We start from the raw sequence: 48,137 nt of genomic DNA, 5'->3' as shown, positions 1-48,137 counted from the left end.
TAATAATAGAAATGATAATAATAAAGATGTTAGTTTGCGTGTTCATTTTTTATTTGTAAAGCGCAAATGTAGTATAAAAAAATATACGGGTTTAACTTATTTTTATTTTTTTTAAAAATTACTAAAGATTAAAAGGCAGTAAACGAAATAATTATAGAATTTTATTTTCATTGTAAAATAAGAATTTTTGCAATATTTACTTTAGCATAATTCGTTATTTTATTTATAATAAGAAAAGAAATTCTAAATCAATTTTGGATTACTTCCATTGAAACCCTTCTGTTTTTAATTCTATTTTCTTCAGAAGTGTTGGGTACTAATGGATCTGTTTGTCCTTTCGATTTTAAATGTATACGACTGTTTTCAATTCCTTTTCCTTGAAGATAATCTGCAACAGATTTAGCTCTTAACATTCCTATTTCTTGATTTCTTTCATTGCTTCCAATGTTGCAAGTGTAGCCTGTTACTTCTAATACAGCCGTTCTGTCTTTTTTCAGAATTACTGCTATCTCTTCAAGATGAGGAATTACATCAGGAGACAAATCAGTATTTCCAACGGTGGTGAAACCTACAGGCTCTTCAATCAAAATTATATTTTCGGGAGTAATTACTTCTGTTTTTTCTGGAGCAGTTTCAACTACGACAGCTTCTGTTTTTTGTTCCACTTTTACAGGTTCTGTTATTTGTGCCGCCGACGGTGTATTTTCAGTTGGCGCTGGTAATTGATTTTTCTTTTTAATTGAAAATCCTAATTTAACTTGAATTCCTGCCGCTAAATAGTTGCTTTTTTGCACTACTTTTTCATTCTTAATGACACCGTTTGGTTCAATCCTATTTACGTCGCTCGAACTATAAGTTACCAAATTAGAGTCTGAATTACTTTTGGCTAACTCGTTTAATCCGTAATCGAAGTAAACTCCGGTATAAAGATTTAAGTTCTCCTTTAATTTAAAACTTAAGCCAGTTTCAGCACTCAATAAAATGGAGTTAGCTAGACTTGTACGAGTACTGCCTTTCCAATTCGATATTTTCCCAAAACCATGTGATGGTAAATCGTCTATAACAAGATCTAAATCTGGATAATATCCCGACATCTGAATCTCAGAAGCACTAGCATTAGTTTTTAATTTTCCTGGAAATAAAGCTTTTGCCCCAACTCCCAAATAAAATCCTGTTTTAGTTGATATATCCGTTCGATATTGCAAAAGGATAGGCACAACAAAAGAGAAGAAATTTTGATCTTCAGCATAATTCTTTGGACTTACGCGGTATTCAAAAGCTGATCCTTGATCATCTACTTCATACGAAGTAAATGTTGTTCCTTCATTTAAATTAAAAGAATTCTGACTGTACTGTCCTTCTAGACCTGTTGTAATTCCCCAATGTTTGCTTATGTAATACGTGTAGCCTAAACCTATTCCAAATCCAGTTTTAAGTTTTGCATCACCCAAAGCGCTTTCATAAAGAATTCCAGATGGACCGCCATTAATTTTAATATTAAATTCTTGTCCTTTTACAGTACAACTAAATAAGGTTAGAAACAGTACTGTTAGTTTATATTGAATTTTCATTTTCTAAGTTTTTGATTTTTAACGTACCAATAAATTAATTGTTTTATGCTGACCGTTTGCCAATGACAAAACGACTACATAAATTCCTGTTGATGAAGGTGCAGTAACAATCACCTTTGGACTAACATTATTTACGGTAGTTACTAATTTTCCAGATAAGTCAAAAATATTAATACGTGAGTCTTTTAATTCTTCTGCTGAATAGTCAGATTCAATTGTTAATTCTCTTAAGCTTTGAACTGGATTAGGATAAAGTTTCATAGCTTTTGAAAAAGTTTGTCCATCAATTGTCAATGGACAGAATTTGATAATATTTCCATCTTTATTTTTGGCTTGTACTGAATACGTACCTTTTAAAGGTTTTTCGCTATAATACTGACTAGTTGCTCCTGGAATAAGCACTCCGTTCTTAAACCATTGAAATGCTGAATAGTTTTTATCTGAATTATCAAATAACAAGGTATCTTCCCAATATTGGCTTATATTTCCAGACTGACTAACTTCGATCAATTTTGTAATTTGTACAGCTGGATTATGGTTTTGATCTCCTTCTTGAGAAACTTTGATTGATGTTGATCCAGGACGATTAATTTTTAATACATCACCTTGAATAGCCGCAACTGATGAATTTTCTATTGCATAAGATACTGGAAGTCCACTATCTGAAGAGGCAGTAAGTTGTACTTGGTCTGTCGCATTACATCCAAAGGCCAAGTCTTGATTCCACTCAATTACTTGATTTGCTTTAGTAATTTTAAAATCAGAAGTTTTAAAATCAATTGTATAGTTCGCCCCAGCACTTAAAGTTCCAATTGTAATAGGATAAGTTCCAACATTCTCACCAGCAGTTCTAGAAAGTAAACCTGTAATAATTGAGTTGTTATCTCCATTAACAAATCCAGTTGCCTGGTAAGTTAGTTTTGGTTCTGTGCTTCCATATACTTTTGTTTGATCTGAAGCTGCTACAACTTTTAAAATATTTTTTTGAGTAGTGAAGCTAATTTCATTTCCGTAGTTTACATAGCCAAATTTACCAATAGAATAGGCTCGTACATAGTAAACGGTATTTCCTAACAAGCCTTCTATAATTTTTGTAAATGTTCCCGGATTACTTCCTAGAATAATTTTAGAATCAGAGATTTTAGGATTAGAAGCAGCAGCGAATACAAGTCCTATTTCTGAAGTACATTCTCCTAGATCTCCATCAATTCCATTTTGACTGGCGTTTAAGGTAAGAGTAGCGCTAGAAGCAGTAAACTCTGTTGGGACAGAAGTAATCAAACCTAATGGATTTGAAGGCTGTGTAATAGTAAAATTCTGATTTACACTGCAATTATTACTGTCTGTTATGGTACAAACATAATCGCCTTTTAAAAGATTTTGTGCAGTTTGAGTTGTACTGTCAGAGTTACTCCATTTATAAGAATACGGCGCAATTCCTCCTGAAATTGTAACAGTTGCTTCGCCATTATCAGCATTATAACAAGTAACATTTTTTTGAGTACTTGTAACTTTTAATGCTGCGGGTTCTCCAATTGTAAAACTTTGTTTTGCAGTACAATTGTTTGCATCAGTTACTGTTGCTGTATAAGTTCCCGGACTAAGCCCTGTTGCAGTTGCAGCAGTGCCGCCAGATGGTGACCATGAGTATGTATAGGTGCCAAAACCTCCTGATACGGCTACAGTTGCCGATCCGTTGTTAGATCCATTGCAAGAAGCGTCAATTTGAGCTCCAATAGAAGCAGTTAATACATTTGGTTCTGTTATTAAAACACTTTCAGTTGTTGAGCAATTATTAGCATCAGTAACTGTTATAGTATAATTTCCTGGACTAAGTCCTGATGCAGTTGCTGCAGTGCCGCCAGATGGTGACCATGCATAAGTATAGGTACCAGTTCCTCCAATTACGGTTGCCGTTGCAGATCCGTTAGATTCTCCATTACAACTAACATTTTCAGAATTAATTGTTATCTTAATAGGGTTAGGTTCTGTAATTGTAAATGATTGTGTGGTTTCACATAAATTACCATCTGTAATAGTTACTGTATAGGTACCAGCGGTAAGTCCTGTTGCAGTTGCATCAGTACCTCCTGTAGGTGCCCATTTATACGTATAAGAGCCAGTACCGCCTGTAACATTTACAGAGGCAGATCCTGTAGCTGCACCATGACATAATAAATTAGTTTGAGATGGTATAACTACTAAAGCAGAAGATTCTGTAAGAGTAAAGTTTTTTACAATAGAACAACCATTTGCGGCAGTTATTGTTACACTGTAATTACCTGCTGTAAGATTGCTTGCAGTCTCACTAGAACCGCCATATGGCGCCCAAACGTAAGTAAATGGACCTGGTGCTCCAGCTGGAACTACCCAAGCAGAACCTGTGTTGGCACCATTACATAAAATATTAGTTTGATTTGCTATAGCAACTAAAGTATTGGTTGTATTAATAAGAACGTTTTTAGTAATTATACATCCATTAGCATCTGTAATTACACAAGTATAATTACCAGCAGCTAATCCCGTTGCTATTGCTGATTTTTGACCAGAAGACCATTCATAAGAATAAGGAGTTGTACCGCCATTAACACTTACACTTGCTTCGCCGCTTGTTGTACAGGTTGCATCTATTTTACTTGTTGCAGCCGATAAAGCTGCGGGTTCATCAACAGTGATTGATGCCGATACAAAACAACCCCTGGCATCAGTAATTGTACACGTGTAATATCCTGTTTTAAGACCGGTTGCAGTTTCTTTATTACCTCCTCCTGAAGACCATACATAAGAATATGGTTTAGTCCCGCCTAACGGAACTACTGTTGCTGTTCCCGTTGCTCCACCATTACATAATACATCAGTTTTAGTAATTGATGTTGTTAGGGCGGCAGGTTGCTTTATCTTTACGTTTACATTATAAACACAGGTATTAGCATCTTGAACTAGAACAGTATAATCTCCGGCTGCTAATCCAGTTGCCGTTTTGTCCGATCCACCAGTTGGCAACCAAGTATAAGAATAAGGTGCAGTTGCTCCTGTAGCAGTTATTGTTGCTGACCCATTACTTCCTCCGTTACAGGAAACATCAGTTTGGGTAACAGTAGCAGAAAATGCTGCAGGACTTTTGATTTCAACAGTTTTAACTAATGTACAACCATTAGCATCTGTAATTGTACAAGTATAATCTCCGGCAGGTCTACCCGAAATAAATGATGTTGAACCACCTAGTGGTGCCCATGAATAAGAGTAATTAGGAGTTCCACCTGATACAGTAACACTTGCGGTACCATTGCTTCCGCCAAAGCAACTCACTCCAGTTGATGCCGTAGTGGCTGAAAGGCCAAATGCTGGTTGTGTAATAGTAAAACTTTGAGTCGTAGAACATAGGTTTTTGTCGGTAACTGTTACGGTATAAGTTCCAGCAGCTAATCCAGATGCTGTAGCAGCAGTTCCTCCAGAAGGTGACCAAGAATAGGTATAGGATCCAGTTCCTCCTGTAGCTGTAACAGTCGCAGATCCAGTTGTACCTCCATTACAAGCAATATTAGTTTGTGCGACAGGTTTGGCGACTAAAGCATCAGGCTCGATAATAGTAAAACTTTGGGTAGTAGAACAACTTTTGCTATCTGTAACTGTCACTGTATAGGTTCCAGCAGTAAGTCCTGTTGCTGTAGCAGCAGTTCCTCCTGAGGGTGACCATGCGTAAGTATAAGTTCCTGTTCCTCCAACAGCGGTAACTGTTGCAGATCCGGTTGCACTGCCATTACATAAAATATCAGTTTGCGAAAATGGTGTGGCTGTTAAAATAGCAGTTGGACCTCCTACTAAGATATCATTTATAGTTTTGGAGCAAGAGTTAGCATCGGTAATGGTAACTCTGTAAGTTCCTGCAGTAAGACCGGTAGCTATTGCATCATTTCCTCCAGTAGGTGACCAAGAATAGCTATATCCTCCAACTCCTCCAATTGCAGTTACAGAAGCACTTCCATTAGATCCTCCAAAACATGAAACTGATGTTGTAGATGTTGTTCCATCTATAGCATTTGGCTGTGTTATGTTGATATTATTTATTGTTTTCGAACAATCATTATCATCAGTAACTGTTACGCTGTACGTACCAGCTGTAAGACCTGCAATAGCAGCTGTTTTTGCACCAGTATTCCATAAATAAGTATATCCTCCAGCTCCTCCAGTTGCAGTTACAGCAGCAACACCATTAGATCCTCCGTGACAGGCAACATTTGTTTGAGCAGATGTTAGATTTAATACAGGAGGCTGCTTTACCATAATATTATTTATGGTTCTTACGCATGAATTTGCATCAGTGATCGTTACGCTGTAAGTACCTGCTACAAGACCTGTAATAATGGGTGTAGTAGCTCCGTTATTCCATTTGACAGTATAGGGGCTGGTTCCTCCTATTGGAGTTATAGAAGCTACACCAGTTGATCCTCCATTACATGCGATGTTTGTTACAGCAGGCGTACCATTAAGTGCAGCTGGTGGCTGGCTAACAACAATATCACCAATAGTAGACGAACAACCATTTTGATCAGTGATAGTAACACTATAAGTTCCTGCTATAAGCCCAGTAGCTGTAGCAGTTTTAGCTCCGTTAGACCAAGAAAAAGTTTTTGTTCCTGTTCCTCCTGAGGGAGAAACTGTAGCAGTACCATTAGATCCTCCGAAACAAGAAACTGCTGTAGTACTTACATTTCCGCCAAGAGCATCCGTAGGCGTACCTACAGAGATTCCGGTTACAGTTTTAGAACATAAATTCGCATCTGTAATAGTTACAGAATAGGTACCAGTAGTAAGTCCTGTAGCTGTAGCGGCTGTAGATCCGTTAGACCATAGATAGGTTTTCGTTCCTGTTCCTCCAACTGGAGTTACAGTAGCAGTACCATTATTCCCTCCAAAGCAAGAAACCGGAGTTGTATTAATTGTTCCAGTAAGACCCACTGTAGGACCTCCTATTGTAATATTAATATCTTTTGTACAGGAATTATTATCAGTTACAGTTACAATATAAGTTCCAACGCCTAATCCGGAAGCTGTTGCTTTTGTTCCGCCAGACGGTGACCAAGAGTAGGAATAAGGTCCTGTTCCGCCTGTTACATTTACGGTAGCTGATCCGGTTGTATCTCCGTAACATTTTACAGGTGTAGTAGTTCCTTGTGTTAAAGTTAAAGCTAATGGCTCCGTAATAATAAAAGTAGTACTACCTGTATAGCCACAAGAGTTCATTACAGTACATGTCCATGAACCTGCACTTAATCCAGTGACACTAGCAGTACCATTGCCTGTAGGATTCTCTGTAGGATTTTCAAATGATGTCCAATTATAAGTAAAACCACTTCCACCAGAAGCTGTCACTGATGCTGCACCTATAGATATTCCATCACAACGTAGGTTAGTCTGGGAAGCAGGTAATACTGTAACAGTAGGGCATAGTACTTTTTCCCACTTCATAGCATCTAATGCGACATACTCAAAAGTTCCAGTTGTTGTTATGGTATATTCGTTTATGATTTTATTAGAATTGTCACTCGCGCCATAAGTACTTAAATCAATTAAGGTAAAACCATTATTGGTTACATTTGAATTAAAATCTGCAGCTGCTTTTGCGGTAAAAACTACCGAACCGTTTAGTTTTCCTGTAATGGTACAGTTGCCTGATCCGGGTATTAAATTAGATTGTGATAAAAACAAATAAATTGATTTTAGAGTAAAAGCGCCTGTAGTTTTTATCGTAAACTGAACAGGAACCCCTATATCAGCTGTACCTGAATTGTCAATATATTTATTATCAATAGTTGAGCCGCTCCATCCATATCCTGACTCATCAGTTATTTTAAAGGTACCGCCAGCTTGCGAACTAATATTGAAGTTTTGACCATTATCAGTAAAACTTGTGCTATTAGCGCTTTCTGTTTCAAATGTTTCTGTTGATTGTTGTGCAAAAACAGATCCTGTAAAAAGGAATGCAATAAAAAGTATGATGTATAGTTTTTTCATTTTTTTGTAGGTTTAATTACCAGTAGGATAAACACCTTCTGTAGCAATAATGTAGGTTATCACCAAATAAGGCTGCATTAAACTTATAGGACTTTGGGAACTAGATCCTGCAGGAGTTGAAACAGTGGGGAGCAAAGGGGTATTTGGTGTCGCAGTGCTATAACCTAATGCATCACGTGTGATCGAATTGACTGTCATAGCAGGGGCTGCTAGTGAGGAATTATTTGTTGGTGTAGTTGCAGTTGCTTTAGCAGAACTGACCTTTAGAGAAGCGGTATGGGTATGAGTTGGTAAATTGGCTTGCGTTAAAGTAATTTCTTCCTGCCCTAACATTGTGCCAAGTGCAATCTGGGGTGAGGTCGAGGTTCCTATTACAGCACGTCCTCTGTAATCGGGTAATGCAAAAGTTGCTTGACCGTCACCTCCATAAGTTGTTCCTATAAGACTAAACAAGGCTTCATTCTGGCTGATAGAAAGTAATTGTCCTTCACATTTTTCCCAACCTATCGGAGCAAAGTTACCAGCAAAAATTCTAATTTCTCCCAAATACTTCTCCTGTGCAAAAAGTAGTTTTGTACACAAAAATAACACTAGAATTAAGATGTTTTTTTTCTTCATTTTTTTGTTAATTACGAGATGGAAAAATCCCTGATATAGCAATGCAGTAGTTTCCTGCTAGAACGGGTTGTCGAGTTGAAATTGGTGCTGAACTGCCAATAGACTGCATCAATATAGTCTGGCTGTTTAGCGTTGTATTTGGTACTTCTTGATTGTAAATCATTGCATTACGAGAATTTTCGTTGAAGATTTGTACAGGAGCTCCAATAGATGTTGCTGCTGATGGTGTACTGGTTGTACCAACACTTGTACTTACTTTAACAACGATTTGATGTGAATGAATTGGTAAATTTGATAGGTTTAAGGATACAGCAGGTACACCATCACTTTGTCCTAAAGATACAGGATACAACCCTTGACCTTGTCCTTGACCAACCAAAATTTTACCATTTAGGTTGGGTAAAGCAAAAGTAGTGGTTCCGTTGCCTCCATAATATGTGCCTATAAGAGAAAACAAAGCTGTGTTTTGACTTATTCCTAGTGTTTGCCCTTCACATTTTAACCAGCCTCTTGGTACAACCCCAAATGGAAAAAGTCTAATTTCACCAAGATATCGATCCTGTGCGTATAATGATTGCGCTAAAAGCAGTTGAATAGCTATAATAAGGTATGTTTTTTTCATTTTTTCAGGTATTATTTTCTAGGTGGATATTCCCCAAAAAGTGCAATGATGTAATTGGACACTAATCGTGGAGGTGTTAATTGCACCCGACTTGAATTTCCAGCTGTATTAGTAGTAATAGTTTGAAGAGTTACATCCGGGACAGCTGTTGTGTAAGTTAAAAAAGGAATAAAGGATCTCCCTGAATACATTCCAGATGTAGCGATACTCGAATTGTTGCTTGGGAGTACAGCTGTTGTGTTCTGACTATTAACCAATACCGCCACATTATGTGCATGGATTGGCATATTAGAATTTGTTAAAGTAACGGATTCTTCTCCGCCCTTTTCGCCTAAAGCATAATTGGACAAACCAGGTGCTTGCCCGGAACCTATAGGAACTCTTCCTCGCAAATCTGGCAAAGCAAAAGTAGTTGTTCCGTTGCCCCCATAAGCTGTTCCTATTATACTATATAAAGTACTATTACTGCTAATAGATAGTGAGCTGCCATCGCATAGAGCCCATCCGTAAGGTGCGAAACTTCCTGCGAAAACTCTAATTTCTCCAACGTATTGGTCTTGTGCAAAAAGGAACTTTGTAAATAATAATAAAAAGAGTAGAAAGTAGTTTTTTCTCATATTGTAACGGTGTAAGAGGTTTTCATTTTTTTGTTAAAATTAGTTAATGTGATGATTTAAGATCTAGTTTGGAATTTAAAATTTGCGTTAATTTTAATAAGAAGCTAAATTATTATAAATAAATTCTTGAGAATCAGGTAATTTTACGTGTTTTTACCATGACAGGAGTATTTTCTGTAATTGAAAATTCAAGTATGGTGAAGAGAAGTAAAAATACTTTGTAAACCAATTTATTTGTGCTATAGTAATCAGGAATCGTTATGGTTTTTAGACCTCTCATAAAACACAAAATTAGTCTTAAATAGTTTTTATTAAAAGAATAAAGGGGGGACAAATAGGGGACATTTTTATCTGTAAATGACTTTATATTAATGTTTTAATATGAAGTGTAATTAAGTCATAAACAGATGAGCAAAAATGAAGTACTATTTTTCTACTGTGTTCTATAAAGAGAGTCGACTTTTAAAATCTTATTACTTTCTCAAATGTTTTGTGTAAGTATTGTAATAGCTTTGAAGCCTTAGATTTGGAATGCCATTTTTAGCTCTAAAAATAGATAGAAAGGATTTATTATTACCTCACTAGTCGCGGCTATCATTTTCAACTCTAAATTAATTGTAAGATAAATAGAGCGGTTTCATTCTAATCAATGTTAATCAATGCCTTCTCTTGATATGATTACGGTATTTAATTAGGAAAAATTAAATTAAATTTATTTAATTTGCCTAATTATAATCAATTATTGAAGAATAAGCATTGGTTACGGAAGAAAATAATACCAGCGAACTTTTTATTAGGAAAATATTTGATCAGTACTATAGATCACTTGTTCAGTTTGCAAATCGCTTTCTGAGCATTGATGAATGCGAAGATCTGGTTCAGGATATTTTTATAGGTATATGGGAAAAAGAAAATGCATTTCAAGATGAGCTGCATTTAAAAGTTTTTCTATACAAGGCCGTTCGCAATAAATGTTATAATGTTATTAAGCATAATCTGGTAAAAAATAAATATGCTGAAAATACTATTAAGTCTTTAGAAGATGATGATTTGTTCTTAAAACAAATTCTTGAAGAAGATATAGTATGTCAATTGTATAAGGCAATTGAGATTTTACCTGATCGAAAAAAAGAAATTATAAAACTAAGTCTTAAGGGACTTAAAAATGCTGATATAGCAGAAGAATTAGGAATACAACTTCAAACGGTTAAAACATTAAAAAGCCAATCGTATAAAATATTGAGAGATCAGTTTAAAGATTTAGAATCAATAATTTATTTTTTACTGGTTTAATGTTTTTAAAAACTACTTATTTCAAAAGTTTTTTTAGGTCTTAATTAGTTTACTTAAAGGGATTTAATCTCTTAATTAAAGGGTGCAAATGAATCAGAATATTAAATGAAAATTATTTTTTTTAAATTTTTTGAAAAAAAAGTAATTTTTCAATACTACCTTTTGGGATATCAGTTGTTCTATAATAAATCAACAATAGGATGATAGATATTTTTCAAATTTCCAAATTACTAATCAAACGAAAGTTAAAAGTCTTAACCAATTCTGAGAAAATAGAATTGAAAGATTTTGCTAAAAAAAACTCGTTTGTAAAGGAAATTAAAATTAAAAATTTAGTAGATAAAATTGATTCTTACTCAGAAATTGATACGGAAAAAGCATGGGAAAAACTAGAAGCTAAGTATCAAGAGAAGAATAAAAAACCTGTTTTTAGATTAAGTAAAAAACCTTTGTTTAAATACGCCGCCGCAGCTATGGTGACAAGTTTGCTGGCTGTAACTTTTTTATACAAGGATAAAATATTTAGTACATCAACTGAAATTCCTGCTGTTGTTGTAAAAAATGATATTGAAAATATTAAACCTGGAACTGATAAAGCAACTTTAACTTTAGGTGATGGTTCGAAGATAGCATTAGAAAAAGGAACTCCAATTAAAACTCAAAATGCACACATTAACGGCGGCGAGATTATTTACAAAGACAGTAAACAAAATCCATCAAAATTGGTTTATAATTATTTAACAATCCCTAGAGGCGGTCAATTCATTATAAAACTATCAGATGGCACAAAAGTGTGGTTGAATTCTGCCTCTCAGTTAAAATTTCCTGTAGCATTTATCGAAGGAGCATCAAGAGATGTAGAATTGGTGTATGGTGAAGCCTATTTTGAGGTGTCAAAAAGTACGGAACATAAAGGAGCTCATTTTCAGGTTTATAATAAGAATCAGAAAGTTGAGGTTGTGGGTACTGAATTTAATATAAAAGCTTATAACGACGAATCAAATGTATACACAACTCTTGTAAACGGAAAAGTGAATGTTGAAACAGGAAACAAGAAATTAAGATTATCTCCAAATCAACAACTAAATCTAGATCTTAAAAATAATACTTCTATTATTAAAACGGTGAATGCCTATAACGAAATATCTTGGAAAGACGGCGTCTTTAGTTTTAAAGGAAAACCACTAAAAGAAATCATGAAAGTAATATCAAGATGGTATGATGTTGATGTGATTTTTGTAAATAAAAAGCTTGAAAATGTACAGTTTAAAGGTAGTCTTGACAAAAAGCAATCGCTTGAAGAGATTCTTTCAATTATGAAATCAACTACAATTGACAGTTATGAAATTAAAGATAAAACTTTAATGATAAAATAAACGCTTGAAATAGTAGTACTGATTCTCTAAAAGAAGTTTGTTTTAAATAAAGAAGAAAATAAAATTACTAACTAATTATAACCAAAATAAAAATATCGCCTATGAAGTAAAAAAAGAAGGATAGAGTTTAACCGACCAAAGTACTAACTCTATCCCCTTATCAAATTATCAATTAATTAAATTTTTTAACTAAAAAATAATGACAAATTTATGAAAATTAATTTTAAGCATCCCCATTTTTACTTTAGAAAGGGGCTATTAATGAATATTATGCGAACATTCATCTTCTTATTTTGCACAACACTTTTTGCCCTGACTCCTGAAAATGTTTTGTCACAACAATCAAAAATTGAGGTGAAAGAAAATAAAAAAATGTCTATCGATGAAGTTTTCGACTTGATTATGGATCAAACCGATTATAAGTTCTTTTATGAAGAAGGGATTTTTAAAGGACTTCCTATGGTAACTTTAAAAAAAGGCACTATAAAGACTAATGATCTTTTAAAACAAAGTCTTGCAAATGCTGACATAGATATTGTAATAGGTAAAAATAATACAGTAATTATTAAAGAAAAGCCTAAGAATGTTACTTCAGTTTTACAAAAAATTAAAATAACAGGAACAGTTTCAGATATTGCCGGAATACCTATACCTGGGGCTAATGTGACTGAAAAAGGAACTAAGAACAGTACGCAAACTGACTTTAATGGTAAATTTGTTATAGAAGTAGCCAATAATAATGCCATATTAGAATTTAGCTATATCGGAATGGTATCTCAAGAAAAACCAGCCAGTTCAGTAATTGTAAATGTGCAATTAAAGGAAAATACCACTCAGCTTGATAATATTGTGGTAACGGCATTAGGTATAAAGAGAGAGAAAAAAGCTTTAGGTTATGCTTCGCAAGAAGTTAAAGGAACCGATTTAACAGCAGGTATTGCAAGTGGAAACTTTCTTAATGATCTTTCTGGAAAGGCTGCGGGGGTTTATATTAGAAAAAATACAAATTTTGGAGGTTCTACAAATGTAATCTCTAGAGGAGTAAAAAGTCTTACAGGAAATAATCAAATGCTTATTGTAATTGATGGTATTCCTATCAATAATTCAACGGTAAATTCAAGTACAGCTTCACAGGGAGCGAGAAACACTTATGACTATGGAAATGCCGCTATGGATATTAATCCTGATGATATTGAGTCGATAAACGTTTTAAAAGGCGCAGCAGCTGCCGCTTTATATGGATGGCAGGCCGGTAATGGTGTTATTATGATCAGCACTAAAAAAGGTAAAGCTACAAAAGGAATGGGAATAACTATTTCAAGTGAATTTAGTGTAGGTTCTATCGATAAAAAAACTTTTCCTGTTTACCAGAACAAATACGGACAAGGTTATGGGCCTAGTTATGATGCAGCAGGTAATCCAAAAGGAATACCGGTAGGACCAACAGGAGCCTTTTTTACGATAGATAAAAACGGTAATCAAGTTGTAACCACAACCGATGATGCTTCTTATGGTGTGGCTTTCGATCCAAATCTTTCTGTTTATACATGGGAATCATACAGCCCATATTCTTCAAAATACGGGCAGAAATCACCATGGCAAGCTGCTAAAAATGGTCCTATTACCTTTTTTCAAACCGCTACAACATTCAATAATTCTATATCGTTGGAAGATGCTAATGACAAAACCAACTTTATTTTAAATTACAATAATTTTAAAGAGACTGGTATTTTGCCAAATAGTGAATTAAAGAAAAACAATGCAAGTATCAAGTTAAATCACAAGTTTACAGATAAATTATCTACGAGTGTTTTTGCAAATTACATGACACAAAGTACGATTGGTAGAAATAGTTCCGGATACACAGGAGATAACATTACGGGTTGGTTTCGTCAATGGTGGGGTACCAATGCTGACCTTAAATCACAAAAAGAGGTTTTTGAAAATTCAGGAGGACAAAATATATCTTGGCTTATGGGAGATCCTGCTAATGGAAACACAGCTCCAAAAACTATGGATAACCCATATTTTACGCGATATAAAAACTACCAATCTGATGAGAGAAATCGTTTTATTGGTTACGGCCAATTGGATTACAAATTTACAGATTGGTTATCAGCTTCTGGAAAAGCAAGTATTGATAGTTACTCAGAGTTACGTGAAGAAAGAAAAGCTACAGGATCTATCAATGGATCATTTGGTTTAAGCAGAGCAAATGTTCCTTCAGGATATCAAAAATATGTTGGTTCGTTTTCTGAGCAAAACTATCAGTTTATCTTAACTTTTAATAAAAAAATTGGAGAGGACTTTTCTGTAAATGCTTTGGCAGGGGTAAATACTTTAAGAACAAAAACGAATTCAACTCTTGCTTCAACTGATGGAGGGCTTATAATTCCAGATATTTTTGCATTGTCAAATTCAGTAAATCCTTCGCCGTTTCCGTTAGAAACAGAAAATAATTCGGCGGTAAACAGTTCTTATGCTTCTGTTTCTTTAGGATTCAAAGATTTCTTGTATTTAGAAGGAACTGTTCGAAATGATGCCTTTTCTACTTTACCAAAAGGTAATAATTCATTAAATACATTCTCTACTTCTGCGAGTTATGTTTTTACAAATCATATCAACGCAGATTGGTTGTCTTTTGGAAAATTAAGAGCAAGTTATGCAGAGAATCCACAAGGGAACATTGATTTGTACTCTTTAAGAGATGTTTATGATAAATTTAATCCATTTGGATCAAATCAAATTTATTCAATACCGAATAGAAGTAATAATCCTGATTTGCGCCCTGTAAAAACTACATCTCAAGAACTTGGTTTAGAAATGCAATTTTTCCGCAAAAGAGTTGGATTTGATGTGAGTGTGTATAAAAGTTTAAGTAATGACCAAATATTCCCTGTAGATTATTCTACTGCAACTGGTAACTCTTCAAGATATGTAAATGCAGGGTCAGTTGAAAACAAAGGTATCGAGGTACAGTTTAATGTGACTCCTATACAAACAAAAGATTTTAGTTGGGATGTATTTTTAAACTGGTCTAAAAATGAGAATACACTAGTATCATTAGCATCAGGAATTGAAACGCTTTCAATAGGAGGATTTCAAGGAATTGGTATAGTTGCAAAAGTGGGTCATCCTTATGGAGATATAGTTGGTAAAGATTATGTTTATGCTGCGGATGGGCAAAAAGTTACAGAGAATGGTCTTTATGTAATGACAACTACAACAAACAATGTTATTGGAAATATTACTCCTGATTGGATTGGTGGACTTCGTAATAAGTTTACATACAAACAAGTTTCGTTTGGTTTCTTAATCGATGTGCAGCACGGAGGTGATCTTTACTCTCTAGATCAAGCATACGGTCAGCATACAGGTTTATACGAATCGACGGCAGGATATAACGAATTAGGAAATCCTATTAGAAATACACTTGCAAATGGAGGCGGACTTATTCTTCCTGGAGTAAATAAAGATGGTACGCCAAATACAACGAGAACACCACGTCCAGAAGTTGCAGGAAGTATTTACGGCTACAAAGCCAATCCTGAAAGCGCCTATATATACGATGCAAGTTATGTTAAATTAAGAGAGGTAAGTCTTAGTTATACATTCCCATCACAGTTTGTATCTAAAATGAAATTGACTGATTTAAGAGTTTCTTTAATTGGCTCTAATTTATGGATAATCAGCAAAAATCTTCCTGATGCAGATCCAGAGAGTGGAGTTAGTGCAGGTAACTTATCTTCAGGTTATTCTGGAGGTTCACTTCCTTCAACTAGAAACATTGGTTTTAACCTTACTTTAAAATTTTAATGATGAAAAAAATACTTTTATTACTATCTATTGTAAGCATATCTTTTTCGTGCAGCTCAGATATTACAGATATGAATACTGATCCTAAAAAGCCAAGCAGTACACAACCAGAATATTTATTCACGGGAGCACAGAAAGCATTAGTTGATCAGATAGTTACAACTAGTCAGGTTTTTAGATTGTTTTCACAGCAATGGGCATCAACTACAATTCCTTCAACAAGTCAATATGTTATTCCAGATATTCCAGATGCGCGTTTTACAGTGTTTTATAGAGATGTGCTAAGAGACTTTTCTGCTGCAAAAACAATGATTGAAAATACGCCAACTTCAACTGCTGCGGCTGATATTGCTGTAAAGCAGAATAAATTAGCACTTATTGATGTTTTAGAAGTTTACAGCTACAGTATGCTGGTAGATACTTTTGGAAATGTACCTTATTCTCAAGCTCTTGATATTAAGAATTTTCCTTTGCCTGCTTATGATGACGCTAAAACTATTTATATGGATCTTATAGCAAGATTAATAAAAGACTCTGCTATACTGAAAGCAAATTCAGCTAATGCTAACTTTGGGAGTGCAGATATTGTTTACGGCGGAAATGCGGCAAGTACTGCTAAATGGGCAAAATTTGCTAATTCATTAATTATCAAATTAGCCGTAAATATTTCAGATGTTGATCCTGCTTTTGCTGCGACTACAGTTCAGGCAGCACTTGCAGCAGGTCCATTGGCAAGTAATGCAGATAATACTAAGTTAAATTATTTAACTACTACCGGAAATCAAAATCCATTATACAATACATTAGTAACCAGCAATAGAAACGATTTTATTCCAGCTGAACCTTTTGTTGCCGCAATGGATGCTATAGTTCCCGGAGGTGATCCAAGAATGACAAAGTATTTTGTAAATGCAACATCGCCAGCACCTGCGCTTCCTGCAGGACGAACTTTTATAGGTGGTACTTATGGTGAAGCCAATGTTTTTTCAACCTATTCACATATAACAGCAACATTAAATAACCCTGTGTTTCCAGGAACTTTATTTGATTATTCTGAATTACAATTTTTATTGGCGGAAGCAGCTGAGAAAAATTTAATTCCAGGAGGTTCTGCGAAAGCTAAAACATATTATGATGCTGCTATAACCGCTTCAATGTTAGATTGGGGAGTAGCTGCGAGCGCTATCACAACTTACCTTGCAAGTCCTAAAGTAGCTTATACAAATAGTCAAAGTGGAGCAACTTATAAAGAAAAAATTGGTAATCAAGCTTGGTTTGCACTTTATAACAGAGGATTTGAAGCATGGACATCTTATAGAAGATTAGATTTTCCAATTTTAAAATCACCTAAAGCAGCTGTAAACAGAGGTATTTTGACTGTTCCTGTACGTTATCTTTATCCTAGTGCAGAGCAGACAAAAAATGAAACCAATTATAATAAAGCGGCTGGTGATATTGGTGGTGACTTAATGAACACGAGAATATTTTGGGATAAATTCTAGTCCTGATTATATTATGCTTTCTTAATTAATTTGATAATCGAAGATTGGATACTAATTCATTATTAAGATTATAGAAGATAAAAAGTTTGGTTTTTGTCTAAAAAATAACCCCATTTATTTTTTGTAATTGGGGTTATTATTTTTTGCCTTATAAAGCCATTTCTAGAAAACTATCCAAATAAAACAATACTAATTCAAATTTTACAATATGAAAAACATACTTTACACAGTTCTGTTTTTTATTATAGGATTCCAAATTACGAATTCGCAACAGTTGAAATCTCCCAATGGAAATTTTATAATGGAGTTTGCATTACAAAATGATGGAACCCCAACTTATAGTTTAATATACAAAGGAAAAACAGTTGTAAAGCCCAGTAAACTAGGAATTGAACTTAAAGAAGATAAGAACATCAAAAAATCTTTATTGAATGATTTTGCGATCGTGGATAAAAAAACTTCTTCATTTGATGAAACTTGGAGGCCGGTTTGGGGCGAAGTATCATCAATCCGAAATCAATACAACGAACTTGCGGTATCATTAATTCAAAATGAAACCAATAGACAGATTATCATCCGTTTTCGATTGTTTAATGATGGTTTAGGTTTTCGTTATGAATTTCCATCCCAAAAAAATCTCACCTATTTTGTTATAAAAGAAGAAAGAACACAATTTGCAATGACAGGAGATCATACCGCTTTTTGGATGCCGGGAGATTATGATACTCAAGAATATGATTATACTACTTCGAAGTTATCTGAAATTAGAGGACTTTTTCTAAAAGCAAAAAACAGAAATTTATCTCAGCCTCCCTTTTCTTTAACTGGAGTACAAACGTCGCTGATGCTAAAAACAAACGATGGTTTGTATATCAACTTACATGAAGCTGCATTAATTAACTATTCATGCATGCACTTGAATTTAGATGACAAAAATATGGTATTTGAATCTTGGTTAACTCCAGATGCGAATGGCGATAAAGGGTACATGCAAGCTCCAGCAAATTCACCTTGGCGTACCATTATTGTAAGTGATGATGCCAGAGAAATTTTAGCTTCTAAAATGACTTTGAATTTAAATGAACCTTGTAAAATAGAAGATACTTCTTGGATAAAACCGATCAAATATGTTGGTGTTTGGTGGGAAATGATTACAGGGAAAAGTTCGTGGAGATACACAGATGAATTACCATCTGTACAACTTGGTATTACAGATTATTCTAAAGTGAAACCAAACGGAAGACATGCTGCAAACAATGAAAATGTCAAGAAATATATTGATTTTGCCGCAACAAATGGTTTTGATGCCGTTTTAGTCGAAGGTTGGAATGAAGGCTGGGAAGACTGGCTTGGCCGCTCGAAAGATTACGTTTTTGATTTTGTAACTCCCTATCCTGATTTTGATGTAAAAGGAATACACGAATATGCAAAATCAAAAGGAATAAAAATGATGATGCATCATGAAACATCTGGATCTGTTCGTAACTATGAACGTCATATGGACAAGGCTTATCAATTTATGAAAGATAATGGATACGATGCTGTAAAGAGCGGCTATGTAGGCAGTATTCTTCCAAGAGGAGAAAACCATTATAATCAGTGGATTGTAAATCATTATCAATATGCTGTAGAAAAAGCGGCAGAATACAAAATTATGGTCAATGCGCATGAAGCAGTGAGACCAACAGGTATTTGCAGAACTTATCCTAATTTAATTGGCAACGAATCGGCAAGAGGAGGAGAGTGTGAAGCTTTTGGCGGATCAAAACCAAATCATGTAACAATAATACCTTTTACCCGATTAATTGGCGGACCAATGGATTATACTCCAGGAATTTTTGAAATGGATATAAGCAAAATTAATCCACGCAATAAATCGCACGCTAACTGTACACTCTCAAATCAACTCGCATTATATGTAACTATTTACAGTCCCTTGCAGATGGCTGCCGATTTACCCGAGAATTATAATCGTTTTTCAGATGCTTTTCAGTTTATTAAAGATGTCGCTGTTGATTGGAGTGAAAGCAATTATTTAGAAGCAGAACCTGGTCAATATATTACCGTTGCCCGTAAAGCAAAAGGAACCAATAACTGGTTTGTAGGGAATGTAAATGGAATTGAGCCTCGAACTTCCAACATTAATTTTGATTTTTTAGAAAAAGGAAAAAAATACATCGCTACTATTTATGCCGATGGAAAAGAAGCGAATTACAAAACAAATCCGCAAGCTTATACTATTCGAAAAATAGCCGTAACAAATAAATCAAAACTTTCTCAATTAAGTGCATCTGGCGGCGGTTACGCGATAAGTATACTTGAAGACAAAAAGTAAAAAGCAGTTTAGGATTTTATAAGTTCTTTTAATGATGAATAAGAACTTAGATCTGAAACTTAAATAGAAGTAATTATTGAGTTACATTTAATGAACTAGGTTAACTATAAATTAAAAATCAAGAATATGAATTTGAATATAAAATTTTTGACGGTATTATTATTGGTGAATTTTGCTGCTTTTGCACAGACAAAAGGAGACGAATGGAACTTGACTGCAAATTCAAGGGAAAATTATTTTGGAGTTGCTATGGCAAATGGTAAGATCGGAATTGTTACAGATGATACCCCTCTAAAAACAAAAGAAATTATCCTAAACGGCGTTTACGAGCCTAATCCTAAAAACGGAATTAGTAAAGTGGTAAGAGGAATTGAGTTTTTAAATCTGCACTTATCAATTGATAACCAAATGGTCGATGGTACTAATATTGATCACTGGAATCAACAAGTTTCTATGAAAGAAGGAACAAGTACCACTTCGTTTCAATTTAAAGATTTAGCCCAAATTAAGTATACCATTTTGGCTAATCGTGTATTGCCTTATTCAGCAATGGCAGTTGTTGAGATTGTTCCGATGCGTGATATTGAAATAAGTGCATCAAACTATATGAATGTTCCAGAAGAAATGAAGACAGTCAAAAGCGAGTTTAGAGTGATGAAGAAAAAGAACTATGGAATACCTCTTTTTAGAACTGTTGCGCAGACAAATACTGGTAAATGGACGGTTTCAGCTTCTACTACTTTTCTTTTTGATGGCAACGCAGAAGTAGTGTCACAAAAAGGATCAGAAGCAGGTTTTTTGAAAAAAATACAAAAAGGAAAAAAATATCGTTTTGTAATTGCAGGAGGAATTTGTAATTCTAAAGATATTTTAGATCCGGTAAATGAGGCAGAACGCCAAGCTATCTACGCTTTTTCAGAAGGGATAGATAATTTACTCGATAAACATAAAAAGGCATGGGCTGATTTATGGGAGACAGGAGATATTCAAATAGAAGGCGATTTAGATGCGCAGCAAAGAGTTAGATTTGCCTTATATAATTTATATTCTTTTATTCGCGAAGGAAGCAGACAAAGTATTTCGCCTATGGGATTGTCATCTCAAGGATACAACGGACATATTTTTTGGGACACAGAACTTTGGATGTACCCATCGCTTTTAGCATTACAGCCAGAATTGGCAAAATCGTGTTTAGACTACAGATCTGATCGATTGCAGAAAGCAAAACTGAAAGCATTTATTTATGGTTATAAAGGCGCAATGTATCCTTGGGAGTCTGATGATACTGGAGAAGAAGCTACACCAACAAGCGCTTCAATGGGTATTTTTGAACAACATATTACAGCAGATGTTTCTATTGCTTTTTGGAATTATTATGCCTTGACTCAAGATAAAAAATGGTTACGTGAAGAATGGAATGTAATAAAAGAAACCGCTGATTTTTGGGTTAGCAGAGTTGTAAAAAATACAGATGATAGTTATTCGATTTTGAATGTGGTTGGAGCTGATGAATATGCTTTAAATGTTGATGATAATGCTTTTACAAATGGAGCTGCGATTGAATCATTAAAAAATACCATAAAAGCTGCTGAAATATTAAATGAGCCGATTAGTCCAAAGTGGATTGAAATTTCAAACAAACTAAAAATTCATAATGAAAACGGAATTACTCAAAATTATAAAGGATACAAAGGTCAAGCGACAAAACAGGCTGATGTGAATTTGTTAGCCTATCCACTGCATGTTGTAAATGATGAAAAACAAATTAAAGCAGATTTAGATTACTACGCAGCAAAAGTTGATTTAAAAGACGGGCCGGCAATGACTTTTGGTGTGTTCTCCGTTCTGTATTCACGTTTAGGAGATAGAAAAAAAGCTTATGAGTATTTTGTAAAATCGTATTTACCTAACAGTCGTCCGCCATTTGGAGTATTCTCAGAATCGGCTAATAGTAACAATCCGTATTTTGCTACCGGAGCAGGAGCAATGCTGCAAGCTGTTATTTACGGTTTTGGAGGTGTTGAACAAACGGATAATGGATTGAAATTCAACAAAGGCTTACTTCCTGAAAAATGGAAATCTTTAAAAATAATTGGTATTGGAACTGAGAATAAAACGATCATAATAAAATAAGTAAGATTAAGATCGGTGTCGCAATTTTCTTTGATTTAGCGGCATCGAGATTTAGTTTTGTTTTTGTTTTTTGGAAGAAGAAAGGGATAACGGATGTATTAAATTAGTACATCTATTATCCCTTTCTTAATTTAATCGAATGACTTTCTTTTTATAAAGTTTACGATTTAGACCTTAACTTATTGTTTTACAAGTTTAATTGTTTTAGCATTATTTCCATTGCGTATTTCTACGAGATATGTTCCCGGACTTAGATTACTTCTTAATGCTACGGCTGATGCGTAACTTGATTTTATAGTATCTATTTTTCTTCCTAAAAGATCAAAAACATTAATAACAATGTTTTGCTTGTCGTCTCCACCCGTGATGTTTATTTGGAATTCGGTTTTTGTTGGATTTGGAGATCCGCTAACTATAAAATCATCGATTTGCTGTTCTGCAATTTTAAAAGAAGAAGTACTTAAAGTAGAAGTGTTTTCGCATGAACCAAGAGAACAGCCATGTGCTAAATGAGCCGCAACAGCATTAGTTGAAATACAAAGACTTTTATTATTGGTATGGCATACTGTTACTTTTTTGTCAGCACAACGAACATCAGTTACTGTTATTTGTTTTGTTATAGTGACTTGGCAGGCTAGTGCGTCAGTAATAGTTAAACTGTAGTCGTGAATTCCTGCTGTCGAAGGACTTATTGAAATACTATTTGTTGTTGCTCCATTACTCCATGAATAAGTAAAAGGCGCTGTTCCGTTTGAAGCTGCAGCAGTCAATGTTAATGAAGAAGAACCATATCCTAAATAAATTGTATTAGCATTTCCTCCTGGATTTACAGCATAAACATCAGGAATATTCGCAGAGAGTGCACTGTTAATAGTTACAGTTGTCGTATTTGCACTGCTATTTCCTGCGTTATCAGTAACTGTCCATATTATATGAGATGTTCCTACGTTAAAGTTTCCGCTGGCATCCAATCCGCTTCCGTTTCTTGTAGTTGCACCTGTAATTTTGTAAGTAACCGTATTAATAGTGCAATTATCAGATGCTGTTGCTGATGGAATAGTGTAGTTACCGTTTGACTCATAGCAAAGAGCAATAGTAGCAATTGAATTTACTGTTGGAGCTTTTGTATCAATTACAGTAACAGTTTGTGTAGTCACAGCTGTATTGCCGCTTTCATCAACAGCGGTCCAAACTACAGTTGTTGTACCGTGAGGAAAAAATGTCGGCGCATTATTAGTAATACTTGCAACAGAACAATTATCAGTAACCATTGGCTGCGTTAATACTAATGCCGCACCACATTGATTTTCATCATTGCTCACTGTTATTGCAACTGGTACAGCAAAGATTGGTTTTTCTGTATCATTAACCGTAATTATAAAAGAGGTTGAACTACTGTTGCATCCATCGGTCGCTGTCCAAGTAACAGTCGTATTCCCTTTATTAAAAACTTTATTTGCTAATGAACCGCTGCCAGCGGCTGAAGTTGCACCAGTAAGTAAATAGTTATAAGTAATAGTATTGCAGTTGTTCAATGCTGTTATATCAAATTCATTCGCTTGAACAGTATATGTGGATACGCCTGTATTTGTACTCGTCATAATATCGGACTTTGCAGGAACATAAAATGTTGGTTTAACTTGACCGTTGAACGAAAAATCATCAATGCCAACTAGAGGATTTCCAGAAGTTTTGTTAGAGCCGTACCAGTATAAACGAAACGTGATTGGGCTTTTTATATTAGATAAAGGACTTAAGTCATAGGTTAGTAATGTAGCAGCAGTTCCAGTAAAAGTTTGAGGTGCCGTGATGTCACTAGTAAAACCATCTGCGCTGGATCTCATAACATATGTACTTGGATCAGCTGCATTTCCTTTTCTCGCTGTAAATTTAAGGTTAGAAAAATCTATTTTATAGCCATTATTAGGCTGCAGCTTAAACTCAAAATATTGATTAAGATTAAGAGCGGTAGCAGGATCAGAAGCAGTTGTTTTATTAGTCCATCCGTTTAATAAAACACGACCACCAATTTGACCTGCAGTATTAAGTCCGCCACTAGTGCCATAATAAAAATTAGGTATTGCATTTCCATTGCTGGCGATATTTGGATTTGTTGCATTTCCTGTGGTAATAGGCGAGGTAAAGTCAACGGGAGTACTGGTAAAAGTATTACCCCAAATTTGTATTGGTGCACTGTTATTATTAAGTTCAAAAATCTTTATATCATCATGATAAATAATACGTGTTGCTACATTAGGTGGGTCAGTAGTAATAGACTGCCCAGGGCGGTATAATCCCCATTTCAAATATCCAGAAGGGTTAGTCTCGGGAACATCCTGATTGAAAGTTCTAAAATTACTCACCTGCCAAGCCAAAGTATAATCAGTTTGACCTGGTAACCTGTAATAAACCTTATAATATCCAGTTGCATCAGTTGTCATTTTTGCGTCAATTCTAAAATCGATCCACTGATTGATGTATGGACGAAAATCACCTATAATAGATGGCTCAATATTATCATTGGGTATACGGAAAGTAATACTATTACGTTTCGCACTTAGATACCAAGCAGGGTTTTCGCCTCCACTTTGTTTGCCTTGAAAAATAATATCCCCGCTTTGAGCCATACCCGATGTATAAGGTTCCCAATCTTTCAGCTGCAGACTAACTTCAAAACGACGTTCATCTCCAGGGTAGTATTTTCCATCAGCAAACATTTGAGCAGTAGCTGCTTCGCTGCGCCAATGGTTATCAGAAAAATACCCTTCGTCTCCTATTGTTACGCGGTGAGCAATAGCATAATTGCCGGTACGACCAGGGCTTACTAAGTATTCTGCGTCAGCAGCGGTGGCATGCGTTGTCGTTAAATTTGGAATACCAGAGTTTACTGTACCGCTTTCGTAATCAACATTAACAAGCGTATTTGTAATCGTTGCAGGAGGTGTTGGAGGTGCAGCTGTTAAAAAATTAGAATAACTGATATCATCAATATACAATATAGGAGCCGATGATCCTGCGCCCACATTCAGTAAATTCATTCCGCTGATGTTAGTTCCCTGCGGAAGTAAACCTGTTCCAGGATCTGCATTAGTAAGTACTTTTATAGTATCAATCCAAATATCATAAGTACCCGCCAGAAGGTTATGAGTTACCATGTTTGCACCGCTTCCAGTTACGTATGATGCAGTGCTATTACTGTTATTCATAAAAAACTTCAGAATATAAACTTGGTTTTTGTTAATTGTTGTCTGAGAAAGCCCGGTTGTTGTATAATTTGGACTTGCAGCCGAAGAGAGCCAATCGAGGTTGACAGTAGTTGCAGCGGGAGATAATCTCAAAGCAGCAAATGTTTGCGGTAAACTTATTCCGCTGCTATTATTAAAATTACTGCCATTGCCAAAATACAATAAGAACCTGCCATTAGTTCCTGAGCTGATATTGATTTTGCATTCAAAAGCAGCGGCATTAGAAGCTGTAAAAGGAGCCAGAGCAAATTTAGCACCCGTTACAGTAGTGCCGCCATTTATTTTAAGTTCGGCTCCTGTACCTCCTGCAAAATTAGAAGTGGTGAGTTCAACAGCGCCTTCAGCAGCCGATGAAGCTTTTACACTGGCATTGCCGCCGCCAGCCATTGGTGCGGGTAAATAGGTAGAACTATAAGTTGTAGATGTATATGGCTCTGAGGCGGTAACCCCAAAGTTATATACCCAACTAGAATCTTGAGCTTTTGCTTCTAATAAAGAAAAGACACAAAGTAAAGCAAGTAAACTTTTTTTCATAATTAAACGGTTTTTGGTTGAGTTAGTAAAGCAGCAATTTTTTAATTGGATTGTATAAGCCAATTAAAAAAAAGCTTGTGGTTTTTAAAGTGGATGCGTATTAATGTTCATTTTTTTTATTTTGGCAGAGTTATGTTTTTTTAGTTTAATTTTTTTTATTTCCAAACACTGTAAATATTTTCAACACTTTTTTAAGAACAAATTTTTATTATGTTTAAGCAGTAAAAAAGGATTAGAAGTACTTTTTTATGGCATAATAGTTTACAGCAATATTTAGTTTTGATGAGCACTTTTATAAGGCTAAGTTAAACTTGATGATGAAAATGGTATTTCAAATTCAGCTATAAATGTTTTGATTTTGTACAAATGTTCATTTTTAGCAAATTGCAGGAACAGAATTTCACGGTTGTGAATATTCTTTAATGGCATTTTTTAATCAGTAGGATTTGCATTTGAAACCACAGCAGTCTGCTTTTAATTACAAAGAAAACAGATGATAATAAAACACTTTGCGACGTTTACAATGGTATAACACACACTTTTTTATATGAAAAAGTAAAAGGCTGCGGGCCAATAAGAAATGCAGATTATTACTTTTTGTTAAATAAAAATGGTGCCGACAATAAATACAGTATAATTAATGGCAAAGGAGCTGTACTTACAAAAGAAATTATTGTGCCTGATTATAAACAATATAATTATTCAAAAGAGTATTTTGAGCTCACCAAAAAGTTCAACGGAAAGCCAACAGAATGTTATGACAAAAAAGGTGTTAAAATTGAATGTACTAAGTAGTTAATTTAATCTTTTAATAAAAAAAGCCTGTAAACAATAAGTTTACAGGCTTTTTTTATTGGGAATAATCAAATACTTAAATTTCAAAATTAGAAGAATATTTATATCCTAAAAAATGAAATTCCAGTAATGATTATCTTAATTTCCCAACAAATATTACACTACCGCCAAGCGCTTCAGAAACTGCTTCAAAATCAGCAGCTCCTTTTTGTTTTAAAAGGCTGAATTTACCATCAGGAGCAGTAATATTACCATAATATTCTACACCATCAATTGTACCAACAGTATAAACGGTGCCATATTTTTCAAAAGAAGTAAAAGGTTCAACTTTTAATGTTTTTAAATCTACAAGTGCAAACTTTGTTGGAGCATTATACCAGTCAGCAGGCTTTGCTGGAGGAGTAAATGTATTGTCTAGATATTGCGCAAGGGCTTTATCTCCGTGAACATAAGTTACTACATTTACTGAATGTGCATTTAAAGGAGCTTTTAAGTCTACAAAAAAGTTAGGATCAAATGTTCCGTTAGGATTTACCTTTAACATTCCACCAGCTGGAGGAGCACCTTTTACAGTACTGTAATCTAATGAAAGTGATGTAGCACGAGAAGGTCTGTAGTACAAAGTACCATCATTTCCTTTAGCAAACGTATCATATCCCATTGACATACGTGTGTCCTTAACATAAGTAACCGCTTTTGATGCGATATCGAAAACTGCAATTTGAGCGTATTGTGGAAACTTATTAAAATCAGTAGGAGTTGCGGCCACTGGTAAAATGATTTTTTTTGCAGAAGTAACATAACTCATGTAAGTAGATGTTTTAACAGCAGCATCATTACTTAGTGGTAATGGAGTAACAGCTATAGTTTCTGTTATACTCATTGTTGTTGGATTGAACTTGATAATTTTTCCATCATTTAAGGCGAAAAAATAAGCTTCTGTTTCAGATACAAAAGCGGGAGGTCCAAAAGTACCGCTGACACCTGTACCTGTAAGACTTAATGCATCTGAAGCAGAAATTTTCATATCATTACTTACATTGTATTTGGTTAAAGTTGAAGCTGTACCATTCCAAACATATGGATGTTCACCATAAGAGTAAATTGTAGCACCTGGACCAATCTCTGTCATTGTTTTATAATCAAGAGTTGAAGGAAATTTATCGTATGCTCCTAAATAGAAAACCCTTCCTCCAGGGGTATTTACACGAACTGATGCAATAACGGCAGGGTTATTACCTTGACCTTCATCTTTTTTAGATTCATCCGAGCTGCATGATGTTAATGCAAATGTCAAAGACATTAGTGCTAATGCAGCATGTTTTATAAAAAATCGATTTGTTTTCATACTTGTTGCTTATATATTTAATTAAAATTGAGTTACTAATTTGATATTAAATGATCTTCCTGGTTTTTGCACGCCAAAAAAATCATAATTTTTTTCATTACTTAAATTTTGTATTTCCGCTGTTACGGCATATTTAAGTCCATTTAAGCTATTGTGATAGGTCGTTCCAAAATCAAAAATTTGCTGACTTGGGATAACAAATGGATTTGTTGAAGCACTTTCCCAGCTTCTAAAAAACTCATATACATATCGCGCATCAAGAAAAAGAGATAATTTATCTGATTTGCCAATGATGTTGTTAAAAGAATAATTCGCGCCTCCGTTAGCAAAAAAATAAGGTTGATTAGGTACTCTGTCTCCTTTATAAGCTGCAAATATTCCTTCGTTTGAGTCATTATAAAAGTGTTGGTACGTACTGTTTGCATGAAACGAAAGGTTCCCATTTTTAGATGTCCAGCTGCCTGAAACTTCAATTCCTTTAGAAGTAGCTGCAAATACATTCTGATAAATATTATTACGATCTATACTTGGAACAAATAGAATTTGATTATCTATCTTTCTTAAAAAAACATTGGTTTGAACTTGCCAGCTGCTCGTTTCATAGTTTGCTTTAGACTTGAAAAAAAGTTCGAAATTGACGTTATGACTGCGTTCAGGTTTTAAATTCATATTGCCTTGTATAAATTGACCGTCTCCGAACAATTCATCTGTCTGAGGTAGACGGGTAGCGTATTCATACGTTAGTCTGGTAGAAAATTGTTCATTGAATTTAAAACGAAATCCATTTCCAAAACCAAAATAGTTTGCATTTCTGTTTTCTTTTATTACCGAATTATTAGAAGGTATTTTCTCTTCAGAATTAACTTGCTGCAGGTAATTTTTAACAAACAAAAGATTCTCTAATTTTTCATCAAAAGCATTTATTTTAAAATCCGCGCCATTGATCCATGTAAACAGTTCTCTTACAGCACTGGCAGGATCATAACCATTAATAAGTCTGTCGTCTCCAGTTTGTTTCGAATAGGTTGGTGCCGAAGTAAAACTTACAGCATATTTATTATTAATTTTCCATGAAGCTTTCAGACGTGAAAAAACATCATTATTCCAAGTATAAGTATCACTTGGACCAGTAGATTCTGAAATTTCTCCACTCACATTTCCTGCAGAACCTTCAATACGCTCGCCATACCAATTGTAAACAAAATCAGATACATCTGTAAATTGGCGTTCCCTGTAATTATATCCTGAAATAACATCGAGCTTAAAATTTTCACTAAAGTCATTGCGATACGTAAGGACAGATCCAGCTGATTTTCGATAAGTCATAACTTCTCCGTAGGGAACTCCAACCATTAATTGATTATGCTGAATTTCTTTAGTGTAATCTGTATAAAATCCTTCGATACTCAATTCTTTTGCCCAGATTCTGTCTTTTACACCTGTTATTAACTGCATTCCAAAGCCTTTGTAGGCATCATGAAATCTAGGGACCGTTACTTTTTTTATCTTACCAGCATTATCAGCTACATCAACATCTACTTTATAGTTGTTTTCAGAAGTATCATAAAACCCACTTCCTTTTATAAAAAAGCCAGTCTTTTTATTGTAATTAGTAAGTATTAGTGATGTTCTGTAAGTTCCAAAAGATCCCGCCTGAGCTGAAAAAGAGCCGCTGAAACCAGGTTTTATTTTTGGTGTAATTAAATTGACAGCACCACCAAGAGCATCTGCACCAAATTCAATAGGAACGACTCCTTTGTAAACATCTACACGATCAATTAAATTAACTGGAACTGTTGAAATTCCGAAAGTATAACCATGATATTCCAACGGAATGCCTTCTAAGAAAAATCGGATTTGATTTCCCGTCAGTCCATTCATCGAAAAACTTGTTCTGGAACCAAGACCGCCGCTGCGTCTAACACTGATACCTTGTGTTTGTGCGAGCACTTCTCCTAAATCTGTAGTTTTGAACTTAGCTTCCTTCATTTCTATTACAGAAACGGCTTGTGCTGTCTGCTCTTTTTTTTGCTTTTCAGATTTACCCTTTACGACTACATCATTTAATTTCTCCGCATCTTTCGATGTTTTATCAACTTTTTCTAATGTTATAGTAACTGAAGTGTTTGGTGAATTTTCTAAAACAATTGTATGCTTTTTTGAAATGTATCCTTCTGAAGTAGCTTCAATTGTGTACCTGCCATTTGCCAAATTTTCTATCTGATAAAAACCAGCAGCATTTGTTTTTACATTTATTTTGGTGTCTAAAAGCTGAATGTTAACTCCCTCTAATGGGGTTCCTTGTTCATCATTTACTTTACCAGAGATTTTGTTTTGTGCTATTAAAAATGTCGACGAGAGAATAAAGAGCAATACTATTTTGAGCTTCATGAAATTTACTTATAATTATATATTATGTTTATTTAGAATAAATAAAAAGTGCAAAAATATTAAAATTATCTATTTATTAGTGAAATAGATTAAAATTTAATTATATTGATGTTTAACTTTTTGATTTGTTGTGTTTTATGTGGATTAAGAGCTAGAGATAGTGAATAAAATGGAGAAACATATGCTTAACAAGCTTTAACTATTTGCGTAATACTTAAGAATGTTTATTTTTGTAAAGAATTAATCTAAATAAAAATAACCTCGTAATATTTTTTTGAATACCTAAAAATGAATCTAAAGCTCTCCGTTTTCTCAATTATTTTAGTTTTTCTATCCGTTAATTTAAATGCACAATCACTTCGATTGAAGGTTGAAAATGAATCAAAAAGTGCCATCGCAAGTGCCTCAGTTTCTTCAGGTAGTAAAATTATAGGAACAACAAATAAGTCAGGTGAAGTCTCGATTTTAGTTCATGAAATACAAAATAATACAGTTTTAATTTCTGTTCCTGAATATCAGCCGCTTTCGTATGTTCTTTCTAATTTGGAAGAGAAAAATGTAATTTCGATTGTCTTAAAAAGTGATAATGAACTGCAAGAAGTTGTTGTTACGGCTGGTAGAAAGCAAGAAAACATTGCTACCGTTCCTTCTTCAATAACCATAATGAGCCAAAAAGAAATACAGGTGCAAAGCAGTATTAATACTAATTTATCTTCTATTTTAGGAAATGTTGTTCCAGGTTTAGGTACCTCTACAAATAAGGCAACGAACTCAGGTCAGACTTTAAGAGGAAGACAAGTTTTGGTTTTAATTGATGGAATTCCGCAATCGACACCTTTGATGAATGGTGCTCGTGATATCCGTGTCGTTGACGCCAATGCAATTGAACGTATTGAGGTTATTAAGGGAGCGACCTCAATTTATGGCAACGGTTCTGGAGGAGGTATCATTAATTATATTACAAAAAAAAGTCCGCTGGTTGACAGTTTTCAAGGGATAACAACAGTAGGAACCACTTTTAATCCCCTTCATAGTAAAGAAACTTTTGGCTATCGCGTTTCACAGTTTTTTAATGGCAGGAAGAACAAGTTTAGTTATGTTATTGGAGGAGCTTTTGATTACACAGGACTTCAAAGAGATGCTGATGGAAAACCACTCGGACAAACAGATGGTTTGTCAAATTCATCACAGTCTAATGCTTTTGTGAAATTAGGATATGATATGGATGATCATACTAGTTTTAATGTGGTCTACAATTTTTTCAGCAGTACTCAAAACGCAAAATATATTAGCCAGACCGGTATATATGGTCAGACTCCTACAATTGGTGTGAGAGGAACAGAACCTGGAGAAAATGCAGGAACTCCGTTCAATCACAATTTCATGTTTACTTTTTCGAAAAATAATTTATTTAATAATACACAATTAGATGTATCAGCTTATTTGAATTCTTTTCAATCCATGAACCGTTATGTTGCGTCAGGAACAGCTTGGTATGGGCCAGGGCAGACCATGATTAATTCCAATAAAATTGGAACCCGTATAAACTTAAACACACCTTTCACTATAGCTTCGATGCCGTCTGAAATTACATATGGTATTGACGTGTTAAATGACGTTACTTTTCAGGATTTAGTAGATGGGCGTGTTTATATCCCGAAAATGGACATGTTAAATATTGCCCCTTATGCACAATTAAAAGTTGATGTTTTAGAAAACTTAATTTTTAAAGGAGGATTGCGTTATGAAAATGCAACCGTGCGTGTTAAGGATTTTAATACAATAGCTTCTGGACCAGGAAATCAGGGCAGTATTTTTGTAGAAGGAGGTGAAATTCCATATAATGCTACAATGTTCAATGCTGGTCTTCGTTTTAATAAGTATGAAATTTTTAATCCATTTGTAAGTTTTTCTCAGGCATTTGCGATAAATGAATTGGGCAGAATTTTACGAAGCGCAGAGGAAAGTACTATAGCAAATTTAGAAACAGATCCAATTATTACTAATAATTATGAAGCTGGTTTTTCAAGTAAGTTTTACAATTTTAATTTAACAGCAGCGTATTACATTAGTACTTCAAAATTAGGTGCTAATTTAATTGAAGTTGATGGTCGTTTGGTTGCACAACGTGAGCCTGAAAAAATTCGCGGATATGAAGTAACATTGGATTATAGATTTTCTGATAAATTGAATCTTGGAGGAAGTTATTCGTACGTTGAAGGAGAAGCAGAATTTGATGATGGAAGAACTGTTTACTTAAATGGATCCCGTATTGCTCCGCCTAAAGCAACAGCGTATATAACTTATAAGCCTACTTCTGACTGGTATTTACAATTATCTTGGGTAAATACGGGTTGTCGAGATCGTTTTGAACCAAATACCAACGGAAGATACAGTAATAGCGAAGGACCTATTTCAACAGTGAATGTGGTTAATTTTTCAGGAAATTATTCATTTAATAAAAATTGGTCAATGAGTTTAGGAATAGAAAATTTATTAAACAACAGCTACTATTCGACTTTGAGCCAGTATCGTGCTGTAAATGCAGATTATGTAATGGGGAATGGTATGACAACCAGCTTAAATTTGCGTTATAAATTTTAAATTTTTTAGAAGAAATCATTCTCATAAGCTTTGGTTCTATTTGAAAACCATTTTGCAAAACGATATAATAAATGAATAAAACACTTAAAAAAAATATTGGTTTATTACACCTTTGGCTCGGTCTTGCATCTGGGTTAATTGTTTTTATAGTTGCCCTGACAGGAAGTATATTGGTCTTTGAAGATGAACTCGACGAGTTCATTAATCCTGAATTTTATAAGGTAGCCAGTGTAGGCAAAGAAAAACTGCCAGTGGATGATATTATTTCTGAAGTGCAAAATGAATTTCACCTTAAGAAAATTGATCGTGTTCATTCTTTTTATGACCCCGAAAGAACCTTAATAATTACAGCAACTGATATTGATAAGAAAAAACTAATTTTTTCTATTGATCCGTATAGTGGTAAAGTTTTAGGCTCTGTACCTGCTAAAAACCGTTTTTTTTCGGTTGTTCTTGATTTGCACCGTCATTTAGTTTTGGGTGATTTTGGACAAGCAGTCACTGGAATCAGCTGTCTTATTTTTGTTTTTATGCTTTTGTCAGGACTTGTTTTGTGGTGGCCAAAGAAAATTAAAAATCTAAAACAAAGATTAACGGTAAAATGGGACGCGTCATTTAAAAGAGTAAACTGGGATTTTCATTCGACTTTTGGTTTTTATACTTTTTTTGTACTTCTGATCATTTCGCTGACAGGTTTGACCTGGTCATACGAATGGTTCGAGAGCGGCGTTTATTTATTGGCTGATGGAACTACTAAAAAAGAATCTGCAAAAGTTGAAAATCCAACTAAAACCGATCCAAACACAGATAAAACGTTTTTTTATCAAAGTATATTTTCAAAAACAGATAGTATTTATAAATATAAGGGAGATACACAAATCAGAATACCATCTGATACCATAAATAGTATTATGGTCATCAAAATGAATCTTGAAGAAGAAATACCAAATATTGCAAGTATGGCTTATTTTGATAAATATACTGGCGAAATTGTAAAAACAAAACCATATGAAACATTTAGCAATGGTGATAAAATAAGACGTCTGATTTATCCAATTCATACAGGAAGTATTTATGGATATCCAACAAAAATACTGGCATTTTTAGTTTGCCTTTTTGCTGTTACACTTCCAATTACCGGTCTGTTTATATGGCTTGGCAGAAAGAAAAAGAGTAAGTAATTATTCTGTAATAAAGTTTTAAATCTAAAATCCAACAAGTATTGATCTTGTTGGATTTTTTATTTAACAGATATAGCTTTATACTAATATTAATTCTAAAAAAATCTTGATATATAAACAAAAATTGAAGACTGGATTAAGAAAGAAATTATCTCATTTTTTCTGTACTTTTTGTTCACTTATCCAGTAGGAACTACAATATAATTATGGTATATTTATATTAAATTGAATACGTAAAATATTGATTACTAAAATCTAATATTAAGATTTAATCTTTTTCGTAGAAATGATGATGTTACCTAGTTTCTTTTCAAGTAAATGAATCCCTTAGCTGTTATGAAAATAATAAAACACTCAGGATATAAAGTACCTTTTGATAAAGATAAATTAGAACTTTCTCTTAAAAAGTCTGGGGCTAGTGCTGATCTCATAAAGGAAACTTTAGCTGAAATAGAAAGGCAAATGTATGACGGCATAACCACCAAAGAAATCTATAAATTGGCCTTTGCTATTTTAAAAAAAGCATCAAGTGGGCATGCAGCTCGTTACAATATCAGACAGGCTTTGCAAATGCTTGGCCCGGCAGGTTTTTACTTTGAAAAATTCGTTGCTAGATTATATGCAGCCGAAGGATTTAAGACGAAAATAAATTTAACACTACAAGGAAAATGTGTATCGCATGAAGTAGACATAGCCATCATGAAGAATAACATGATAAGTATGATTGAATGTAAATTTCACGGCAGTAAAGAAGGTTCTTCAGATGTAAAAGTGCCTATGTACATACTTTCTCGTTTTAATGATCTTAAAGCGAAAAAACATACTATTTTTTCTAACAGTGAAGCTATCGATTCTTGTATTATAGTAACTAATAATCGTTTTACTAAAGATGCTCAGGATTTTGCTAATTGCAGCGGAATTTCTCTTTTAAGCTGGGATTATCCGCAAGATAATAATCTCAAAAATAAAATAGATAAAGGAACCCTTTATCCTATTACCTGTCTCACAACACTATCAATAGTTGAAAAAGAAAAATTACTTATTCTGGATCAGATACTTGTAAAAGATGTTATTGATGATCCTCAAAGTCTTTATAAAATAGGACTTAGTGAAAACCGAGTTAAAAATACATTGCACGAAGCGTCACAAATTTGTAAACATCATTAAAATGAAAGTAAAATTTATTGGAGGGGCAGGAACTGTAACTGGATCGAAAACCCTTTTAGAAACTAACGGATATAGAATACTTATTGATTGTGGTCTTTTTCAAGGTCTTAAATCACTTCGAGAACTCAACTGGGATCCTTTACCCATTTTACCGTCTACTATAGATTGTGTTCTTCTTACTCATGGTCATCTGGATCATTGCGGCTGGCTTCCTCGATTAATATCTCAGGGATTTACAGGTAGAATATATTGTACTGCTCCAACCAAATCTATAGCCAAATTAGTTCTTTTAGACAGTGCTAAAATTCAAGAAGAAGAAGCCAGTAGAGCCAATCAAAAACAGTATTCAAAACATACAAATCCAGAACCGCTTTATACATTAGAACAAGCTCAGGCCGTTACTCCTTTTTTTGAAGTTGTAGAGCCAAATACATTAGTGCCTATTACAAATGATATCTCCGCTGTTTTTGAAAATGCAGGACATATCATTGGTGCCTGCAGTATTAAACTAACTCTTGAGGATAAAACGCTTGTGTTTTCAGGCGATATAGGGCGAGATGACGATGTGTTGATGTTTGCACCAACAAAACCAATATTGGCTGATTATCTATTTCTAGAAAGCACTTACGGAGATCGGCTTCATCCAGATGTAGATGTAAAAGAAGAACTAGAAACATTAATCAATGCGGCTATTAAACAAAAAGGAACTGTCATAATTCCCGGCTTTGCTGTAGAGAGAGCACAATCGGTAATGTTTTTATTGTGGCAGCTTAAAAAAGAAGAAAGAATTCCTGATGTCCCTTATATATTAGATACCCCAATGGGAGCTAACGCACTGCATGTATTTCTAGAAAATTTAAAATGGCATAAACTCTCTGCCAGCGATTGTCATGAAATGAGTAAAATGTTCTCTATCGTCTCCGAGTTTAAGGAGACTATGCGCATTATTGAAGATCCTCAGCCTAAAGTGGTTATTGCGGCAAGCGGCATGGTCACAGGAGGGAGAGTATTATCATATTTTGAGCATTACATAGGTAATGAAAAAACAACTGTTATTTTTGTTGGATATCAGGCAGAAGGAACCCGCGGAAGAAAACTTCTAGAGGGAGCAGATGAAATTAAAATATATGGGAATTACTATAATGTAAAAGCCAAAATTTTTCAGATAGAAGGACTTTCTGCACATGGAGACCAAAAGGATCTTTTAAATTGGCTCTCTGCACTTGAAAACATTCCGAAATGCGTCTTTTTAGTACATGGTGAAAATCTTCCAGCAGATGAACTACGAATTAAAATTCAGAATCAATATCATTTTAAATGTAATGTTCCATTAATGGGAAATGAAATAGAAATTTAGACATTCTTTTGTTTAAGATTACAGTTTTCTGGATATTTTATTCAAATCAAAAAAATGTCCGATCAACTTAAAATAATTTGATTTAAAACCAGATTTGTAAAAAACATAAAAAAGCGTTTTATTCTTACTTTTTTATATCTCTTTAAGGAATTGAATGATAATTATGTTGTAAAAATGTTGATTTGTTGATATTAAATTTATATTTGTGCAAATAAACAAAGACAAAAAATTAGCTCAGAAAAGGGAAATATTAAAATTGATGAAGCATATTACAAAGAGCTGTTTTATTCTTTGTATCCAAGACTTGTGAGCTACAGTTATGGTTTTGTCAAAGACAGTTTTCTTGCCGAGGAAGTAGTCGGAAATGTTATGTTGCAGCTTTGGGAAAACCGTGTAAAATTTGAAAAGATAATTGATGTTAAGTCTTATCTCTACACGATGGTTCGAAATGGTTCATTTTTGATCTTAAAAAAAGAACAGAAAGGTATCGAATTGAATAATGAATTATCTCACGAAACTTTAGATTTTGATTTTAATATCTTAGAAGAAGAATTATATGCGACTTTAACTCAAGCTTTGAATTCGTTGCCAGAAAAATGCAAAGAGGTTTTTGAACTCTCCTGTATAGAAGGATTGAAATACAAGGATGTTGCCGAACAACTTAATATTTCAATAAATACTGTTAAATCTCAGCGTGCCCGTGCGATAGAGTTATTAAAGGTTAAACTCAAGAATCACTCAGAACTTTTGTTCCTTTTATTGTTTTTATAAAAAAAAAATAAAAAATCTTTCCACCCATTTTTGATATTTTATACTCTTAGTTATATAACATTACTTAAAATGTTAATAACCGATACTTAATATCAAAAAATATGTCTCAAGCAAAGAAAGAATTTGTAATCGCTGCCCTAATAAGAAAGGAACTTCTTATAGGAGAATTGTCGATTGAAGAAAATGCTCTTTTGCAGGAATGGCTTTCTATACCCGAAAATCAAGAATATTATCAAAAAGTTATTGATGCAGAAACTTTAAAATCTAAGGAAAGGTTTTATAAAACGGTTAATACAGATTTAGCTTTTGAAAGAATTAAAGAAAAAATTGATTTTGGAGAAGCGCCTGCAATTTCGCTTTTTGATTATAAAAGGGTATTGAAATACGCGGCAGTTTTAGTTTTTTTAGCGGCAATTTCTTCTGTTTTCTATTATCTGAATAATGATGCTAAAATGCAAAATCAAGAAGTAGTTGTAAAAGATATTGAACCTAAATATAACAATCCAACTCTTGTTCTCGCAGATGGAACAGTTATTTCCTTAGAACCGAAAAAAGAAAAGATCGTTTCTAAAAATGGTGTGATTTCAAATCTAAATCAAGTTTTGGTTTATGATGCAAAAGATGTTAATGGAATGGCTTCAGATGGAGAAAATACTTTGATTGTACCCGTTGGCGGCATATATGCAGTTGTACTTTCAGACGGAACTAAAGTCTGGCTTAATTCAAAATCATCTTTAAAATATCCTGTGAAATTTAGCGGAAATACTAGGGATGTAATCTTGGAAGGTGAAGCCTATTTCGAAGTGAGTAAAAATCCTTACAGTCCTTTTACAGTTAAAACCAAATCTGGAAATGTTACCGTTTTAGGAACACATTTTAATGTAAGTGCTTATCAGGAAGATAAAAAATTTGAAACTACACTGGCAGAAGGAAAAGTAAAAATTTCTCAAATAAGTAAAACCGAAAAAGACGCATCTGTTATTTTAAAACCCGGGCAGCAGGCTAGTGTTCGTAACGAAACTATAAAGGTGGCAGAAGTTGATCCTTACGGTTATAGTGCATGGAAAGATGGTAAGTTTTATTTTGAAAATGAAAACCTGAAAAGTATTTTGGACAAAATGGAAAGATGGTACAACTTTAATGTGAGGTTCGAACAAAAATCATTAGAGCAGATAAAATTCACAGGAATTGTTTTAAAAGACCAGTCAATCGATCAATTTTTGGATATAATTAGAAAAACATCGAATGTAAAATATAAAATAACCAAAATCAACCAAACCTATGAAGTAACCATTAGTAAGTAAAAAAAACCGGAAAATGTTTGCACCATTTCCCGGCTAGTATTTGTTCAGTCGAAAAAAAGAGTTCGAAATCAATTAACCAACCAAAACATTTTAAAAGTATGAAAAAAAACCTATCCGCAAAAGATTGTGGGGTAAAATCCGCGCTTTGGGATAATTTTCTTAGCATCATGAGGAAATCCATAATATTATCAATATTTCTTTTTAATATAGTTGCTTTTGCTTCTGCACAAAAGGTAACTATAAACACAAGAAACAAGTCTATAGCATCTGTTTTAAAAACAATTACAAAAAAAACCAATATAGAATTTTTCTATAGTGATGACGTTTTTGATTCACATAGAATGGTGAATATAACAGTAAATAACGCTGAGGTAATGGCAGTTATAAAAGAATTGATTGGTGATAATTACAAAGCAGAATTTGTAAATAACAAATTGATTGTTATTGCATTAAATCATAAAGCAGCAGTTTCGTCTGTTAATGGGAGCAGCCCGGTCATTAGCCAAAGAAAAATCTCTGGAATAGTTACTGATAATATGGGACTGCCTATAATTGGAGTAACCATTTTAGTAAACGATAACAAGATGGGTACGGTCACTGATTTTGAAGGAAAATATCAAATAATGGCAAATGAAGGCGATGTGGTGAGTTTTAGTTTTTTAGGTTTTGCCGCAAAAAAAATAAAGATTAAAGATCAGCTAGTTCTCAATGTTACTCTTGAACCAACTGCAAATGAATTAAATGAGCTCGTTTTAGTAGGATATGGAAAAATGAGCCGTGATAAAATTACAGGAGCTGTAACAAAATTAGACACAAAGGTATTGCAGAATACCCAAAATGTATCATTTGCCGATGCATTGATTGGTGTAGTTCCAGGTTTGTTTGTTCAGGAAAGTTTTTCTTCTCCAGATTCACCACCAACTATGCTGCTGCGTGGTGTAGGTTCTATAAGCGCCAGTACAGAGCCATTGATTGTAGTAGACGGTGTGCAGATGCCAAGATCTGGTTTAGATGCATTTATGCTAAATGCAGCCGATATACAGGATATTAGTATTCTGAAAGATGCCGCCGCAACTTCCATTTATGGATCTAAAGGAACAAATGGAGTTCTGATCGTTACTACAAAAAGAGGTACCAGAAATACAAAATTAAAGATTGCTTTCAACAGCCGTTTAGGAGTTAAATATGCAGATCAGTCTTTTACTAATGACTTAATGAATGCTTCTCAAAAGTTAGATTTTGAAGAGTCATTGGGATTCTATAAAACAACTCCTGCCTTACTTCAAAAAAGAAGGGCTTCTGGTCAGAATGTAAATTGGGCAGATTTATTATTAACTAACGAAATCAATCGTGAAAATGATATTTCTTTTTCAGGCGGGTCGGACAAGGCTAATTATTACACTTCGCTTACCTATAATAATGTCAATAATATTTTTGGCGGTCAATATAAAAGGTACACCGTGTCAATGCGCGTAGACTATGATTTGAGCAGAAAATTAAAAGTAGGATTTTCGGGAAATTTTGGAAACGTAAATGAAGAGGATAAACGTATAGTGGGATCGCCATTTTCAAATGCCTTTCTTTTAAATCCTTGGCTGGCCATTAAAGATGATGCTGGAAATTCATTGCGATTATTAGATGTTGGTAATTCTACCGGAGTTCCTTATAATCCAATATTTGTAAGAGACAATACAAATGTAAATGGCAACCGAAAAAATATTGGAGGAAGCGCAAATCTTACCTATATACCAGTAAAATGGTTAACCTTAAATGGTATTTTAGGAGCTAATTTCAATACCTCTAAAAACAATAGTTATGAAAATGTGATTGTTAACGGAGGTGCGCTTACTTACAATACCGGTGACAGCAATAATTACACTGGAACACTGACAGCTACTTTAGCACATACATTTCAAAAGCATGCATTTGATATGGTTATGGGGTATGAAGTAAATGAGAGTGAGACCAACAGTTTTTCCGTGACAGCAAAGGATTTTAGTTCTGACGCTGTCCAGACAATAAGTGCTGCGAAAACCGTTGGTGCGATCACAGAACGAAAATCTCAAGCAGGTTCACTTTCGTATTTTTCCCGACTAAATTATACCTTCAATAATAGTTATAACCTTTCACTTTCATTCAGAAGAGATGGTTCTTCTCGTTTTGGGAACAATAATAAATATGCCAATTTCTGGTCCGTAGGGTCTTCATGGGATATGCATAAAGATTTACTTAATGGAAATAAAACAGTAAGCTCCTTAAAATTGAGAGCTAGTGTTGGAACTTCTGGAAACGATTTTATTGGTGATTTTGCTTCTCAATCATTGTATGGTTACAGAAGTCAGATTACTTATGCGGGAAGCACAGCTCCATATCTGACCAGAGGTGAAAATGAAGATTTAACGTGGGAGAAAAACTTTAATGTAAACGCTGGTATCGATTACGGTTTCTTTAATAATCGAATTACCGGAACAGTTGATTATTATGTTAGAACTACAAAAGACCTTTTAAACAATAAGCCAATACCGCTTACTTCAGGTTTCTCAGAACTTGTTTCTAATATTGGAGATTTCAGAAATGAAGGTATAGAAATCAGCCTGCACACTGTAAATATCAAAAATCAGAGTTTTACATGGACAACGGATTTTAATTTTGCTAATAATAAAGGAACGGTTTTATCCTTATCAGACGATAAAGATATTTTATCAAACTCAGGATCTACTGTCTTTAAGGCAGGAAGTGCAATAAGATCTTTTTATATTGTGGATTGGGCAGGAGTAAATCCAGTAACCGGCTTCAATCAATACCGAGCAGTAGATGGAAAATTAGTAGATTTTAATACTAACAGAACCAATTCTAACACTGCCGAAATTAATAATCTTAGACAAGTTATTAATAAAACTTCGATTCCTAAGTACTACGGAGGTTTGACAAACACTTTTAAGTATAAAAATGTAGATATGTCTTTCTTGATTTCATATGCTGCAGGACATTATGTATTAAATGATGGAGTTTATAATTTATACAATAATCCTGCATTTAACCAGCATGTTAATGTGGCGAATGCATGGAAAAATCCAGGTGACCAGTCCGATTTAGCGATAAGACAAGTGTACTTAGTAAGACCGACAGCATCAATGGTATCAGATTATAAAGCATCCTCTCAATTTCTTGAAAATGCCAGCTATATAAAATTGAAAAATATTATGATTGGATATTCTATTGACAAAGAAGTAGCAAAAAAAATAGGAGTAGAGCGTCTTAGATTTTTTCTTCAAGGGCAAAATCTTTTCACTAAATCAGCTGTCAGTTATATAGATCCTGAATATGCTACCGCAGCGGGGGGAATTGGACTTTCTTCTTCTATTGTTAGAGGATACTCATTTGGGGCTAATGTTAATTTTTAAGAAAGCGGATAGTTTAAGTATGCATTTTCATAGCAAGGCATATCAGACAATAGAAAAATCAAATTCTACAGGACAGATAAAATAAACACAATAGAATAGATGAAAACAAATATAAAATTATTATTTGCCACAGTACTGGTTACTTTTTTAAGTGCATGTACTGATGATATTATAAATAAAGAACCCTTAGATGAATTATCACCTGAAACTCTTTTTCAGACAGATGGCGGTTTTAGGAGTGCTCTAGATGGCGTTTACGGGGTTATGAAACAGGATTTTTTCGGTTATTCCCATGGAATTTACAGTATTCCGGAAGCCATCAGCGATGATGTAGTAGGTTCATCCAATTCAAAAGACTATTCCTTTGATGGCAGTTTAGAAAACATTTATCCGCTCGCATATACCAGCACAACAGGAAATATCGAAGGATTTTGGAAAATATCGTATCAGGCTCTAAACAATGTTAATACTATAATTAGACAAGCCAGAAAAAGTACACTTGCCAATAAAAATGTATTTTTAGGAGAAGCATTAGGTATAAGAGCACTTTTGTATTATAATTTATACCGCTTTTATGCTCCGGCTTACAATACTAATAAAACAGCATTGGCAGTACCGTATCGATTTGAAACAGATGCGCTTTTAGATATTAAGCCCCGAAATACTTCAGCTGAAGTTATCAATTACATTCTGGCCGATTTGAATGAAGCTGCGCCTCTAGCTGCCAATACGGTTAATTCTTACCGAATATCAAAAACAGCTATTTATGCATTGCTGGCACGCGTGTCTCATGAAACAGGCGATTACAAAAATGCTATTGTATATGCTAATTTAGCCCTGACAGATACGAGATATAAATTAGATACTACCCTTGCGGCACTCCAAAAAGAATGGGATAAAGATGATTCTGGTGAGATTATGTTTAGAATTCGATTTGAAAATAACGAAACACAGTATACTGCAGGAATCTTTGCTATTCCAGTAATGTCAAGTTATCCTTATTTAGTATCAAATGATTTGATAAGTCTCTACGATCAGAATAAAGATCTCCGATTCTCAGTATACTTTAAAACTCATCCTACAGTCAAAGGAAGCTATTTCCCAAAGAAGCAGGCTGGAACGAGAACAACAAACGCCGCAACATTTGATCCCGGAAATATAGATCTTAAATTAATAAGAGTACCAGAAATGTATCTCATATTGGCAGAATCATATTTAAAGGAAAATAACAGTGCAGTAGCGTTGGTGAATCTCAATAAACTTAGAAACGCAAGAGGTTTAGGTGACTTTTTAGGAGCAGATTTGAATAAAGAAATCCTAAACGAACGCAGGAGGGAGCTGGCATTTGAAGGATTTAGATTCACAGAACTAAAGAGACTTGGCTTAGGTTTTACCAGAGTTGTCGGTGGTGGTTTAGCGCCTAAAGCAGATCGATTTGCTTTACCGATTCCGCAAACAGAAATAGATCGTTCGGGAATTCCACAAAATCCTGGATACTAAAAGACATATCGAGCCCGCATTTCTGTTTAAATAAGTGGGCTCATTATTACATTTTCAAAAAATATAGACACCTAAAAAAATGAAGAAAAAACAACTTCTTATCTGTTGGTTTTTAGTCTGTACAATACTTACGGGGTATTCGCAAACTAAAGGAAATTTAAAAATTACTATTCTTAAAAACGGATTTATTTTTGATAATAAATTTAATAGCAAGAAAGGAAGTATTGTAATGGAAGGAGATAAGATCAAAGACATTTTGTATACTGATGATCTTACTAAATATCCTGGATCCGATGTAATTGATATTACTGGGAAATATGTGATGCCCGGCCTAATTGATTCACATGTTCATTTAGCCACGCAACCCGATCCAGACAGAGCAAAAAACAATAAATACATGCAGGATCAACTCTCCAAAATGATCTATGCCGGAATTACTTCTGTAAGAGACATGACTGGAAATGCAATTATTCTAGCAGACTATAAACGTGCCAGCGCCCTCAATCAACTGCCAGCACCGTCCATTTTTTATGCAGCTCAGTTTGGAGGATCAGCCTATTTCGATTCAATGAGAAAGTATTACAAAGATAAAAGTGATACACCCTGGGAGCAAACTATTACAGAGAAAACGGATATCAAAATTGCTGTTGCAGAAGCTAAAGGAGCTGGGGTTACTGGAATAAAAATATATTCAGACTTGACCTCGGATCTTGTTGAAAAAATTGTAAAGGAGGCAAAACTTCAGGGATTACAAAGTTGGAGCCATGCTGCAGTTTTTCCTGCCACGCCCACTGATATTGCCAACGCGAGAGTAAACAGTATGTCTCATGCGTTTGATATTCCTTATGACTCTGCAGTTGAAGAAATGAATCGTTCTAAAAGACCAGTTATTGATGAAAAAAAACTCGATAAGCTCTTATTGCTGATGAAAAACAACAACGTAATATTGGATGCTACCAATTATATTGGAAACAATAATAAGCTTTATACTGGTGTAACAGTAACTAAAAGAGCTCATGAACTTGGTGTCAAGGTATCTACTGGAACAGATTGGCCTTATTTATTTGAAAAAGATCATGTTGTTCCATTATTCAAAGAAATAAAGATTCTGACAAACGATTGTGGTTTTACAAACAAGGATGTTCTAATAAGTGCCACAATAATAGGGGCAGAAAGTATTGGAGTAGACGATAGAGGTGTTATTGCTATAGGGAAACGAGCAGATCTTTATATCACAAATTCAGATCCTGTAAAGCAGATCGAAAATTTACAAGATGGTTTTATGACCATTAAATCAGGAATTATTTACACTGAAAAAAAATAAATAATTCTAAAACTTATTAACGAAATAAATTATAAAATATAATGAAAAAATGGTATTGTTTAGGCATCATAGCCTTCGTTTTTAATATAAATACTTTTGCGCAAAAAGCTGCAAATGATTATGTACGTCTTTTTGGAAAAATAACAGAGAAAAACTCAGATTCTTTGATTGTGTTTAAGGGCAGAACTAAAATAAAAAGAATCAATGTTAACAAAGATGGTTCTTTTGCAGACACATTGAAGGTAAAGGAAGGTTTTTACGGAATGTTTGACGGTAGAGAGCAAGGCTTTTTTTACTTCAAAAATGGTTATAATATGAAGATTACTTTTGATACCAAACAATGGGATGAAACAATGGATTTTAAAGGAAAGGGAGAAATACCAAATAAATATCTATTTAGGAAAGCCTTATATTCTGAAAAAGCAACTGCAGATAAATCTATATTTAAATTAGGTAACGATGAGTTTACCAAAAAAATAGATGAAATTGTTGCTGGTTACCAAAAAATACTCAAAGAAACCAAAGGGTTAGACGCATCTTTTATTGCTCTTGAAGAAAAGGATTTTGAAGATTTTAAAAAAAGTAGTGTAGACAGATATAATAAAACTACAGGATTAAAAAAGCATCAGGATAAAATTCTGCCAAAATGAATGGCTTCTCCAAAATTCGTCAATTTTGAAAACTTCAATGGAGGTAAAACTTCCTTAGACGATCTAAAAGGAAAATTTGTTTATATCGATTTATGGGCTACTTGGTGCGGGCCATGTAAAAAAGAAATCCCTTTTCTTAAGGTTTTGGAAAAAGAGTTTCACGATCAAAATATAAACTTTGTTAGTATTTCTGTCGACCGTGTAAAAGATCGTGATAAATGGAAAAAAATGGTAACAGATCTTCAATTGACCGGTGTGCAGTTATTCGCTAATGGTGATGATTCTTTCGAGAAAGCTTATGAAGTAAGTGGTATTCCGAGATTTATTTTACTTGATCCGCAAGGCAATATCGTCGACCCAAATGCGCTAAGGCCATCTGATGAAGGAATAAGAAAATGGTTTAAAGAAGCAGGAGTTAAATAATTTACATAAGAAAGGGATTAGCATTTTGCTGTCCCTTTTCATTTTTAAAGACATTAATGCGGCTTACCGAAATATTTGATAGAGTCTTGCTAATGAAAAAAGTTATGTGAATTACCTGAAAAACAATTCTTTTAGATTAGAATTTTAATCGTTATTTTTGACCCTCGAAAAAATAAATTAGAGATTGGATGTTCTGAATAAATCGTGTACTGCGGCCTATTTTTATTGACTTAACGATTTATTGATAATATTCAATACGAACATAATATCCATCTCAAAACCAAACACTGCCATCATGTCTACCGAAAAAATAAAGCTTAATACAATAGAAGAAGCAATTGAAGATATTCGCCAAGGAAAGATAATCATTGTAGTTGACGATGAAGATCGTGAAAACGAAGGTGATTTTTTAGCAGCTGCAGAAAAAGCAACGCCTGAAATGATCAACTTTATGGCTACACATGGACGTGGTTTAATATGTGTGCCTTTAGCAGAAAGTCGTTGTAATGAGCTTGGATTACACAAGATGGTAACTAACAACACGGATCCGTTGGAAACAGCCTTTACTGTTTCAGTAGATTTTAAAGGAAGTGATGTAAGCACAGGAATATCTGCTTCTGACAGAGCCAAAACGGTACTTTCATTAGTGAGTCAGGATACAAAGCCTCATGATCTGGCACGTCCAGGGCATATATTTCCATTAATTGCCAAACAAGGTGGTGTTTTAAGAAGAACAGGACATACTGAGGCTGCGATTGATTTTGCCCGCTTGGCCGGATTTAAATCTGCCGGAGTGATTGTCGAAGTCATGAATGACGATGGCACTATGGCAAGATTGCCGCAATTGGCAGAAGTTGCTAAAAAATTTAATTTGAAATTAGTTTCCATCGAAGCGCTTGTTGCCTATAGAATGCAGCATGACAGCCTGATTGTGAAGAAAGAAGATTTTGATATTGAAACCCGTTTTGGAACGTTTAGACTTAGGGCTTATCAGCAAACAACTAACAAACAAATCCACATTGCGCTTACCAAAGGAACTTGGAATGTTGGGGAACCAATTCTAACGCGAATCAATTCTACAACAATAAATAATGATATATTGGGTACGCTTACCAATGATGCTGACAAAAAGCTGGATAGCATGTTTCAATTGATCAATCAGGAAGGCAAAGGAGCTGTTTTGTTTATCAATCAGGAGGCTCCGCCAACAGACTTCATAAACCGTTTGTTAGAATTGAAAGTTTTACAGGCTGAAGGCGAATTCAAAGCACCACAAATAAAGATGGATACTAAAGATTTTGGTATTGGTGCACAGATATTGCACGATATTGATATCTCCAAAATTAGATTATTGTCGAATTCAGAACAAACCAAACGTGTCGGTATGATCGGATACGGATTAGAAATTAAAGAGTACGTTAAATACTAGTTTTTTGTATTTGTAATAATTTCCGGAAACTACTTAAAGAAATCCTTCAAATATATTTAGAAGGATTTTTTATTTTTGGATCATATTCGTTATATGCAAACAAAAAGAAGAAAAGGTTATCTCACGACGAAGTGAAATAACCTTTTTTTTATTTGAGCGCCTATCTGAGCGCGTGTTTCAAATATTTAATTTTAAAACTTATTTTAGTTTTAAGGTTTGTTTTTCTTCGTTTATTTTCTTTTTCAACCTGTTTTGGTAATTTCTTTTTTTCTTTTCATCGGAGCATTCATTTTTTGAAAATTTATTGTTTAGATCGACTAGATCTTTTTACTACTTGTCTTTTAACAAGAGAAGAAAGTTGTTTAATACGGCTATAAGCAGATTGTTTTTTAGGTGTATAAATAAGTCAGATTTAAGTAAAGATATTTGTATTTACATGTTTATCAATGTAAATATAATAGTTAGCAAAATGACAATTGATAATTTGTTATGAGACATCTCCAAATCAGAGTTCAATTATTCTATAAAAGGTTACGGCTAAAGAGCTATTTTAAAAAGAAGAATATATCATAATTGATTGAAGTGTAAAACGTAAGGTTTTGAGATAAAATTCAAATAAGGTCATTTATAATTCGAAATAAAAAAAGTAAAACAAAGTAAAGTGTATTCTTTTTTGATCGTGTTTTCTGCTTTTTTTATTTTGTATGTGAAAAATAAAATTATAAGTACTTATAATTATGTTATGTTTAAAATGAGGCTGTTAATAGAATATTAATTTAGGCTTTTACGACTTTTTTTGTTAAATCTTATTT

27 protein-coding genes are annotated in these 48,137 nt (G+C 34.1%); 19 read left to right on the top strand and 8 right to left on the bottom strand.

The annotated features are described in order from the left end of the window. Positions 1–248: 248 nt before the first annotated feature. The 5 genes from B0A75_RS08335 to B0A75_RS08315 are packed head-to-tail and all read right to left on the bottom strand — an operon-like array spanning position 249 to position 9,443. Positions 249–1,571, bottom strand: coding sequence for an OmpA family protein (locus B0A75_RS08335; protein WP_089053836.1), 1,323 nt, complete (start codon positions 1,569–1,571; stop codon positions 249–251). 18 nt (positions 1,572–1,589) lie between these two features. Continuing rightward, on the bottom strand, positions 1,590–7,586 hold the full coding sequence (locus B0A75_RS08330; RefSeq protein WP_089053835.1) for an MBG domain-containing protein: 5,997 nt from the start codon (positions 7,584–7,586) through the stop codon (positions 1,590–1,592). A 12-nt stretch (positions 7,587–7,598) separates the two neighbouring features. Beyond that, positions 7,599–8,168 (bottom strand): phage tail protein, encoded by a 570-nt coding sequence (locus tag B0A75_RS08325; protein WP_244284364.1) that lies wholly within the window; start codon positions 8,166–8,168, stop codon positions 7,599–7,601. A 43-nt stretch (positions 8,169–8,211) separates the two neighbouring features. Continuing rightward, positions 8,212–8,826: a phage tail protein gene (locus tag B0A75_RS08320; protein ID WP_089053833.1), complete on the bottom strand. Its 615-nt coding sequence runs from the start codon at positions 8,824–8,826 to the stop codon at positions 8,212–8,214. Between the two features lie 11 nt (positions 8,827–8,837). Next, the gene (locus B0A75_RS08315; RefSeq protein ID WP_089053832.1) at positions 8,838–9,443 is read right to left on the bottom strand and encodes a phage tail protein; all 606 of its coding nucleotides are present in this window, start codon (positions 9,441–9,443) and stop codon (positions 8,838–8,840) included. Positions 9,444–10,199: 756 nt separating this feature from the next. Here B0A75_RS08315 and B0A75_RS08310 point away from each other — a divergent pair. The 6 genes from B0A75_RS08310 (at position 10,200) to B0A75_RS08285 (ending at position 21,898) form a co-directional block, all read left to right on the top strand. Continuing rightward, positions 10,200–10,736, top strand: a complete 537-nt coding sequence (locus tag B0A75_RS08310; protein ID WP_089053831.1) for a sigma-70 family RNA polymerase sigma factor — start codon at positions 10,200–10,202, stop codon at positions 10,734–10,736. Positions 10,737–10,936: 200 nt separating this feature from the next. Next, on the top strand, positions 10,937–12,112 hold the full coding sequence (locus tag B0A75_RS08305; protein ID WP_089053830.1) for a FecR family protein: 1,176 nt from the start codon (positions 10,937–10,939) through the stop codon (positions 12,110–12,112). A gap of 270 nt (positions 12,113–12,382) precedes the next feature. Then, entirely contained in the window at positions 12,383–15,928 is a 3,546-nt protein-coding gene (locus B0A75_RS08300) for a SusC/RagA family TonB-linked outer membrane protein (RefSeq protein WP_165765104.1), read from the top strand. Positions 15,929–15,930: 2 nt separating this feature from the next. Beyond that, the gene (locus B0A75_RS08295) at positions 15,931–17,430 is read left to right on the top strand and encodes a SusD/RagB family nutrient-binding outer membrane lipoprotein (RefSeq protein WP_244284363.1); all 1,500 of its coding nucleotides are present in this window, start codon (positions 15,931–15,933) and stop codon (positions 17,428–17,430) included. 208 nt (positions 17,431–17,638) lie between these two features. After that, on the top strand, positions 17,639–19,765 hold the full coding sequence (locus B0A75_RS08290) for a glycoside hydrolase family 97 protein (protein ID WP_089053827.1): 2,127 nt from the start codon (positions 17,639–17,641) through the stop codon (positions 19,763–19,765). Between the two features lie 126 nt (positions 19,766–19,891). Further along, positions 19,892–21,898, top strand: a complete 2,007-nt coding sequence (locus tag B0A75_RS08285) for a glycosyl hydrolase family 95 catalytic domain-containing protein (RefSeq protein WP_089053826.1) — start codon at positions 19,892–19,894, stop codon at positions 21,896–21,898. Positions 21,899–22,077: 179 nt separating this feature from the next. Here the strand turns inward: B0A75_RS08285 and B0A75_RS08280 are convergent, their stop codons facing one another. Further along, positions 22,078–25,677: a heparin lyase I family protein gene (locus B0A75_RS08280; RefSeq protein ID WP_089053825.1), complete on the bottom strand. Its 3,600-nt coding sequence runs from the start codon at positions 25,675–25,677 to the stop codon at positions 22,078–22,080. A 597-nt stretch (positions 25,678–26,274) separates the two neighbouring features. On the opposite strand from B0A75_RS08280, the gene B0A75_RS08275 reads away from it, so the two are divergent. Beyond that, positions 26,275–26,472, top strand: a complete 198-nt coding sequence (locus B0A75_RS08275; RefSeq protein ID WP_089053824.1) for a hypothetical protein — start codon at positions 26,275–26,277, stop codon at positions 26,470–26,472. A 133-nt stretch (positions 26,473–26,605) separates the two neighbouring features. Here the strand turns inward: B0A75_RS08275 and B0A75_RS08270 are convergent, their stop codons facing one another. Together B0A75_RS08270 and B0A75_RS08265 are read right to left on the bottom strand one after the other, a co-directional pair. After that, entirely contained in the window at positions 26,606–27,820 is a 1,215-nt protein-coding gene (locus B0A75_RS08270) for a hypothetical protein (protein ID WP_089053823.1), read from the bottom strand. 21 nt (positions 27,821–27,841) lie between these two features. After that, positions 27,842–30,211 (bottom strand): TonB-dependent receptor, encoded by a 2,370-nt coding sequence (locus tag B0A75_RS08265; protein WP_089053822.1) that lies wholly within the window; start codon positions 30,209–30,211, stop codon positions 27,842–27,844. Between the two features lie 288 nt (positions 30,212–30,499). Here B0A75_RS08265 and B0A75_RS08260 point away from each other — a divergent pair, with 288 nt between their 5' ends. The 12 genes from B0A75_RS08260 (at position 30,500) to ribB (ending at position 47,325) form a co-directional block, all read left to right on the top strand. Further along, positions 30,500–32,815 carry a TonB-dependent receptor gene (locus B0A75_RS08260; protein WP_089053821.1) on the top strand — a complete coding sequence of 772 codons (2,316 nt, stop codon included), beginning with the start codon at positions 30,500–30,502 and terminating at the stop codon, positions 32,813–32,815. A gap of 71 nt (positions 32,816–32,886) precedes the next feature. Next, positions 32,887–33,996, top strand: a complete 1,110-nt coding sequence (locus B0A75_RS08255; protein WP_089053820.1) for a PepSY-associated TM helix domain-containing protein — start codon at positions 32,887–32,889, stop codon at positions 33,994–33,996. Between the two features lie 318 nt (positions 33,997–34,314). Next, positions 34,315–35,163 (top strand): ATP cone domain-containing protein, encoded by an 849-nt coding sequence (locus B0A75_RS08250; RefSeq protein ID WP_244284362.1) that lies wholly within the window; start codon positions 34,315–34,317, stop codon positions 35,161–35,163. Between the two features lies 1 nt (position 35,164). Next, on the top strand, positions 35,165–36,520 hold the full coding sequence (locus B0A75_RS08245) for an MBL fold metallo-hydrolase (protein WP_089053819.1): 1,356 nt from the start codon (positions 35,165–35,167) through the stop codon (positions 36,518–36,520). A gap of 195 nt (positions 36,521–36,715) precedes the next feature. Further along, positions 36,716–37,291, top strand: coding sequence for an RNA polymerase sigma factor (locus B0A75_RS08240; protein ID WP_089053818.1), 576 nt, complete (start codon positions 36,716–36,718; stop codon positions 37,289–37,291). 101 nt (positions 37,292–37,392) lie between these two features. Next, positions 37,393–38,595, top strand: a complete 1,203-nt coding sequence (locus tag B0A75_RS08235) for a FecR family protein (RefSeq protein ID WP_089053817.1) — start codon at positions 37,393–37,395, stop codon at positions 38,593–38,595. 98 nt (positions 38,596–38,693) lie between these two features. Next, positions 38,694–41,999, top strand: coding sequence for a SusC/RagA family TonB-linked outer membrane protein (locus B0A75_RS08225; protein WP_244284361.1), 3,306 nt, complete (start codon positions 38,694–38,696; stop codon positions 41,997–41,999). Positions 42,000–42,098: 99 nt separating this feature from the next. Next, positions 42,099–43,499, top strand: a complete 1,401-nt coding sequence (locus tag B0A75_RS08220) for a RagB/SusD family nutrient uptake outer membrane protein (protein WP_089053814.1) — start codon at positions 42,099–42,101, stop codon at positions 43,497–43,499. A 79-nt stretch (positions 43,500–43,578) separates the two neighbouring features. Further along, the gene (locus B0A75_RS08215) at positions 43,579–44,823 is read left to right on the top strand and encodes an amidohydrolase family protein (protein ID WP_089053813.1); all 1,245 of its coding nucleotides are present in this window, start codon (positions 43,579–43,581) and stop codon (positions 44,821–44,823) included. Positions 44,824–44,864: 41 nt separating this feature from the next. Further along, the gene (locus B0A75_RS08210; protein WP_089053812.1) at positions 44,865–45,473 is read left to right on the top strand and encodes a hypothetical protein; all 609 of its coding nucleotides are present in this window, start codon (positions 44,865–44,867) and stop codon (positions 45,471–45,473) included. After that, on the top strand, positions 45,474–45,896 hold the full coding sequence (locus tag B0A75_RS08205) for a TlpA family protein disulfide reductase (protein ID WP_089053811.1): 423 nt from the start codon (positions 45,474–45,476) through the stop codon (positions 45,894–45,896). 295 nt (positions 45,897–46,191) lie between these two features. Further along, entirely contained in the window at positions 46,192–47,325 is a 1,134-nt protein-coding gene (gene ribB / locus B0A75_RS08200; protein WP_165765102.1) for a 3,4-dihydroxy-2-butanone-4-phosphate synthase, read from the top strand. The last annotated feature ends 812 nt before the right edge of the window (positions 47,326–48,137 follow it).

This window comes from Flavobacterium oncorhynchi (genome assembly GCF_002217355.1).
In the GTDB taxonomy this organism is placed as follows: Bacteria; Bacteroidota; Bacteroidia; order Flavobacteriales; family Flavobacteriaceae; genus Flavobacterium; species Flavobacterium oncorhynchi.
The sequence above is the reverse complement of the archived record's forward strand: the minus strand, read 5'-3'. Positions and strand labels throughout refer to the sequence as shown.

Excerpts from the sequence above, each read along its gene's own strand:
- B0A75_RS08335 (WP_089053836.1), bottom strand. The coding sequence starts at position 1,571 with ATGAAAATTCAATATAAACTAACAGTACTGTTTCTAACCTTATTTAGT.
- B0A75_RS08330 (WP_089053835.1), bottom strand. The coding sequence starts at position 7,586 with ATGAAAAAACTATACATCATACTTTTTATTGCATTCCTTTTTACAGGA.
- B0A75_RS08320 (WP_089053833.1), bottom strand. The coding sequence starts at position 8,826 with ATGAAAAAAACATACCTTATTATAGCTATTCAACTGCTTTTAGCGCAA.
- B0A75_RS08315 (WP_089053832.1), bottom strand. The coding sequence starts at position 9,443 with ATGAGAAAAAACTACTTTCTACTCTTTTTATTATTATTTACAAAGTTC.
- B0A75_RS08305 (WP_089053830.1), top strand. The coding sequence starts at position 10,937 with ATGATAGATATTTTTCAAATTTCCAAATTACTAATCAAACGAAAGTTA.
- B0A75_RS08300 (WP_165765104.1), top strand. The coding sequence starts at position 12,383 with ATGCGAACATTCATCTTCTTATTTTGCACAACACTTTTTGCCCTGACT.
- B0A75_RS08295 (WP_244284363.1), top strand. The coding sequence starts at position 15,931 with ATGAAAAAAATACTTTTATTACTATCTATTGTAAGCATATCTTTTTCG.
- B0A75_RS08290 (WP_089053827.1), top strand. The coding sequence starts at position 17,639 with ATGAAAAACATACTTTACACAGTTCTGTTTTTTATTATAGGATTCCAA.
- B0A75_RS08285 (WP_089053826.1), top strand. The coding sequence starts at position 19,892 with ATGAATTTGAATATAAAATTTTTGACGGTATTATTATTGGTGAATTTT.
- B0A75_RS08280 (WP_089053825.1), bottom strand. The coding sequence starts at position 25,677 with ATGAAAAAAAGTTTACTTGCTTTACTTTGTGTCTTTTCTTTATTAGAA.
- B0A75_RS08270 (WP_089053823.1), bottom strand. The coding sequence starts at position 27,820 with ATGAAAACAAATCGATTTTTTATAAAACATGCTGCATTAGCACTAATG.
- B0A75_RS08265 (WP_089053822.1), bottom strand. The coding sequence starts at position 30,211 with ATGAAGCTCAAAATAGTATTGCTCTTTATTCTCTCGTCGACATTTTTA.
- B0A75_RS08260 (WP_089053821.1), top strand. The coding sequence starts at position 30,500 with ATGAATCTAAAGCTCTCCGTTTTCTCAATTATTTTAGTTTTTCTATCC.
- B0A75_RS08255 (WP_089053820.1), top strand. The coding sequence starts at position 32,887 with ATGAATAAAACACTTAAAAAAAATATTGGTTTATTACACCTTTGGCTC.
- B0A75_RS08250 (WP_244284362.1), top strand. The coding sequence starts at position 34,315 with ATGAATCCCTTAGCTGTTATGAAAATAATAAAACACTCAGGATATAAA.
- B0A75_RS08245 (WP_089053819.1), top strand. The coding sequence starts at position 35,165 with ATGAAAGTAAAATTTATTGGAGGGGCAGGAACTGTAACTGGATCGAAA.
- B0A75_RS08235 (WP_089053817.1), top strand. The coding sequence starts at position 37,393 with ATGTCTCAAGCAAAGAAAGAATTTGTAATCGCTGCCCTAATAAGAAAG.
- B0A75_RS08225 (WP_244284361.1), top strand. The coding sequence starts at position 38,694 with ATGAAAAAAAACCTATCCGCAAAAGATTGTGGGGTAAAATCCGCGCTT.
- B0A75_RS08220 (WP_089053814.1), top strand. The coding sequence starts at position 42,099 with ATGAAAACAAATATAAAATTATTATTTGCCACAGTACTGGTTACTTTT.
- B0A75_RS08215 (WP_089053813.1), top strand. The coding sequence starts at position 43,579 with ATGAAGAAAAAACAACTTCTTATCTGTTGGTTTTTAGTCTGTACAATA.
- B0A75_RS08210 (WP_089053812.1), top strand. The coding sequence starts at position 44,865 with ATGAAAAAATGGTATTGTTTAGGCATCATAGCCTTCGTTTTTAATATA.
- B0A75_RS08205 (WP_089053811.1), top strand. The coding sequence starts at position 45,474 with ATGGCTTCTCCAAAATTCGTCAATTTTGAAAACTTCAATGGAGGTAAA.
- ribB (WP_165765102.1), top strand. The coding sequence starts at position 46,192 with ATGTCTACCGAAAAAATAAAGCTTAATACAATAGAAGAAGCAATTGAA.